Below are 54,130 nucleotides of genomic sequence, written 5' to 3' on the forward strand. Positions count from 1 at the left end.
GGTAGAATGGCCGAGTGAATTTCGGGCCAGACCAAGGCGCGACGAGGGCGCGGTGCAGGCACCGTAACCGAGGAGCAACGCAGCGCTGGCTCGAAAGACACCGGCTCTTCCTTCCCCGCGCTTCAGCGCCTCTTCCCCACACCTCCTTCCCTCCATTCTACCAGTGAATTCTGGAGGTTGGTATTATCCCTGCGGGAGGAGATACTTCGAAGCCTGCTCCACATCCTTGTCTCCCCGCCCGGAACAATTGATGAGCACGATCTGATCGCTACCCAGTTGGGCTGCCTCGCGACTGACCCAAGCCATGGCATGGGCCGTTTCCAGCGCGGGGATGATGCCTTCGGTGCGGGACAGCTCCCGGAAGCCCGCCAGGGCCTCTTCATCGGTGGCGTAGGTGTATTCCACCCGACCCTGCTCCCGGTAGTAGGCATGCTCCGGCCCCACGGCCGCGTAGTCGAGACCAGCGGAAACCGAATGGGTCAGCTCGATTTGTCCATCGTCATTCGCCAGAAGATAGGTCTTGGTGCCTTGGAGCACGCCCAGCTTGCCGCCTTGGAAGCGGGCCGCGTGTTCTCCTTTAGCGATGCCGTGGCCCCCCGCCTCCACCCCCACCATGCGGACGGCGTCATCGCCGAGAAAGGGGTGAAAGAGGCCGATGGCATTGCTGCCGCCTCCGACACAGGCCACCAACACATCCGGCAAGCGTTCCTCGCGCTCCAGGATTTGCTGGCGAGCCTCCACTCCGATCACGCGATGAAAGTCCCGCACCATCATGGGGTAGGGGTGGGAGCCGAGAGCACTGCCTAAAATGTAATGGGTGTGCCGCACATGGGTGACCCAATCCCGCATGGCCTCGTTGACCGCTTCCTTGAGCGTTCTCTGTCCTGCGGTCACCCCGCGGACCTCGGCCCCCATGAGACGCATGCGCGCTACGTTCAGGGCTTGGCGCTCCATATCGACCTCACCCATGTAGACGATGCACTCCATCCCGAAGCGGGCCGCCACCGTGGCCGTGGCCACCCCATGCTGGCCGGCCCCGGTTTCCGCGATGATCCGGGTCTTGCCCAACCGCTGGGCCAGCAGAATTTGCCCGAGGGCGTTGTTGATTTTGTGGGCCCCCGTGTGGAGGAGATCCTCGCGCTTGAGGTAAATCTTGGGGCCACCCAGTTTCTCCGTCCAGCGCTCGGCGAAGTAGAGCGGCGAAGGCCTTCCCACAAACTCGCGCAGCAAACCCTTCAGCTGAGCCTGGAAAGCGGGGTCCGCCTTGGCCCGGGCATACTCCACCGTCAGCTCCTGGAGCGCCGCCATGAGCGTCTCCGGCACAAACATGCCACCAAACTGGCCGAAGTGGCCTTTCTCGTCGGGAAGGGTCGCGGTCGTCATGAACTTGGGAATTACACTACGAAGGAGACGGGCTCAAAGGGGAAAAGCGGTCTTGCCAAGTGAGATCGCTCCTCTACCGAGAGAGACCCCCTCTCATGAAATCCCCCCATCGTTTCCTCCTTCTGGCCGGGCTGGCAAACTGCCTGAGCGGCTTGGCTTTAGCTGCCGAGGCTGCCCCTCCCAATATCGTCCTCATTTTCAGCGATGAGATGAGGCCGGACTACCTCGGCTGTTACGGGGGGCCCTACGCCACGCCGAATCTGGATCGGCTGGCGGCCGAAGGCCTCCGCTTCGAGCAAGCCTACACCGCCGCCTCCGCTTGCACCCCGAGCCGCTACTCCGTGCTCACCGGCCAATACCCCGGGAGAGCGGCCGCCATGGAGGCGCTCTTCGCCCAGGACGAACCCTACAGCATCGCCTGGAACACCGTCATCGAAGGCGATCGTCTCACCATCCCCAAGCTCCTGGCCCGGGCCGGCTACGTGAGCGGCCTCTTTGGCAAAAACCATGTCACCGAGATCGAGGCCGAGCAGTCCCTGGGCCTCCCTCCCTTGCCCGCCGGACCGCCGAGCGATCCCGCGGTCGAGCGTTGGCTGCAAGCGCATCAAGCGGAGTTGGTCCGGCTGTTGACCTCCCGCCTGGGCTTTCAGGAGGCGGGCGCCATCACCTACACCAATAGCGAGCACATTCCCCATCCCGCGCTCCGCCATCACAACCTGCCCTGGATCAGCGCCCTGGCCTCCGACTTCCTCGGTCGGCATGCCGGCCAGACTCCCTTCTTCGCCTTCCTGACCCCGACCGCGGTTCATGGCCCTTGGCACCCCGTCCAGTACGAAAAGGACCTCCGCTTCACGCCGGGCGGCTTTCGTCCAGATGTGCCGCAATACCAGATTCCCGCCGCCCGCATGCAAGCCCGCCTGGAAGGCCTCAGCAGCGGCCAAAAGCATCACACCGCCGGCTTGGCGGCTCTCGATCAACAGGTGGGCGTGGTCTTGGACACCTTGGAGCGGCTTGGTTGTCTCGACGAGACGCTCCTCATCTTCACGGCCGATCATGGCGTGGAGCCGGGAAAAAGTGGGGTCTATCGCTTCGGCAATCACGTCCCGCTCCTCATGCGCTGGCCCGAACGGATCCCGGCCGGGCTCGTCTGCCGGCAGTTGGTGGCGCAGGTCGATCTCTTGGTGACCTTGTGCGGTTTGGCGGGCCTGCCGCTCCCTCCCGAACAGGTCTGGGATGGCGTCGATCTCAGCCCGCTTTTCTCCGACCCGGACACTCCCGTGCGAGACTTCATCTACACCGAGATGGGCCATGTTCGGGCGGTCTTTGATGGTCGCTTCCAATACGCCGCCTTCCGCTACCCGGCCCGAGTGGTGGCGGAACTGAAGGGCCCCGGCCTGGAGCGCGCGCCCAATCACTTGGGCTACCCGCAAGTGCACGCCGCCTTGGCCGCGGCCCACTTCCCGGGCTACTTCGACCCCGACCAATTGTACGACCTGGAGAAGGACCCCTACCAGCTGGAAAATCGCTGGCACGACCCGGAACTGGCCGGGGTCCGGGCCCGCCTCCGCCAAGGCCTCCGGGAACACACCTCCAGCTTCGCCCACGCCTTCCCGGAAGAAGCCGATCCCTTCTTGGTGAGCGAAGACTACCAACGGCTGGTGGAGGCGGCCCGGCGAGAAGGCCCACCCGAGCCGGCCTGGGAATCCCGGGATCTCGATGCGATCTCTTGGCCGCCCGTCCGCTGAGGTCGCCTCAAGATTTTGACCAGCCCGCGAGCCCTTCTACGTAGACTCCTCCAGTCCTTTCCCCCTCCCCCCTCCTCGCCCATGATCCGTTTCCTTTGCCTGCTGAGCTTGCTCGACCTCGCCCCCTGGGCCGTCCTCTCCGGCCAGCCGCCGAACATCCTGCTCATCCTGACCGATGACCAGGGCTACGGCGACCTCGCCCTCCACGGGAACACCGTGGCGCGCACCCCCCATCTCGATCGTCTCGGGCAGCAGTCCATGCGCTTCGACCAATTTCACGTGACGCCCGTCTGCGCCACGACCCGGGCCTCCCTCCTGACCGGAAAGAACCACCTCGACGTGGGCGTCTGGGGAGTGCACGTCTCGCGGGATTATCTCCATCTGGACGAAGTGACGGTGGCCGATGTCTTGCAGGAGCGAGGCTACGACACCGGCTACATCGGCAAATGGCACTCCGGCCGCGCGCCCGCCTGGATGCCCTGGCATCGGGGCTTTGCCGATGGCTGGGTGGCCGATCTCTACCAGCACCACCAGACCGAGGTCTCTCACAATGGAAGCTCCGTGCAACTAAAAGGCTGGGCCGACGAAAGCCTGACCCAGTTGGCCATGGACTACATCGATGAACGGGAACGGCCCTTCTTCCTCATGCTGAGCTACCTCAGCATCCACACCCCGATCGAAGCGCCTGCGTCCTTGACCCGGAAGTATCGAGAGGCCGGACACTCCCCCTATTTCTCGGAGCTGAACGGGATGCTGGAAAACCTCGATGCCCAGATCGGGAGGCTGCTCGCCCACCTCGATCAAAAAGGCTTGAGCGAGGAGACCGTCGTGATCTTCACGAGCGACAATGGCCCCATCCACCGAGACCGCACCCAAGACAGCAAGCTCGCGGGCCCGGAAATCGCGCTCCGCTGCCCCCAGCGCTTGAAAGGCGTCAAAGGCAACATCTGGCAGAACGCCCTCCGGGTGCCCTGTTTCATTCGCTGGCCTGGCAAGATCCGCCCTGCCACCATCGAGGCCCTCACCGACGTGACCGACCTCTTCCCCACCCTCCTGGACCTGGCCGGAGTGGGCCAAACCAAGGCCCGGGAAGACCTGGCCGGTCTTTCACTGGTGCCCTTTTTGGCAGGGAGACAAGAGGCTTGGCCGCAACCTCGGGAACTCTTTCGCTCGCACTGGGAGGTCTCCCTCCAGGGCCCCATGAACAAGCACAACGTCCTGGTGGACAAGCACGACCTTCAATACGACTCCCAGATCGCCGCCTGGCGGAAGGGGCCCTACAAGTTCGTCCAGCTTCGCAGCAAGAGCCTCTCCCTCTACGATGTGATGGAGGACCCGCGAGAAAAGGAGGACCTCCTAGCGGCCCAACCCGAACTGGCGGCGGAGCTGGCGCGCAAAACCGAAGCCGCCTTCCGTGAAAGCGTGGCCCGCCCCCATAGCTTCGTGCATCCCCGCTTCCACATCGGCCACCCGGAGTATGACCGCTACGCCCGCGTCGGTGGCAATCTCCGGGGCTCGCAAATTCCCTGTGGGGGCGGCATCCGCATGACGGGCGGCGTCCGGGCGGAAAACTTGTGGTCGGAAAACTGGAAAGCGGCTGGCGACTCCCAGACCTTCCCGGTGGAGGTGGTGACGGCGGGCCGCTACCAAGTCTTTTTGGAAGCCCGCGGCGGGAAAGCCGGCGCCACCTTCCGGCTGGAAATCGGCTCGGCCAGCCTGGAAAATCAGGTGCAGGCGCTGGGCGACCGCCGGGCCCTCGGCACCATCCAGCTCGCCACCGGGATGCAAGAGATGACGCTCTCTTTAGTGGAACCCCCGCCCGGTGGGCAGAAGCCCTTTGAGCAGCTCCGCGTCATCGAGCTGCGCAAGCAGTGATACCAAGCTCCAGAATTCACTGGTAGAATGGAGGGAAGGTGGTGTGGGGAAGAGGCGCTGAAGCGCGGGGAAGGAAGAGCCGGAGTCTTTCGAGCCAATTCTGCAGCTTGGTATGAGGCCCCGCCGGGCAGCGGGCCGTCAATCCTCCTCCAACTCCCGCAACTGCTGCTTGCTGAGCTTGGCGTAGCCCTTCGGCAAGGAGTCGACCCACTCTTGGGTCTTCTGCGTCAGGCGGGCGGTCACTTCCGGGAAGTCGGCCGCCAGGTTTTGGCTCTCGGAAGGGTCTTTTGCGATGTCGTAGAGCTGGACCGGCGTTTTGCCTCGCTTCCCGGGAAGGTGGAGTTTCCAATCCTTCCACAACATGGAGGGCCCGGCCCCGCTGGAACTGACTCGCCAGAAGAGGGGCGTTTCTCGGAGGCGCTCCTGGCCCGCCCAGGCGCGCGAGACATCTTCCCCGTCCAAGTGGGTGGGGACCTCTCGGATGCCGACAATGGAGGCGAGCGTCGGGAGCCAATCCAGTCCGGAGATCACGCTGGTGGTGTCCACTCGTCCCGCCGGGACCCGTCCCGGCCAGCGCACGATGAAGGGCGAGCGGATGCCGCCCTCCAATTGGTCATGCTTGCCCCCGCGGAGACCTCCGGCGTAGCCCAGCATGTTGGCGGAGAATTCTCGGTGGCGCTCCTTCTTCCCGCCGGTCAGGACGGGTGCGGGTCCGTGATCGCTCGAGAAAACGACGATGGTGTTTTCCCGCAAGCCTAAGCGATCGAGCGTCGCCAAGAGTCGCTCCACGCAGAGATCGAGGGCATGCAGCTCGGCCACATACTCCCGCATGGATTCATCGAGATGGCCGCCGATCTGGAGGCACTCGTCGAACTTGTGCTGCATGGCGGGGGCGAAATCACTCCGATCCACCGTGAGGTCATCAAATCGCTCCACCAAGCCGTCCGGGGCATCGACCGCGTAGTGCGTGATGTGGCCCCAGATGTTCATGTAAAACGGGCCGGAGGCGTCCTCTTCCAGATATTGGATGGCGGCGTCGAAAATCCCGGCGTCCCGCCCGCGCTGGTCCTTCTTTTCCCCGATGCCCCCGCTGTAAAAATCGATCCCATAGCCTTCCCCCTTCTTCGGGCCGATGTGCCATTTTCCGAAGTGGGCCGTCCGGTAGCCCCGCTTCTGCAAGAGTTCGGTGATGGTGACCTCCTCACCAAAGCCATAGGCGGCGGGGTATTGCTGGAAGCGGGACGTGTGAAGGCCGGTCATGAAGCCGGTCCGGCTGGGACAACAGGTCACCCCAGAGACATAAAAGCGGGTGAAGCGCGTTCCCTCGGCCGCTAGGCGATCGAGAGCCGGGGTTTGGGCGTAAGGGTGGCCGTAAGAGCCGAGGTCTCCAAAGCCGAGGTCATCCGCGAAGATGAAGACGATGTTCGGTGGATCGGCTGCTGGCAGCGGGGTGGTCCAGGCCGTCCAAGAAAGGAGGGCCAGAAGGAGTGCTTTCGGGAGCGATGCCCAAGAAGGTGGGATGGTTTTCATGAAATTGAGAAAGGAGAAGGAGAAAACTCGGGCTTCACTCGGTCACCTGCAAGCGATAGAACATGAGCGCTCCCGTGGCCTCGGCTGCCAGGGTCGCTTGGTCGAGATCGCCACCGCCGCTTTCAATTTGCCAGCTCCCCGACACCGGCGACCAGCTTCCCGGCAAGAGCGTGGGAGAACGCTCCACTTGGTAGCGGAGACGGGAATCGTCATTGCGGAGGGGAAACTGGAAGAGCGGGCTCCCTCCTTCGGTCGAGAAGGCCAAGGGCTGGCCGGCATCGAGCGCGTTCGTGGGATCCCCGCCCCGGGCATACTCCATCAGGTTGGACTCGCCATCCCCGTCAAAGTCGGCCGAGGCCTCCCCGAGCGAGGTGCCCCAGGAGTCCATCCAGTAGCTGAAAAAAGGGGTGGCGCCTCCTTCATCGCCATTGGTGCCTCGGGACCCCACGAAGGGGCCTTGGCTGACCCGGGCCCCGTAGCTGTCAGACGTCTCGTAGACGGAGGCCTGGTAGTTTGGGTTGGGCACTTGGGGGAGGCGAGCCCCGACGCTTTGGAGGTAGGCCGAAAGCTCGGCGTAGAGGGCCTGCCCCAAGCTGGGATTTTGGCTGTAGATATTGTGGTATTCGCCCCCGTCCTGATGGAGGTCAAAAAGCATGATGGGCTCCCACTCGGGGAAGCGGACGGGCGTTTCGTAGAAGTAGACCGCTTTGTGGCCTCCTTTCACGATGGCGGAATGGGGCATGGTGTTTCGGTAGTGGGGGTAATGAAAGTAGAGCCCCCGCTCCCGCAGCTCCGCCCCCGGGGCCTCCCCGCGCAAGAGACCAGCCAGGCTGCGGCCATCCAGATTGGGCACGGAGGTGGGATCGCCTCCCGCCCAGTCCACGAAGGTGGGGAGGAAGTCGTAGTTGGCCACGTTGACGGTGGAGAAGCTCCCCGGGGGGATGCCCGGGCCTTCGATGACCTGCGGGATGCGGATGCCGCCCTGCCAAGCCCACCATTTGCGGGAGTGGAGCGGCTGGGGCAGGCCGGAAAGCTCGTCGTAGAAGCTGTGGCGGTAGCCGTTGTCCCCGCTCACGATGAGGTAGGTGTGGTCTTCGATGCCCAGTTCGACTAACTTCTCCCGCACTTGGCCGATCTTTTGATCCAGCTCATAGATCATGCCCAGCCAGACCGCTGGATCTTGTTTCCGATTGAGGTTGTCCGGGTTGGTGCGGCCGCCGTTGTAGGCCACCACTTCGGGGACGTTTTGGTAGCGGGCGCGGGAGGCCGGGGTGCACTCATTGCCTCCGTGCACCGCGTAGTGGGAGAGCTGCAAGTAGAAGGGCTTTTGGGCCGCCACTTGGGCTTCCATGAAGGCTAGCCCCGTGTCGGTGATGTGGGTCATGAGTTTGGGGTCGCTCAAGGCCTCCAAGCCGCCTGCGTTGGTGTAGTTGTTCCCCTCGTCATTGGTGGTGGCGCCATCGTGGAGGGCGTAGCCTTCCTGGCCCGGATCGCCCCGGAGGTGCCACTTGCCGAGGTGGGCCGAGACGTAGCCATAGGGCGCGAGGGCTTCGGGGATGGTGATGGCTTCGGAGCGCAGACTGCGATCCGCTCCATTGGCCACGACTGGGAAATGGAAATATTGGCGTCCTTCGGTGGTGGCGTCTCGATCATAGTAGTCCGAGCTGTTCATGAAGACGGTCATGCCATTGCGGGCATTGGACTGGCCGGTCTGGATGGCGGCCCGGGCCGGGGTGCACTGGGGGGAGCCGTAGGCGTTGCGAAAGACCATGCCATTGGCCGCGATGGCGTCCAGATGGGGCATCTCGATGATGCGGGGGAAGTGAGAGTTGGCCATGCGCTGGTCCATGGCGACGGAGGAGCCATTCCAGGCCCAATCATCGATGTAGATGAAGACGATGTTGGGCGGCAGATCGGTGGCCAAGCCCCAGGTGAACTCCGCGTTGGCGCTGCTGCTGGTGGCGTTGGCCCGGACGATTTCGGCCGAACCGCTCGGACTGAGGAGGGGGGCGAGGTCGTTGTCGCCCACGGAGCGCAGCTCCACCTTCCCATCGCTCAAGTCCGTCCAGAGAAAGTGGGTCAGCGGGTCGGAGCCGTCCTCGGCATCGGCCACCAGCTTGTCGACATTGTCGAGATTGACCCGGACATACTTTCCGTTGAGCGCGGACTGGAAGCGGATCCGGCCTTGCCCCGCGTCTTCCACCAGGAGCTTCTCCGCGGTCTGGACGGAGGCGGTCTCGCGAGCGTTCAGTTGAAAAGCGAGATCCGCCTGAACGCTGACGTAGGAGGCATTCTCGGGATGATAGAGCCAGATGGTTTGGCCAAGCGGAGGCGCGGCCAAAGCCGACCCACAGCAGAGAACGGGGAGGAGGGCCAGACAAAGGGTGCGGCCCACTCGACCTGGGGGGGGGAAGGAGGAGGACATTGGGGGGGGGTTCGTTTGGTTAGCACAATTTCCCGGAAAAAGCATCACCGGGCGGAAAAGTCAGGGCGCGAGCTGCCGACGAGCCCAGGCGATGTCTTTTTTCGCCTCGCCCACGAAGTTCTTCCAGTGGAAGGGTTTCCCATCGAGGTGGCCGAGCGAGCTGGCTTGGTAGGTGGCCTCGGTGATTTGGCTGAGGGCCTCCCAATGGCCGAGGGCCTTCTCCAAACTGGCGAGAGCGGCGGCTCTTTCCTGGCGATTGAAAGCCACTCCCCCCCGCAGCTTGTCAGCGAAGTAGAGGCCCAGCTGAGACCAAGCTTGCACGTCCGCCATCTCGCCCAAGAGGGGGGCGTTCTCGGTTTCGATGGCCTCCAGAAGAGCGAGCGCCCCCTGGCAATCCCGCTCCAAGGCGTCCGCCAAGTCGAGCGGGGTGAGGCGCTCTCCGAAGTCTCCCTTCCCTCGGCCAAATTCTTTGAGCGAGACGAAGCGTGGCTCGGTCGTGTCCGTCCGGAGCATCTGCCGCAAGCTGAGAAAGCCTTTCTTGGAGAGAAAGCCTTCGGTGTAAAAGGTGTAGTCCCAGGACCAGCTAAAAAAGCCCGCGATCCGCTGGGCGGTCTGGGTGGCCAAGTGGAAGGCCTCCACCATGTCCGCCCCATGCCCGCCGGGGAAACGCTGGTCGTAGCTGTGGGCGAAGACCTCGTTCGGGACCGAGGGATCGTAGAGCAGGCGTCCCCATTGGTGATAAAAGAGCCATTGCCGCTGGAAGGCCCAGTCCCAGTGGATGGAGGGATGACCGGGCTTTTGGAAAAGGTCGGCCGCGGGGATGTAGCATTCCGAACCGAGGAAATACCCGGCTACGAAGTCCTGCCCATTGGTGCGGAGGTGCTCCCGGATGAAGTCCGGCTCCCCCCAGCGGAGGCGAAAGAAGTCCTCGTTGCGCACCATCCAGGCCATCTTGTGGTGGGTGGGGGCGGGGTCAGTCCAGTATTCCTCCCCGGTGCCGCCGCCGTGGGCTTTGACCAAGGTGGGGGTGGAGTGTCCGTGGGACCAATTGAATTTCAGCTCGACCACGATGGGGCTTTCCGGCGTGCCGAGTCCGGATTCGTCGATGGCCTGCCGGTTCTGCGTGTGATCCCCTTTGAGGGCGGCGCGGTAGATGAACTTAATGGGACGGTCGGCGGCCTGGATGCCGCGGAAGAAGACGTCTTTGACCCAGTCCACTTGCAGCTCGCTGGACCAGCCTTCCATGCCCTCCCCCAGGGTGACACCGAGGCCCGTCAGCTCGGGATACTCATTGATGACTTGGGTGAGGCATTCCCGGTTGTATTGCCGAATGAGCGGGCTGTCGATGCCCTCAATGAAGTGGTGTCCGGTGTCGACGTTGCCCTCGCCATAATGTTCCCGGAAGCCCTCCGAAACAAAGGCATTCCAGTTCAAGAGATAGGTCTCGATCCCCCGGTCCTTCGCCATGCGGAAGAGGGATCGCCAAAAGTTCTGCCACTCGGCCAACTCGGCCTCCGTGAGGGAGCTGGCCTGGGGAAAGTGGGTGGGGCGGATGAGATAGGGCCAGGGATGGATGTTCCAAAGGGTGAGCGCGTTGAAGCGATTTTCCGCCATCATGTCGAGGAAGTCCCCCCACATGCGAAGGTCGCGACAAGCTTCCAGGTTGGCCTGGAGGGCGGGGAACCGGCGGTAGGAGGACCACGGCAAATTGAATTTGATGGCGCGGAAGGGAAACCGGGGATTGCGCCAGCTCGGCTGGATGAGATCGATCGCTTCCAACCGGGCCAGCTGCTCCGCCACTTCCAGCAGTCCATACATGGCTCCCGTGGCCTCGAGAGCCTTGATGCGGATGGCCTGGCCGTCTTTCTCGATGGCAAAGCCCTCTGCCCGGAGCGCGGGGGAGTCGCTCGCGGCCACCAGGTCCACCCGGATCGAGGGCCCCCCTTCCCCTTCGCTTCCAGTCAAGGAGACGGAATGCCCGAGTTCTTCCAGCGTGGCCTGCAAGCGAGAGGCGGCGAAGACTTGGGGCGGCGAGTCGGCATCGAAGTGCAGCCAAATTTTCTCTTGGCCTTGGACCGAGAGACTGGGGAAGAGACCCAGAAGCAGGAGGGAAAAGAGGGTTTTCATGGTGGGGGGGAGAGCCCGCCGCCCCTCACTCCGTTTTGGCTGGAGGGAGGAGATCGACGAAGGCGGCTCCTTTCACTCGAAAGGCATCCAGGGTTCGCCCGCGGAGGTCGGCCAGTTGGGTTTGGAAGGGGCCCTCCAGCGCCAGGTTCCGCAGTTCTTCGGGGTCTTCCTGGAGATCGTAGAGCTCCTCGATGTAGTCCTCACCGATGTAGCGGATGTATTTGTAGCGGCCCTCGTGCAGCATGAGGTAGGCGGGCATGGGGTTTTTGTCGTAGACGAGCGATTCCCAGGTCCGGGTGCGGATGCGGTCTTCGATGGAGGGGTTGTCGTAGAGGTGGACGGTGTAGGTCTGGATCATCGGTTCCTCGGTCCAAGCCCCGTCCCGACCCGGCTCCAGGAGAATCGGGGTCAGGTCTCGTCCATCGAGCGCCATCCCGGGCTCCACTCCCGCCAGTTCGTGGAAGGTGCGCACGAGGTCCACGCCATTGACCGGATGAGCACAGACCGCTCCCCGAGGAAAGCGCTTCGGCCAGCAGACGATGAGCGGGCTGCGAAGCGAGGCGTCGTAGGGATTGATCTTGCCCCGCAAACCATGATGGCCCCAGGCGTAGCCTTGGTCGGAGGTGAAGACGATGAGGGTGTTTTCCAGTTGGCCCGTCTCCGCTAAGACGCGGGTGATCCGGCCCACGCCTTCGTCGATCGCGAGCACGGCTTCGTTGTAGAGCTTGACGTGCTCGTCGAGCGAGACGCCTTTGATGGCGGGCGTCCCGTCGTCATCCCGCCAGCGGGAGTAGTCCCGGAGATGGCGCGGCTTGCCCGGGCGGGGGCCGAAGACGTCGGCCGGGCGCTTCGATTCCGGCACTTCGGGATTGCCCAGGTAGCGTCCTTGGTGCCGCTCCGCCGGGGTGAAGGGCCCATGCACCCCGGCGTAGGCCAGCCAGAAATACCAGGGCTGCGCCTGCCCCGCCTGCTCCCGGATGAATTCGATGGTGCGCTCGGTGTAGACGTCCGTGCTGTAGCCCCCAAGCGGTTCGGCCTCCTGGCCATGGACGTTCACGTGTTGTTCCCAGTAGTAGGTCTTTTCCTCTCCGGGCTGGTTGTGATCCCAAACCACGGACCAATCCCAAGCCACCCCGTGACCATGGTATTCGGTGCCGAGATTCCAGTGCCACTTGCCGATCATGCCGGTGGTGTAGCCTTGCTGGCGAAAGTCTTCCGGCCAGTAGCGCTTGGTGCGCTTGCCAATATTGAACTGGTGGCGCCCGGTCAGGGCGTTGGCCCGGGAGGGAACGCACTTGGCCCCGATGTAGGCTTGGCTGAAGAGGATCCCGTTTTCAGCCAGCCGGTCGATGTGGGGGGTCTTGACCCAGCGGTGGGAACGCGGGTAGGCGCTGACGGTGCGGTAGCTTTGGTCGTCGGTGAAAATGTAGAGTATGTTTGGTCGCTCCGCCGCGTCGAGCGATCCCGGCGCAGTCATCCAGCTCAGCCAGAGGAAGGACCCCCATCCGGTCGCGCGCGCCCAGGCCCCCACCCGAGTGAGCGAGCCCCAAGAAATAGCCAACGCCTTCATCCAAAAAAATCGGGCTTCTTTAGTCCAAGCGCGTGAGCAAGACGGTCCGCAGGTCCATCACTTGAGAGCCGGGAATGTCGGTGGCCTCCAGCTTGAGGCTGCCCTGGCCTTTTCTGAGTTCGATCACGCCCAAGCTCATGCGATTCCATTCTTTGGAGTAGGCTTCTTTCCGCTTCACGCGGTCTTCTTGCACGCCTTGGAGCGGCGGGTCGTGGGCTTCGGTGATTTTTCCGATCAACTGGCTGTCATTGAAGCTCAGCTGGATGGTGGATCCGACATCGGCCGCCGGGCAGGTGTAGAAGAGCTCGACCAAATACCGCCCGCTTTTCCCGACTTCGCAGTCCCACACGATGGAGTCTTTCGTGCTGGTCCAGGTGGTGAAGTAGGAGGCGTTCGGATGCTTGGAGGGTCGGGTGATGCCGCCGCGATTTCGGCCATCCCGAGCCGGGATCTGGCTCATCTTGGCGTCCGGGTGTCCGATGATGAAGGGACGGTCATCGCTGCCCTTGTTGTGGCCCAGGCCCTGGTGTTCTTTCAGCCAGGCGGCGGCTTTCGCTTGCAGCGTTTCCGCCATTTCGGGGAACTCTTCGTTGACGGGGTTCTGTTGCGCGGGGTCCGCCACCATGTCGAAGAGCTTGCCGTCCCCGTTCAGCCGGTAGCGTTGGGTGCGGACGGAGACTTTGTTGTTACGGAATTGATACAAAGCCCGTTCAGGCCAGTCGGCGGTCTGCCCGGCCAGGAGGGGCTTCAAGCTGAGGCCGTCGAGGGGCTTGGTGCCGGAGTAGTCGATCTCGGCCAACTCGGCCAAGGTGGGCAGGAGGTCGATGCTGGAGGCGATGGGTTCCACCAGGGTGCCCGGGCGAATCTTGCCCTGCCAGCGAACGAACAAGGGCGAGCGCACGCCTCCTTCGTCGATCGATCCTTTCCGCCCCAGCATGCCCCCGTTCCAGCGGCGACCGTTGGGGCCGTTGTCATTGAAGTAGAGGACGATGGTGTCTTCGGCGAGGCCGAGTTGATCCAGCTTGTCCAGGAGGCGACCCACATTCCAGTCGATGTTTTCACACATGGCGTAGGCGGCCCGGGTGTGATCGAGGTTCTCCCGGTTCTTTTCGAAGAACTCTTGGGTGGAGGGCATGTCCTGGTATTTGTTCCACCAACGATCTGGCACCTGCATGGGGGAGTGCGGGGTGTTGAGCGCGAGGTAGACGAAGAAGGGCTTTTCCTGGTGCTGCTCGATGTAGTCCATGGCCCGCTCGGTCAGGTCATCCGTCAAGTAGCCCTGGCCACGCACGATGTCGCCATTGTGATCCAAGATCGGGCTGAAGTAGTGGGCCCAGTGGCCGGAACCGAAGCCATAGAATTCATGAAAGCCGCGAGCGTTCGGGTGATACGGGTATTGCGAGCCATTGTGCCATTTCCCGAAGACGGCGGTCTGGTAGCCGGCCCGCTGGAAAATCTCTGAGACGAGGGTTTCGTCCTCGTTCAGCCGCTCCGCCCCGCGGGAGACGCCGTAGACGCCGGTTTTGGCGTAGTAGCGACCGGTCAAAAACTCCGCCCGCGTGGGGGCACAGACCGCGCAGACGTAGAAGCGATCAAACTGCGCTCCCGAGCGAGCCAACTGGTCGAGATTCGGGGTGTCCAGTTGGGTGTTTCCATGGAGGGAGAAGTCCCCCCAGCCCTGGTCATCGGAGAGCATCACGATCACATTGGGTTTTTTGGCGGCCGCGGTCGTGGCGAGGCTGGCGGCCAGGCCGAGCAGCCAAAGTGAGCGGAGGAGCGAGGGGCGGGCGGATTTCATGGGAGCGGGAAGAGGTTTCAAAGAAAATGGAAAGAGCTACTCCACCAGCAGGCGGTGAAAGGGGTCCGGGGAGCTAGAAATAGGAAACGTGGCCTCCACATGCCGCATATCACCGTCTTCGGTGATCCAGTCGGAAAGGAGACTCTGGGGGTCCCAGTCGACGAGGTCCTCGGAACTTTCATAGCGCAGGGTGCTGCCGGTGACCGAGGAGTCGAAGCTGAACCGGAAGTGCAGCTCGCCCCCCGTGACGGAAGCCAGCGGGAGGCCGGCCACATCGGGCTGGGTGGGGTTCAAGCGGAGCCATTGCTCAAGGAGATTGCTGAGGCGGTCGCCATCCGGGTCGGCGGTGGCCAAGGCGAGTTCACCGCTCAAGGAGGGGAAGCCCGCCATGAATTGAGAGAAGCTCTGGGTGACGCGTTCGACTTCGAACCAGTTGAGATTGCACCCCCCGGTCACCCACTCCAGCCGGAGGAGGTGAGTCCCGGCTTCCAAGAGAAAGGGGCCACTGGTCAAGTCGATGTAGTTCTGCCAACCCCCGGTGTTGCCGATCGCGAGGCTCCCGGTCTGGTCCACCCCATCCACCAACAGACGGAGGTTGGCCCCGCCGAGGTTGGAGGCCACGCGGAAGAGGGCCCGGTGGGTGCCCGTCTCGCTGACGGTGACGGTGTATTCCAGCCATTCGCCATCGCTCGTCCAGCCGACGTTGAGGCCGCCACTGTCGGTGCCCCCGCTGTTCTGGATATCGACGTTTTCGCCGGGCCGGTAGTCGGAATCGCCATTGTTGCCGATGTCTTGGTCACTGTAGGCGATGCCCTCTCCGCCGGAGTCAAAGTTCTCTGCCTCCACTCGGCCGGGGAGGGGCCAGGGGCTGGCCTGGTTGGCGAAGGGCGCCTGCGTGGCGGCCGTGATGGCGAGGGTGGTGCTATCGCTGGCCGTGAGGTCGTCGGACACGGTCAGCGTGACGGTGAAGGTTCCGGCGGTGGGGTAGGTGTGGGAGACGAGGGCCTCGGTGGAATCCACCGTGCCATCGCTCTCGAAGTCCCAGGCATAGCTCGTGAGGGAGGCGCCTGGGGTGGGAGAGGAATTCGAGGCGTCGAACTGCACCAGAAGCGGGGTTTCACCGGAGAGGGGCGCGGCGCTGATGACGGCGGTCGGGCCGGTCGTCTCTGGCTGGCCCTGGCTGAGCCAGGCGAAGAGATTGCGGGCGTATTGCGCGTTGTCGTGCTCGTTGATGTCGGTCCCGGCTCCGTTTTGGTTGAAGAAGGTGTTTCGGTCAAAGTGGATGGCCACCCGACCGCTCTCGACGGTCGCGATCACGAGGGAGGCATCGCTTTCATCAACCTGTCGATTGCTGCCCCGGCAAGCGTTCACTCCCGGCGTGCCGTCATTGTTGCGAGTGGAGCCCGAGGCGGCCGCCAAGCGCGTGAGGGTGACCCCTGCTGGGGGGCTGCCACTGGGAATGCGTCCTGGCGAGACCCCTTCTCCCATGAAGGTATCGACGCCGCTGAAGATGGGGTGATCGGGCACCACGAATTCTCCCTCCGCCCGGTCCACGGTGTAGGTGCCGCTGTCTTGGTTCATTTCCAGCCCGAAGCGATCCAGGAATTGCTGGTCGGAATTCGGCGCATCACACCAGTCCGAGCCGAAGTTGGCGTCCGAGATGAAGAGGGCGGCGCCCCCGGCCCGGACGTAGGCCTCCAGCGCATCGATCTGGGCGCTGGTGTAGACGGCGTTGTTCGAGCCAAAGATGAGGGCGCTGTATTGGCTGAGGCCCAGCTGCGTGAGGTCGAGCGGGGCGCCGGTGGTCTGTCCGCTGGAGGGCGCATTGGCTTCCAGAGGCTCGGCCAACTGCTCCACGAGGTAGCCCTCTCCCTCCAAGAGCGTTTTCAGTTCTCCCCAGCCGTGGTTGCCATTGTTGGTGGCATTGTTATTGAGGTCGGCCAACTGTTCGGTCCGCGAGTTGTCATTGCCTGCTTCTAAAAAGCCGCCGCTGCGGTCGGCCCCTCGCACGAAGAGGAGCTTTTTGGAGGCGGTCACGAGGGCGACCCAGTCTTGATTCGTGCTGTCGGGGGCGCTCCCGAGAGGGATGTCATCGCTCCCCCCGGTGATGGTGGAGACACTGCCGGTTTGAAGCGCCCCGCTGTTGCGAGGGTCAAACCAGCGGACGGTGAATTCTCCTGGCTGGTCCGCGAGGTCGAGATTGGCGGTGCCGCCTTGCTTGTCATAGATGACGTAGGCCTCCCCCGCTTTGAAGTAGCAGTAGTCGCCACTGGTGAGGGAGTTGTCATTGATCATTTCCCAGTAGGGCACTTCCGCCAGGGCGAAGAATTCCAAGGCGTAGCGGCAGTAGTCCCACCATTGGTCGCGACTGCGGAAGTCTTGGCAGGTCAGGTCGGAGTGCGGGAAGCCATAGCCAAAATACCATTCGTTCCCCCAGCCCCCGGCCAGGAGCGTGCCCCAGAGGGCGTTTTCCCGCCCGTTTTCGTGGGAATTTCCCGGGCTGCTATCGGGACGGAGGGCGTTTTCGGCGTCGCCTGGCTCATCGCAGGCCACGATCCAGGGCTTGCCCGCCTGAGCGGAGTTCGCGACCCAGGTCCGCACGTCGTCATGGACGTCGTTGAAGTTGGCTCGACCCCCTTGCAGGGAGGCGCCCGTCAGTTGGGAGACGCTGCCCACGAGCGGGCCATAGACTTCGTCCTTATCGTTAGGGTAGGTGTGGATCACGATGGGGTGCTGGTAGGGATCGTGATCGTGAAAGAACTGGGCGTAGGCCTTGACCCGGGTCTGCGTGGGGTCGTTCAATTCGTCGGCCCGCCAAATGTCATTCTCCTCTCCCAGATTCCAGTTGAGCGCCAGGTGGTGGCCGAAGCGGGCGATTAGTTCGCGGTAGTAGAGCTGGCGGTGCTTGCCGAGTTCACCCCCGTCCAGCAAGAGATCGTTCTCGGTTTCCTGGGTTTTCACGTGCAGGAACAGACCCTGCCGGGTGGCGTGTTCGAAGATGACTTCCCATTGCCCCAGGCGGGAGACATCCATCCGTTCCCGTTCGTTGTAATCGGTGTAGAGGAAGACATTGCGATCATCGCCCGCGATATTGAAGGTCAGGAAGGAAAAGACGTTCAGGCCTTCGGAGGCGAGGTAATTGAGAGCGCCCAGCATGCCTTTCCCATAAGCGCCGCCCACCCCGTCCACTTGGGCCCAGGTGGGATCGTCGGTCGTCCAGTCGCCGGCATGGGCCGACCAGGTTTTGATCGAGGAAGCTTCGCTGCCAAAGGTGCCGGTGTTGTATTGGCCATCGGTTTTGAACGGGCCGTCAAAGTCCACGTAAGAGAGGAAGTTTTCCGGCGCGTCGGGGCCTTGCTTGATGAAATACTCCCCGCTCTCGGCGAACTGGAGATAGTGCTGGCCGACATACTCCAAGCGACCCTTGCCCCGGAAGTCCCGACCCGTTTTGTCACTCGCGACGACCAGAAAGCTCCCCGAAGCCCCGTGGAAGCTGGCGGGGCTGCCGCTTGCGGGATCGGCGATCGCGATCTCACTCCCGGTCAGGAAGCTGGCGCTGTAGGACCAGAGGCCGACCTCGTCAGGCGAGAAGTGGACCTGCCACTGGTTGCCGTTGTCGGCGCCGGTGTTGGCCGCATTGCCATCCGCAGCGTAGTGGCCCGGCACGAGGTAGGTTTGCCCGCTGGGACCCGTGAAGGTGACGTCGAGGCGATAGTCCAAAAAGGGATTCGGGCTGGCTGACTCGCTGGTGGCGGGTCCGTCAAAACTGAGGGTGATTTTGTGCCACTTTTTAAGCTCTCCCAGCAGGAGACCACTCTCGACCGCCGTCCCGACCCGCACCACGACTGCCTCGGAGGTGGTGAGGTGATTGTCATCGTCCCGGGCGACCGCGGTCAGGCGATAGTTCCCGGCCGCCAAGCCATTCAAGGAGACGGTGTAGGGGGCCGTGCTGTCGATCCCGAGGCTGCTTCCATCCTGAAAGAACTCGACTTGGGTCACGCTGCCATTGGGGTCGCTGGCCGAGGCCGTCACCAGAAAATCAGCGGGCGCCGTTCCCAGGGTGCCATTGAGGGGGCTCGTCAGGGTCACGACCGGCAATTCCGCAGCCTGCTGGACGGAGAGGGCGAGGGCGTCGAGGGCCGAATTATTGGGCTGTTTGCCAGTCGTTTCATTGGCGAAATTGTGAAGGGATTGGTCCCAAAGTACGATTCGGTCGAGCGCGTGGTGAGTCGATCGGACCGCAATTTCCAGATAATACAAAGTGTCCGCTGCCAGATTCCAGGAGAGAGACCGGGCGTCGAAGTCCTTATTGGAGGTCTGCCAACTCCAGCCGGTGGCATTCATGTAGACCTTATACCAGGATCCCGTGGGGTCGTTGTCATTGGCGGCCGGGGTCACGGGATTGCCCTTGGCATCGACCAGTCGAGCGAAGGAGTCGTTGTGCTCGGTGGTGCTGTCGCCAAAGGTGATCTGGCTCCGCCATTGCAGTTGATAGCGGCCGGCCGTGCCGATGAAGACCGGGTAGGCCACGTTACCTTGGCCGGGATTATTGAAATGATCCTCGGTTCCCCGGAAATACCCGCTGCCCAGGAAGCCCGTCACGCTGGCTTCCTGAGACCAGGGGGCCACCGGGGCGAGCGCTTCCACGTCCATCACCACCAGCCCCTGCGATTCTAAGAAGGCCCCTTGATCGACGCTCGGAGGAGGGGTGAGGGCGACCGTGAAATTGAGGGTGAGGGAAACCCCAGAGGCTCCCGTGAGGGAGTCGCCTGTGTAGGGGGTGGCGGTGAGAGTATGGCCGCCTGGATTGAAGGCGAAGGCACTGTAATCGCCGGCAGCGTCGCCAGCCAGGGCATAGGGCGCGGCACTTTCCGTCTGCTGACGAGTGGTCGCCCCCGTCAAGCTGAAGGCCACGCTTTCAGTATCCGCTTCTTCCGAATCGACGACCGCCCGGATGTTCAAGTTGGTGGTCGGCAGGGTGCTGAGATCAATGGTGCTTCCCTCGCTCAGCGCGAAGAGAACCGAATCCGTATCCGCATTGATGAGATCAAAGCGGAGAACTTGGTTGGCCCCATCCACCCGCCCCCCAAACAAGAGGAGAGTGGCCAGGAGGAGGGGGACAAGGGAGCACTTCATGGACGGGAGGGGAGACCCTGGGAGGAGGGAGAGGGGCGAGCGGCGCTACCTGTGGGCCGTTTTTTGGGCCATCTCGATGCGGGCCAGCAGACGTTCGTGGAGTTGGTCGCGGAGGGTCGCCCATTCCGGGAGGACCGCTAGATTGCGGGTTTGCTTGGGGTCGGCCTCCATATCGTAAAGCATGGCGCCTTCAGGATGCTTTTTGAAAGGCGGATACCACATGTAAGACCACTGGCCATGGCGCAGACCAAAGCCCCGCTTGGTTTGCAGGAAGGCTTCCTGGCGGGAGAGTTGACCGCCCGTGGGGTCCTCCAAAAGCGGTCGCAAGCTGACCCCTTGGGCGGCTGGCTGCGGGGGGAGGCCGGCCAAGTCGACCAAGGTGGGGTAGAGATCGATCAGCTCCACGATCTCATCGGAAGTTTCTCCCCGGACTTTCTGACCGGGCGCCGAAATGATGAGTGGCACCCGGGTGGCTTCTTCCCAAAGCTGGTTCTTTTGCCAGGTTCGCTGCTCTCCTAAAAGGTAGCCGTGATCGGAGACAAAAACGATGAGGGTGTCGTCGCGCAAAGACAGGCGATCCACTTCGTCCAGGAGCCTCCCAACCTCCTCATCCATGTAAGAAATGCTGGCATAGTAGGCTTGCCGAATTTCTTGGCGGTCCCGCTGGCCCACTTTGAGATCCGGACGGTGCTCCTGCTGAGGAATCGTTTTGAGGTGCTCCGGGGAGACTTCGGGAAGGGGCATGTCCTCAATCGGGTAGGCCGCAAAGTGCTCAGTCGGGGCGATGAAGGGGAAGTGAGGACGAATGAGGCCGACTGCCAGAAAAAAGGGCTCGAGCTCTTGGGCCCGTTTCTGCAAAACGCGGAGGGCCTGGTCCACGGCCAAGGTATCCGCTAACTCCCCTTCTCGCTCGTCGGTTTCCACAATGACCCAAACGTGCCCTCCTTTGAGCTTTTTGATGGTGGAGGCGGACAAGGTCCCCTGGTCCCATTGCTTTTGGAGTTCAGGATACAACTCGACCGTTTGAGGGCTGGTGACGTTGCGCACTCGTCCAGGGTGGAAGGTCTCTAGGGCCCGGATGTTGTAGGCTTCCGTCCAGGAAGGCGGATGGTCCGCTCCCTCATGGCCCAAGATGACATGGTGGGGAATGTCCATGTGGTAGATTTTGCCGACGCGACCGCTCCAATAGCCATGATTGAGAAAATGGCGCGAGAGGGTGACGGTGGCGTCCGGCAGCGGAACGTTGTTTTTGAGGATCCCGGTGGTGAGTGGGTATTGACCGGAAAAGAGCGAGGCCCGGGAAGGGCCGCAGAGAGGGAATTGGCAGTAGGCGTTCGAAAAGGAGACACCCCTTGCAGCCAAACGGTCCAGATTCGGGGTCTGGCAATGAGGGTCCCCATAACCGCTGAGCGCCGTGCTGAGGTCGTCCGAAATGATAAAGAGAACGTTGGGTGCCTTCTCGTCTCCCGAAGCGGAGATGCCGGCCCCTAAGGCCAAGAAAACGGCCGCCCACAAAAGTGATTTCATAGAGGTTTGGAGAGGTTCTTTCGCTAATGAATTAGCAGCTGATCAATGAAGCTCTCATGACCCGAGGAAGATGCCAGCAGATTTTGCTTCGACCCATTTCCAAGGACTCCCTCTACCCAACGGAGTTATACCAAGCTCCAGAATTCACTGGTAGAATGGAGGGAAGGTGTTGTGGGGAAGAGGCGCTGAAGCGCGGGGAAGGGAGAGCCGGTGTCTTTCGAGCCAATTCTGCAGCTTGGTATGAGATCCGGTGCTACCAACTTATTTGGTCGCTTAGCAATCGGTTCGGGAGGCGTTTTGGGCACCACCAAAGCCAGCAAAACGGAGAGCCCACGGTAGGCCGTGGGCTCTTCAAAATTCCTATGGGAGTTTTTTGACCGACTAAGCTCGGCGGCGTCTTACCAAGGTGCCGAAGGCGCCAAGAGCCAGCAAGGTGGCGGCGGAGGGCTCAGGCACCACGTCCAAGGTTACCGAATCCAGCCGGAACTCACCGGCACCGCCGTTGATGATCAAAAAGTCTCCATCATCGAACTCGCCTATGAATCCGGTATTCACGGTCTCATTATTCCCGCCCGAAAAGTTCCCCTCCGCTTCCGTCACGGTCCGTGTGAGAGTGCTCGCGGAGGCATCATAGATGAAGATTTCCCATGAAATCGGGGCGTTGGAGTTGTTGCCAAATTCGAGATTTTGAATCTGAAAGCCGTCCACACCAAGCAGACCTGAGTTGACAGCGTTTCCGGAGATGGTCGCTCCGCCAAAATTGAAGAGAAGTATTTCATTGCTCCCGTTGATATCGTTGTCCTCGAATGCATTTCCTAGCCCACCCGCTTGGCCGTGGACATTTTGGCTCGACTGAAGATCATCGGCGTCCAAACCCAAACCTGGGTTGTCGGGATCGGCAGGATCCGCCGTGAGGAAGGCGGGAAAAGAACTGGCTCCTAGGGCAGCGTCGTCGTCCCAGTTGAAGGGGGCGGTGACGAAGTAACTAATAAAAAGACCGTCCGGAGGGGCGGTCAGCGAACCACTTTGAAAAACCGCATCGGCGGTGGTCGTAAGCCCGCCTGACTCGGTGAACCCGATGTTGAATCGCTTGACCTTCTCATTGTTGGTGGTGCTGCCAATCGTGACCGCCCCGGTGGCAGTGAATTGAGACACAAGAAGGGCGAGGGAGGAAGCGAGAAGGAGTTTTTTGAGCATCACGAAAAGGGGGTTGAGACTGGTAAGGGATCTCATGAAAGCGAGTCGGCTGTCAATGTAATTTTTTTAGCTTAAAAAGGTAAGGTGGCTGGGGTCGCCGTCCATGACCACCGATTCAGCTCTCCAAACCAGAAGATTCAGGCACTTGGTATTGCTCTTTGAGCCCTGCCAAAGCCTCCTTGAGACGTTCGATCTGGGGAGCGCTTTCGGGGTTGGGGTAGAGGTTCTTGAGCTCACTGGGATCGTTTTCGAGATCGAACAATTCCCATTCCTCACCTTGTGGCACGTCTTGGCCATAGTAACGGATGAGCTTCCAGCGGCCATCAAAGACCCCTTCGTGTCGACGCACGCTGTGGATCCCCGGGTATTCATAGTAGTGGTAATAGACGGAGTCCCGCCAGCTGCCAGGGCGTTCTCCCCGCAAGAGCGGTTGGAGGCTGAGGCCCTGCATGTCGTCGGGAACGGGCGCTCCGGCCAGATCGAGAAAGGTCTCCGCGAAGTCGATATTCTGCACCAAATCCGTGTTGACCGAGCCCGGCGCGGTCACGCCCGGCCAGCGGGCGATCAAGGGGGTGCGGAAGGATTCCTCGTACATGAATCGTTTGTCGAACCAACCGTGCTCGCCCAGGTAGAATCCCTGGTCCGAGGAATAAAAAACGATGGTGTTTTCCTCGAGTCCCGATTCCTCCAAATAATCCAAAATGGCCCCCACGCTCTCGTCAATGCTCTTGCCCGTGCGGAGGTAATCCTTGACGTAGCGCTGGTAGCGCCAACGCACCCACTCCGGGCTGCCCGGCTCCAGCTCGGCTTCGAAGAAAGCTTGGTTGCGCGGTTCGTAGGCGGCGTCCCAGACCTGGCGCTGCTCTGGATTCATGCGGAAGTAGGCCCCCTCCTCGCCCCGGGGTAGCTTCTTGCGATTGAGGTATTTCTTCTCCCCAGCAGCCATCTCTTCCGCGGTCCGCAGCTTCAAGTCCATCTGCGGTCGCATGGTTTCGGCAATCGACATGTCTTGTTCCCGCGCGGCCACTCCCCGCGTGGCGTAGTCGTCGAAGAGGGTCTGTGGCTCCGGCAGGGTGAGGTCATCATACAAGCCCACATGACGGGGAGCCGGCATCCAAGTGCGGTGGGTGGCCTTGTGGTGGACCATGAGCATGAAGGGCTTGTCCGCGTCCCGCTTGTCTTCCAACCAATCGATGGACTTCTCGGTGATGATGTCAGCGACGTAGCCTTGGTAGACCTTCCGCCCCTCTTCGGTGATGAATTCCGGCTGGTAGTAGGAACCTTGCCCAGGCAGGACTTCCCAGTAGTCAAAGCCCTGCATTTTGCCCGCCAAGTGGATCTTGCCGATCATGGCGGTTTGGTAGCCGTGTTGCTGGAGGATTTTTTGGAACTGCTGCTGGTTGTGGTTGAACTTGTTGTGGTTGTCGATCTTGCCGTGGAGGTGGCTGAACTTGCCTGTGAGGAGGGCTGCTCTCGCGGGGGCGCAAATGGAGTTCTCGACGTAGCAGCGGTCAAAGCGCATGCCCTCGGCAGCCAGCCGGTCGATGTGGGGGGTGGGATCGACCTCGGCCAGGATCCCACCGTAAGCGCCGATGGCCTGGTAAGTGTGGTCGTCCGAAAAGATCCAGACAATATTGGGGCGCTCCGAAGCGGAAAGCGGGAGAGCGAGGCCAGCCAGCAGGCCGGTCGCGGCGAGGATGCAGAGGGAAGTTTTCATGGAGGCTTTCAAGGAGGGGCTGGGGTTCAGAGAGGGCTTTCCCAAAGTCGATAGGTGCTGCCCCCTCGCTCAAGGATTTCAAAAATTCGCTGAGAGTAGGGCCCCCGGGTGAGGGCTTCTATGGTTTTCCCCGAAATCGCCTCGGGAGCATCCAGTAGCTTCAAGCCATCCAAGGCCCAGGTGGCGTGGATATCACCCCGCGCCTGATCGGCTTCTTTCACCAGCAGCGGGAGCACGCGCTCCTTTTCGCCCAGACGACCCAAGGCCACCAGCGCAGGCACCCGCACACTCACTTCCGAGTCTTGCACGGCTCTTTCCAAGGCGGGCTTGGCCGGGGCGGCCGCTTGGCCGAGAATCCGAAGTCCGAGAGCGCCCCAATGGCGGAGGGCAGGGTTTTCGTGGTCGAGGGCCTTGACGAAGGCCTCGATATGGCGCGGGTCCTGCTCGGACGCCAGGAGGGCCAGATCAAGGACCTCTGGGAGGGGGTAGTGGGCGCTGGCTTGGCCGTATTCGTAAAGGGTGGTCTTTTTAGACTGGTTGACTCTTTCTAAAAGGGGCTCGGGCAGAAAGCCGAGGTCGCGGGTTTCCAGAATGTGCGCGCGGAGGTGGGCCCGCATTTCAGCCAGTTTTTCTGGTTGGCTAGCCGCCAGATTTTTGACCTCGTGGGGGTCGGCTTGGGTGTCATAAAGCTCCTCCGGGGGCTGGGGGAGAAACTGGGCAGCTTGCGCGGGATTGGTTTTTCCCTGCTGGTGAGCTTCCCACTGGCTGAGCTGGCCCTCCTGCCGGAGAGGGTAACTCAGCATCTGGAAGCGGAGTCGATCGGGCTCGAAATTTCGAATGTATTTCCAGCGACCATCCGTGACGGCGCGGGAGGTATCCGGCGCCTCATCAAAACGCCCGGAGAAAAGAAAGACCGTCTCGGGAGCCGGATCGGTCTCAGCACCCAGGAAGACCCGGCCTGGCATGCGCTCCGGTGGGGTAATCTGGGCGAGGGCGAGCCAGGTTTTCGGCATATCGATGAACTGAACCAGTCGGTCCGAGACCGTCCCCGGCCCCGAAGGAGCCAGGTGCTGCCACTTGGGGGGGAAGTAGGCCAGGAGAGGCACCCGCGTGCCGGTGTCGTGGAGGAAGCGCTTGCTGCGCAGGGTCACGCCTCCATGGTCGGAGCAGTAGAAGACGATGGTGTTCTCCGCCTCCCCGCGCCGTTCCAGTTCCTCAAGCAGGGCTCCCACCGAGGCATCCATGATTGCCAGACTTTCATAGTAACTGCGCCAATCATGGATGACCTCCTGGGTGGCCACCTGGTAGGGCGGGACCCGGATGTCCCGGGAAGCCACCCGCGGCTCTCCTTTGACCTTGTTGGGCGGGAAGATGCGGCTCTCGTGGCTGGTCGTCAGATTGAAGACCGCGAAGAAAGGCGCGCCCTCCGGCCTGTTTTTGTAGTGAGCTTTGCGACCCGAAAAGTCCCAAATCCTCTTGGGATCGATGGACTGGGTGTTGTAATCGGTTTTTGACTGGTTGGTGGTGTAGTAGCCGGCCTTGCGAAACAGTTCGGGGTAAGTGGGAAAAAGGTCTCGCGGCACGGCATACTTCGAGCGCATGTGCATGGTGCCCAGTGAGACCGCCGGAACGCCAAAGATCCAACTGCTGCGCGCCACCGCGCAAACCGGGGCATTGGCGAAACAATTGGTGAAGCGGATGCCCTCCGCTGCCAAGCGGTCCAAGTGAGGGGTGCGCGCATTCTCATCGCCGTAGGAACCCAAGAAGGGTCCATTGTCCTCGCTCACGATCCAGAGTAAGTTGGGGCGGTCCTGAGCGACCGCTTGCAGGGGGCCTCCCAGGAAAAGGCTGAGAAAAAGAACAGATCGAGAGAGGGTCATGAGGTGGAGTGGGGGGAGATCGACCGGGAAGAACAACCGACCAAAAAACGTTCCCTCCAGCAACTTTTTTTCGTCGGGTTTCTCCCGAGCGCTGGTTCTCTCGCTGGGAATTTCACCAAAGAGAAACGCCACTACTTTCCACGCTTCTTTTTGAAAATGAGGCATTTTTAAAAAAGTTCTATTGACAAAAGTGGACCGCCCATCTTACCAAATAATCGAGAAATCCCCCAGACGTAAAACACATGAAACTCCCTTCCTTCGTAGTTACTAGCATCGCTCTCCTCCTCCCGGCCACCCTCCAGGCAGCCACTGTCTACTTTTTCGCCGATTTTGAGTATGGTGGAGCTGATCCGGCGGTCGCCACCGACGCTGCCGATCTCAATACTGGAATGACCAACTTGGTTGGTTCGTTTTCCGGAACTCTCCCGACCTCTGCCAACAACGCTTTCAACAGTCCCAGCATCGTCAGTTTTCAGAACGATACCGCCACCGACAATCATTTGCGGATCGATCGGCCATCCGGAGTCGGGCAATTCAGCGCTGATTTGACCTCGACGGTAAGTGTCGACGGATTGTTCGTGTCTTTCGACCTCTTGAGCCGCCGCGGTTCGAATACCGGGGCGGGCTCCTTCAATATCATTGGATTGGACGACTCGGGCAACGAGGCTTTCAACCTTTTCGTGGACGCTGATAAAAACAGTGACCCAGGAAATCAGCTGGCAGTGGTTTCGGGAGCGGGAACGGTCGATTACGATCCAGTCACCACTTTCGGAGGAACTGGGACACCGCTGAGCAAAGATTTGAATCAGAGTGGTGGCCTCGCCGATATCGCCAGCATCTCGATGGTGTTGGGGGCCACCGACTACTCCATCACCTTGGACACCCCTTTCAATAGCGGGAATCAGTGGACCGCCAATTCTGTCGCTTACAACGGATCGGCCACAACGCTTTCCCGCATCGTCTTCACGGTCGAGAGCGACACTGGATTCTACCTAGATGATCTCTGGGTGGCCGATGAAGCCATCCCCGAGCCTTCGGCTGTTTCGCTGCTCGGCCTCAGCGCAGCCCTCGTGGCCCTCCGCCGTCGGCGGGCCTAGGCCCCGCGACTCCTTTCGAGTCGAGCGGGTTTCCTAAGAAAAGGTTAGGATTTTGATCCACGTTTTTTAACTCGAAACAGCTACCCCGTAATTTTCTACCGGCTTCCCCATCTGGGCGTCGTTGAAATCATAGTGGCCACCCTCACCCATTCTCCCCTGCAATCACTCAACCTCTACCAGGAATTCCCATGACAACCAAAACTCTTACTTCGTTTTTTATCCTCTTACTGGGCCTCACCCCCAGTCTTCCGGCGAGCGTTATCTTTTTTGCCGACTTCACCTACACATCTGCGCCTGATTTTTCGACTATCACCGACGCGTCCCAATTAAACGGTATGGTGGATCAGGTTGGCACTTTTTCTGGAGCCACCAATGGCGCGGAGATCGTGCTGGCTTCTACCGATCCAGGTTCCCCAACCAATCCGACGATCACAGACGCCTTGGGCTATCGAGATTCTCGGGATGGTGTTGACAGCCTAACGATCTTAAAAGCGAATTTTAGCGAATCGGCTGACTTGGCGGATGGTGTGAACGTGTCCTTCTTTTTGAGCACTCGCCGGGGGAATAATAATGCCGGTGACAATTACGACATCGTTGGCTTCGACTCGTCGGGGGTGGAGTCTTTCCGTCTCACGATCGGAACAGATAAACAAGGGGGGGGCCAGACTGAGCGAATTGGATTCGTATCCAGCGGAACGACCACTTTTGATCTGCCCACGACCACCGGAGCGGATGCCATTGGGGACTTGAACGTCGACAATAACATCCAAACCGGTGCCGTCATCAACCTCGCCTTGAGCGACAACGGATTCACCATCGATTTCGCCGGGGTCGATTCCGCAGGCGCTAACTCCTACACAACGGATGTTTTGGCCTACAATGGTTCGGCCACCAGCATTTCCTCTATCGAATTCCAGCTGGCAGCCGAGGATGTAGATGCCAATGGTGGCGATAAATCAGGGTTTTATCTAGACAATTTTCAAGTCTCGGCCATTCCCGAAACTAGTCATGCCGCTGTCCTGGGAGGCTTAACCCTGTGCGGCCTCTTCTTTTCACGTAGGAGATCTTAGTCTAAAGCTTGGGATCCTAATGACCCTGTCCTCTTTCTGGGGACAGGGTTTTTTTTGGTAGCAAGCGCCTGGGGCAAGTGGTCGGAGGGCCGCGCAATCCGTCACACTGGATCGACGTCCACCAGCAGCGAGACTTCTTTTGAGGCTTGAAGTTCTAAGAGGGCCCGTTTGAGGGGGGCGGTGATGGTTCGGCTTTTGGGCGCGCGCAGGCTGACTTGGTAGCGGTAGTGATCGGCCACTCGGAGGACCGGGGCCGGGACGGCTTCTCCCACGAGCACTTCAGGCGGCAGCTCTTTTTTGAGTCGATTGACGAGCGTTTCCAAGGTGAATTGCGCCAGGCGTTCTTTTTTCGATCGGCTGGTGACGGTGACTAAGTGAAAATAGGGCGGGAAGTGGAAGGCTTTGCGGAGCTCCAGCTCTTGCTCGGCGAAGCCTTGGTGGTCGTGGTGGCGGGCGAATTGCAAACTGGGGCTGTGGGGAGAGAAGGTCTGCACGATGACTTCCCCCGCCTTCTCCCCCCGCCCGGCCCGGCCTGCCACTTGCACCAAGAGTTGGAAGGTGCGCTCCCCCGCCCGGAAGTCAGGGAGATGCAGGCTCAAGTCGGCATGGAGCAGTCCGACCAAGGTGACGTTGGGAAAGTGCAGCCCTTTTGCCAAAAGCTGAGTGCCGAGGAGGACCTGAATTTTGCCCGCTTTGAAGTCGCGAAAGACTTCTTGGAGGCGGTTTTTTCGTCGCATGCTATCGGCGTCCACTCGCTCCAAGCGCATCTTGGGGTAAAGTCCTCGCAGCACTTGTTCCACTTTCTGGGTCCCATAGCCGGCGAACTGGATGGCGCGGCTACCGCACTGGGGGCAGTGACGGGGGACCAGCTCCTGGTAACCGCAAAAGTGACAGAGGAGGCGCTCCTCGCTCCGGTGGTAGGTCAGAGAGACATCGCAGTGGCGGCATTCCACGACGTGGGCGCAGTCGGGGCACTGGAGAAAGCGGGAGAAGCCTCGTCGATTGAGAAAAAGAATGGCCTGCTCCCCGGCTTCCAGCCGCCGACTCAGGCCCTGATGCAGAAGTTCGGAGATCATGCCACCCCCGAGGGCGCTTTTGCCCGCGCGCCGCATATCCACGAAGCGAAAGCGGGGCAGCGCTTGCTCTCCGATCCGGGTGGTGAGCTGGACGCGCCGGTATTTGCCGGCTTGCACGTTGGCGGTCGATTCGAGGGAGGGAGTCGCCGAACCCAAGACGACAGCGCACTTTTCCAAGTGGCCCCGCAGCACGGCCAAGTCCCGCGCATGATAGCGGGGAGGGTTGTCTTGCTTGTAGCTGGCTTCCTGTTCTTCATCCACCACGATCAGGCCCAGGTTCCCCACCGGCGCGAAGACCGCGCTGCGGGCCCCGATCACGATCCGGGCACGGCCGCAGCGCACCTTTCGCCATTCGTCCTGCCTTTCTCCTGCCCCCAGGGCGCTGTGGAGGACGGCGATTTCGGTTTCGGCGGTCGCGAAGCGGCTTTTGAAGCGGTTGACGGTCTGCGGCGTGAGGGAGATTTCTGGAACCAGCACAATGGCGTCCCGGCCGCTGGCGACGACTTGGGCAATGGCTTGGAGGTAGACCTCGGTTTTGCCGCTGCCGGTCACGCCTTGCAAGAGGACCGGATGGGGCACGGCGGCTTGCGTTTCTTCGAGGATGGCTTGGAGCGCCCCCGCCTGGGCCTTGGTTAAGGGCAAAGGCAAACTTTCGACGAACTCCGCCTGGGCGAAGGGGTCGCGTTCTCGACGCAGAACGGTTTTTTCCAAGAAGCCCTTCCCGAGGAGGCCCTGCACCACGGCCCGGCTGAAGCCTTGTTTCCCGAGTTGGGCCAGGCCGATGGGCTCGGTTTGCTGCCCGAGATGGGCCAGGCAACGAGCTTGCTGCGGCGCGCGCTGACGGAGCTTCTCGAGGGCTTCAGGAGAGGGAGGACGCGCTACGCGGACCGCCTGGTGCTCGATGGCCCGGTAGTGGGTTTCCCGGGCTCCTTCGGGGTAGATGGCTCGCAGGACATCGGTCAGCTTGGCGAGGTAGTAGCTTTCCATCCAGAGCGCGAGCCGGACCAGCCCCGCTGGGATGCCATCACTTTCATCGCCACTCCGATCTTCCAGCTCCAGGAGATCAAATTCCGATTCCGCCGCTTCCGAAGACGGATGCAGGTCAATGACGGTGCCGGTCCGAAGCGCCTGGCGAACGCGGACTTGGACCCGCGCGCCACTCTCCAAGGGCCCGGCCCAGCTTTCCGGGACCCGGTAGTCCAGCAGAAGAGAGGGCGCGCCATCGATGAGGACGCGGGCAATTTGCGGGGCTGAAGAGAGGGCGCTCAATGAGACGACCAAGGACCCGCCACCGCCTAGCTCAACTGCTTTTTCAGTCTTCGAGGTCTTCGAGGAGGACCGATTGCCCCCGCCGCTGGCTCAGGGTCTTGGCTTGGGCCACCACTTCGCTGGCCCGGGTGTCATAGCGGTAGCTGTGGCAGTTCGGGCACAAGACGACTTTGTGAGCCACGATCGAGTCGCAACCGACGCAGATTTTATACTGCTCCGGGGAGCGAATGATTTTGGCAGCGCGCGCCTTGCGGTCGTCGAGATCGCTCGTGTCTGCCATGGCCGCAAAGAAAAAGCGATCCTCCGATGGGAGGCGATCGGGGTGAAGGGCTCCCCGTGAAACGACCCTAGAGCTGGGCGATAGCCTGATTGAGGCGCTGCTTGAGGCGGGCGGCGGTGTTTTTGTGAAACACGTTCGACTTGGCCGCCTTGTCGATGGCCGAGGCGAAGGCGGAAAACTGCTCATTGGCTGCCTTCTGATCGCCCGCTTCGATAGAGGCGCGGACCTTTTTGCGCAGGCTGCGAACCTGGGCTTTGACGGCTCGATGGCGCTCCGTGCGGGTCTTGGTCTGGCGGACGCGTTTTTCGGCGGACTTGACGTTTGGCATAGAACTGTCCCGATTTGGCGGGCAGGGAAGCTACGGAGCGGGCTGCTTTTGTCAACTTTCAATCGCAGCGGACGGGGAAGCCGCCTCCGGTTCTCCCTCAGGGGTTGCCTCGGCCTTTTCTCTCTCGGCTTGGCGAGTCTTTTCGATCGCTTCCAGATAGGGCTTGATCTCGGGTCGCAAAGGTCCCTTCACAATCTCCACCACGGTGCCCACGGGAACGCGGTCGTAAAGGCCGATGATGTCGGAAGAGCGCATCCGAATGCAGCCCCAGCTGTAAGGCTTGCCAAGGTTCCGCTCCTCTGGGGTGCCATGGATGTAGATGTAGCGGGGGTAGGAATTCTTGTTCCATTCCTCGAGACCGCGCAGCCAGAGAATGCGCGTGACGATGGGGTCGCGGCCCGGGGCATCAATCGGAAGGACCTCGCCCGTGGGACGACGATCCTTGAAGACGGCGCCCGCGACGGCCCCGCCCCCATATTTTTTGGCCACCTGCAATTTGCCGAGGGGCGTCTGGAAGCTATTGAACTCATTTCCCAAGCCGAATTTCGAGGTCGAAATCGGGTAGATGGCGATGAGACGCTCGTCATCGACCAAGGCCATTTTCTGGTCTTCCACACTGGCCACCAGATAGGTGGAAGGCTTGCTGGCACAACTGGCCAAAATCAAGGGCGCCAGGGCGGCCACCGCTCTCCAGAGCACCGCGCGAGGCCGTCTCTCAGATAGAGCTGCCGAGTTTGCCATCGTTTTTGGGCTCAGGCGAGAGCGCCTGAAGCAGGAGCGGCGGAATGGAGCCGAGACCGACGTAATAAAACCCCACCATGAAGAGTCCGAGAAAGGGGAGCGATTGCCAACTCGCGCTCCAGATCGCATGGGCGACCAGCGCGGTGAAATAAAAGGCCAGACAGAATTCGATGAAGACCGGGAAGTTCTTTTTGAAGGCTTTGTAATTGCTTTGCTGCCAAGCGACGCGCTGGCGCTCCACCCCATACTTGGGCGTCCGGATGAAGGCGGATTTTTGATTGAAAATGGCTTCCAGGACGGCCTTGCCATTGTTGATCGACATCCCGATCCCCAAGGCCATCAGCATGGGCATGTGCACCATTTCCTTCCACCAGGTCTTGGGGTGGAGGGCGCATTGCGCGGTGATGTAGAAAGCGATGACGGAGAGCGTGGCCAAGACAAAGACCAGCCAACTGAGAAAGAAGATGACAAAGGAAGGGATGACCGTCTCGGTCAGGCTGATCGGGAACATCAAGACACAGAGGAAGACCAAAAGAAGGTAGGCGAAGTTCGAGGTCAGGTGGGCGGTGGCCTCCAACTTGACGAGCAGCGGCGAGTCGCTCCGCCAGACGTGCGCCAGCATTTTCTTGCAAGTCTGGACGGAACCCTTCGTCCAGCGATGTTGCTGGGATTTGAAGCCATTCATGTCCACGGGCAATTCGGCGGGCGTCACCACATCGCTCAGGAAGACGAAGCGCCAGCCTCGGAGCTGGGCGCGGTAGGAGAGGTCGAGGTCCTCGGTCAAGGTGTCATGCTGCCAACCACCGGCGTCGGCGATGGTGCTTTTGCGCCAGATGCCGGCTGTCCCATTGAAATTGAAAAAGCGGCCGCTGCGGCTCCGGGCGGTCTGCTCCAGGAGCAAATGGCCATCGAGAAACATGGCTTGAATCCGGGTCAGGAGGGAGTAGTCCCGGTTGATGTGACCCCAGCGGGTCTGGATCATCCCGACTTTCTCGTCCGTGAAGTGATGAATCATCCGGTGGAGGATGTCCCGGGCTGGGATAAAATCGGCATCGAGGATGAAGATGAACTCGCCCTTGGCAGTGGCGAGGCCCTCTTCGAGCGCGCCCGCTTTGAACCCGGTCCGGTCGATCCGATGGCGATACTCCACATCGAAGCCATCGGCTTGGAGACGGGCGACCTCCCGCTGAGCGATTTCGACGCTTTCATCAGTCGAATCATCCAAGACTTGAATCTGAAGCTTTTCCTTGGGGTAGTCCATTTGCGAGACCTTGCGGAGGAGTCGCTCGACGACATGCAGCTCATTGAAGAGCGGCAACTGCACGGTGACAGCGGGAAGCTCCGCAAACTTTCGCTTCGGTTGAGGATGCCGCCGATGATGCTTGAGAAAGAGGAAGATGATCGAGTAACGGTGAATGCCGTAACCGGATAGCCCCAGGAAAACCACGAAGAAGGAGATCAGCCAAAGAGTGGTGGAAAGATCCATCATGGGAAAAATTGCGGTTTCAGGAATCGCCCCAAGACCTCTTGGATGTCCGCTCTCGAGCTGGGTCTTCGAGAAAAGTGGAGAAGGATGGAGACAACACGTTGACGGTCAAGTTGCAAATGAATCGCTTGGCCCGCCCTGAGCCAGCGGCGGCGACTGTGGATTCGTAGCAAAATTTGATGGAAAAGCAGCAGGAAACCCGCCACTTTTTTATAACTTGCTTCGTCGGGTTCCTCTGATGCCTCGTCTCCTGCCCTTGCTTCTCAGTCTCTGGCTGGCTCCCCTAGGAGGAGCCGAGCCGCGCGCGCCCCTCCCGCCCGAGCTACTGGAGGACGAACACTTGCGAGAGGAACTGGGAGTGAATGCGCTCACCACGCCCTCCATTCGGAAACTCTTTGAAGAATTGGAGGCGCTGGCGCCCCTGCCCTACGCCCGCTTGCGACCGGAAATTCCGGAGTCCGTTCCGGCCGACCGCCTTCTCATCGCGCTGCAACTGGGCCGGATGGTGGCGGACGGTTTTCTGGTGGTCCAAGAGGAAAAGCTGCAAGACCTCGAACCGCTCTCTCGGAGCATTCTCAAGTTTTCCAAGGCGCTCGGGGCGGGAGATCGCGTCAAGGCCAACGCCAAATCGATCATTGAGAACGCGGCCCTCGGGAACACGGGGAGTCTCAAGGAATCGCTAGCCAAAGCGCAAATGGACGTCGAACGGGAAATGCTGGAGCTGCGAGATGTCGACCTGGCCCACCTCATCGCGCTCGGTGGTTGGGTGCGGGCGGTGGTCATCACCGGCGAGGCGGTCCTGACCGATTTCCAGCCGGAGAAAGCCGCTCTTCTGACCCGCCCTGACTTGGTGGAATACTTTCTCCAGCGCTTGGAAGAGTTTGCCCCTTATCTGGGAGAACACGCCACCTTGGATGCCTTGCGCAAAGAAATTTCCACCCTGCGCAGCCAAGTGGATCTCCCGGACATCCGCCCGGTGCAAGCGGCTGAAGTCCAAGCCATTTTGGCGACGGCCAAACGGATGGATGGCCTCCTTTTGGGAGAGTGATTTTTTGGGATGGCACAAGGCAGAAGGATTCGTCCGGCCTCGGGGGAAAGAACCGGAATCATTCTAAAAACAAGCAACCCGCCCGCCGCCTGAGGTGCCGGCCGGCCGCGAGATTGATCTTGGCGGGAGATCCTTTGGACTTGGCCAAAAGCAGGCTGGCTTCGATCTGCGCTTGGCTCAGGTCTTCGATCCCCTCTTGCTTCAGCCAGGCGCGCAAGACCTCTCCTTGGAGAAAGGGCGCTTCTCCCAGAAGGGCTGCGAGCCGGATTCCTTGGCGGTCCCCACACCGTGTCTGCGCTTGGCTCACCTGCTCGTCCACAAACTCCCGGAGTCGGGTCAGCTGGTCCGAGGCGCGCAGCAGGAGAGGCGCTACCTCACGGGCAAAAACCCGATTCAGCCGAGGCAGGATTTCATGGCGAAGCGCGTTTCGTGAGAAGGCTTGCTCCGCATTGCTCTCATCCTCTCTCCACGAAATCCCCTGTTCTTCGGCGAACTCCCGCAGCTGGGCCTTGGAAACCTTCAGAAGCGGCCGCCCCAGCTCGAGCCGTGGTTCCTCGTCTTCGAGCAGCTTGCTGGCCGACATCCCCGCCAAGCCGCGCCAACCCGTGCCCCGACAGAGGTTGAGCAAGAGGGTTTCCGCTTGGTCGCCCGCATGATGAGCCAGGAGGACCCGGTGACAGCGCTCCGCTCTTGCCACCTCGCGGAAGAAGGCGTGGCGAGCCTTCCTTCCCGCCTCTTCCAGGGATAGTCCTTCCTCCTGCGCCAAACTGGCCACCGCCACCTTCTTGACCCGCACTGGCAACCCGGCTTCCTGGGCCAGGCGACGGACAAAGCGGGCATCGCCCTCGGACTGGGCCCCACGAAGTCCATGATCGAGGTGGCAGAGGACGAGTTTGCGAAAGCCCGCCAGGCGCAATCCGTGGAAGAGAACGACCGAGTCCAGCCCACCGGAAACCGCTACCAGGTATTTGCGCCGCTTGGGCAGCCCTTGCAGGGCCAGGGTCCACCATCCATCTGACTCGGCCATGGGGAGTCATGGACCCTTTTTGAGGTGAGAAACAGGCGGAAGTGCGCCAAAGGCCGGGAAGCGATCCGAAACGGGGCAAGCCAAGGCGGTCTTATACGAAACTCCAGAATTCACTGGTAGAATGGAGGGGAGGTGGTGTGGGGAAGAGGCGCTGAAGCGCGAGGAAGGGAGAGCCGGTGTCTTTCGAGCCAATTCTGCAGCTTGGTATTAGCGAATCTCGGTCGCTCCAAAGTAAGGTTGAAGGGCCTCGGGAATCGCGATCGATCCATCCTCCCGCTGGTAGGTCTCGATCAGGGCCACGTAGAGTCTAGGCAGGGCCGTGCCCGATCCGTTCAAGGTATGACAAAAACGGTTCTTTTTCTCTTCATCCTTGAACCGGAGATTCATGCGCCGGGCTTGGTAGTCCCCGAAGTTGCTGCAGCTGGAGACTTCCAGGTAAGCTCCGTGCCCCGGGGCCCAGACCTCGATATCATAAGTCTTGGCCGCGCTGAACCCGAGATCGCCCGTGCAGAGTTCGATCGTGCGGTAGTGCAAACCCAATCGCTCCAGAACCTTTTCGGCCTGGCCGGTGAGCGATTCCAAAACGGCCTGGGATTCTTCCGGCCGCACCACCTGCACCAGCTCGACTTTATCAAACTGGTGCATCCGGATCATGCCCTTGCTCTCGCGTCCGGCCGCTCCTGCCTCGCGACGAAAACAGGGCGTGTGCGCGCAATTCCTTATGGGCAGCTCCTTATGAGATAAGAGCTTTTCTCGCTGAAGGTTGGTCACCGGCACCTCAGCCGTGGGGGCCAGGAAAAGTTGCCCGTCCTCTAGGCCATACATGTCGTCTTCAAACTTGGGGAGCTGGCCCGTGCCGATCATGCAATCCCGCTGCACGAGATAGGGCACGGCCACCTCCTCGTAAGCGTGCTCGGTGGTGTGAAGATCCAAAAGGAACTGGATGAGCGCTCGCTGGAGCTTGGCCCCGGCCGAGCGGAAAACCAGATAGCCACTTCCTGAGATGGAAGCAGCGGCCTCAAAGTCGAACAGGCCCAGGTCAGCACCGAGTTCGACGTGATCCTTCGGGCGGAAGGAGAAAGCCGGCTTTTGGGACCAAGCTCGGAGTTCTGGGTTGGCGGTTTCATCGGCCCCCAGCGGACAGTCGAGCTGTGGAAGATTAGGAATCTGGAGGAGGAGGGCCCGTTGGCGATCGGTGGCCTCATCGGCCTTGGTCCCGAGGGCCTTCATCTCCTCGCCGAGCGCTTTGACGGCCGCTTCGATCTCGGAGGTGTCTTCCCCCGCCTTCTTTTTTTGGCCGATCTGCTTGCTGGTCTGATTGCGCTGCGCTTGCAGCTCTTGGCGTCGCGTCTCCAGCTTTCGGCGGTCCTCGTCGCTCGCCAAGACTTGATCCACCAATTCCCAGTGCGCCCCACCACGCGCCCGCAAGCGCTCTTTCACCGAGGCGGCATCTTCACGGAGAAGGCGGATATCCAGCATGGCCCATCCATACGAAAGGCGAGGGGACGGGCAAGGAAAAGGCGGTTCTTTGTGATTTGGGAGTCGACCGAGTAGCGAACGATCGAGCCCTCGAGAAGCCGCTCCCCACCTGCCCACAAAAAAGCGGCGGAGATTTCTCTCCGCCGCTTTGGTTAGATGATTGAGTTGTCCGGGTCAGATTTAGGCCACTTCGCCGTAAGCCGGAGCACCGTGCTCGCCAAGGTCGAGACCTTCAGCCTCTTCCTCTTCGCTCACGCGAACGCCCATCACGATCTTGATGACCAAGAAGACGACGAACGAGAAGGCGAAGGCTGTGGCAGCCACTGCCAAGACACCAACCAGCTGGCCACCGATGGTGAAACCGCTTTCGGTCGTGTCAAAGAGGGCGCAGGCAAGAATTCCCCAGATACCACAAGTTCCATGGACTGAGATGGCACCAACGGGGTCGTCGATTTTGATCTTGTCGAGAACGACCACCGAGAAGACCACGATGACACCGGCGATGAGACCAATCACGATCGAACCCATAGCCGAGACGATGTCAGCATTGGCGGTGATCCCAACCAAACCGGCCAGGAAGCCATTGAGCGCCATGGACAAATCGGGTTTTTTGAGAACGATCCAAGAAGTTCCGATGGCAGCCAAACAGCCACCACTAGCAGCGAGGGCAGTGGTAGTGAAGACCAGACCGAGAGGACCAGGATCGGCGCTCAACACGGAACCGCCGTTGAATCCGAACCAACCAAAGAAAAGGAGGAAAACCCCAATGGCAGCGAGAGGCATATTGTGGCCGAGAATGGGCTTGATGCCCTCCGCAGTGTATTTGCCCTTGCGTGGCCCAAGAATCAGGACGCAGGCCAGTGCAGCGAAACCACCAAAGGCGTGCACCACGGCCGATCCTGCAAAGTCCTTGAATCCAGCAGGATCTCCACCCTCGACAGGGTTGAGCGTGCCGAGCCAGCCGCCGCCCCAGTGCCAAGAACCGACGACCGGATAAGCGAAGCCGACCAAAAGAAGAGCGAAAACCATGAAGGAGGGCAGTTTGATCCGTTCAGCCACGGCCCCTGAGACGATGGTCGCCGCGGTGGCTGCAAACATAGCTTGGAAAATAAAGTCGCCATAACCGGTCATAGCGAGACTGAGGCCTCCGTAGGCCCAGGTGGCACCCCCATCGGCATTCAAGTCTCCAATGGGTCGATAACCAAAGCTGAACCAGCCATTGAAATCACCGGGATAATGAGAATTGAACCCGAAGAGGGCGTAGGTGATCAGGCCGATTGAGATGATGTAGGTGTTTTTGAAGAGGATGTTGACACAGTTTTTCTTCTGCGTCAGGCCTGCTTCGAGGGAGGCGAATCCGAGGTGCATGATGAACACCAGGGCGGCGGCAATCACCGTCCAGAGCATACTGGTGGTGAAGAAGTCAAAAGCCTCGGCATCTTCCCCCTGACCAGCCTTCAATTCGAGGTAGTCAGATGGATCTGCTTGGGCAGTGAAGTCACCCGCAGTCAGCGTAAAGACGGCTGCGAATGCCATGAACAAGTATTTGAACGCGCTTTTCTTCATTATTCGTCGTTTTTTGGTTGGTTCCTGCAGGACCGGTTGTGAAATCCTGCGAGAAGTGCGGATAAAAACTCCGCGCCTGCTTTTCTCTCGGCGTGGCGATTACCACGGATGAGAAAAGAGGGCGCGGAACTTCTCCGTCAAGGCAAAAAAGCAGCCAGCGTGCCAACTTGTTAATTAGCTCAACCGCAGGCGCTTAGCCCAAATTGAGCCCGAACCAAGGCCCTCTGCGCTGGCATTTCCCAATTCTGAGATTGCCTCTTTTCCGTGAGCGATGACTGTGCTTCGATTCCCAGTCTCCCGAGCCATGAAGTTCTCCCCGCGTTTCCTTCCCTTCCTTTTCGCGCTCACGCCGACGACTTGGGCGGAAGAGGCTGCCGACTACTTCCCGCTGCAAGCTGGGAACCAGTGGCTTTACTCAGATACCTGGAATGATTTCGAGACGGGGGAGCGCTTCGCCGACACGTTTCTCGACAAGGTCCAGTTTGTTAGGACGGTCGAGGGCCAAGTCGAAGGGCACGTCGTCTCAGTCTACTTTGACGAGTATAGCAGCTTCGGAGACGCCTTCTACGGAGACCACTACCGCTTCACCATTCGGCTCGATGGCCGGACCGCTCATTGGTCGCAGGAGGAGGAAACGGTGGGTTTTGAGCCCTATTTTGTGCTGGCCGAGAAAGAAGGCGAGACCTTCCCGCTCTACGATGGGGGGACCACCGCCACGGTCCTGGGCCGAGAGGAAATCGCCGTTCCGGCGGGTCTCTTTCTTTGCTATGTCGTCGAGCACAGCACCGAGCTCGATCCGAATGACGAGAACTCATGGGGCCCCCCGGGGGCTCTCAAAGAAATCATCACCGAATACTGGGCCAAAAACGTGGGGCAGATCAAGATGGTCTATCGCTACCAACTCGCAGACGGGAGCTTGGCCGATGGTGAAACCATCGAACTCCTGGAAGCCACCATCGGCGGGAAAAAGATTGGTTCATGAATCCTTTCGTTCTCTCTTCTCTGCTGCTGGCCGGTTCGGCCTTTTCCCTTTTGGCAGAGGGGGCAGAGGGGGCAGAGGGGGCAGAGCAAGCCGGGGACCCGATCCAACAACGCTGGCAAATCGGCGATTTATGGGAATACCGAGTGACCTTCTTTGTGACCGAGTCGGGGGACCCTCTGACCTGCAACTACATCAACAAGGTCCAGTTTGAGCGAGAAGCGGCCGGCAAAGTCTGGCAGCACATGCTGGTGAAATACATTTCGCCCGAAACCCAATGGGGCTTTTTCGGGGCCTTGGGCGAGGCCTTTTCGGGATGGAACCAGAGCTTCTACTTCCAGAGTATTGAAGACGGAGTCATCTCGACCGTTTTCGAGACGAATTTTGAGCAACCCGACCTTCGAGTGCCCTTTTCCAACCCCGTCGGAAGGCCCTTCGCTTTTCTGGAAGGCGAAGGGGTCCGTCTCCCCGACCAGACCATTCAAGTAGGCCAAGAAGAGCTTCTTTGCCATGTCTTCGAAATGACCTACGGCTGGCCCGCTGATGAGCCGGAGCTTCTGGGAGACGAGCACCCTTTCGTGTCCGGTGTGCTCTGGTATCCGGTGGGCACCCGGGAGGTCATCTACGTCGATTATTGGCACCACCGGATCGGCCATGTGGGCGCCGATGGGTATTTGGTCAATGAAGCCGGAGAAAAAGCGCTCTACTCGCGAGACCGGCTGCAACGGTTTCAGCCAGCCGACTGAGGCGAAAGGCAGCGGATCTCGCTCCTTTGCACGGGAGCGCCTTCCCAAAACTCTCCTCAAACCAAGGTTCGGCTCCTTGATCTGTTCATTTGCTATCAGCCAACCGCTTTCATCTTGTCGATGTAAGGCTGTAAAACCTCAAGCGCGTTCAGCCAAGTCTGTTCCGCATCCAGCTTGCGCTTGCCATCCTTGCCTTTCTTTTCCACGATTTTGAAGCCGAGGACAGCCCTCACTTGGGTCTTCTTTTGCTGCTTCAACCAACGGCGAAAGGCCTTGGGGCGCTTGTCTTCATCCAGGTAGGCCAGCTCTCGGAATTCCACTTGGAGCTGCTCCTCTGGACTCTTTCCGAGGGTGGAGAGGAGCTGGCGGGCCAAGCCTTTCTCCGTGGCCCGCACCGCCAGCCAATGCCAGGCATCGCGGCCGGACGGGACTTCCCCCAGAGAGAGGGCCTCACAAGCCGCTTTCACGTGCTCTGGTTTCCAAGCGCCATCTTGAAGAAAGCGGGTCAGCTCAATGTATTCCGGCTCGAGAGTCAGAAGCGCCACCTGGGCTTCTTGGAGAAAGGCCTCAAGCGCGCCTTCCAAGCGGGTCGCCACCTTACGCATCTCGCCCATTCGCTGGAGCTCGGGATGGGCCTGGAGTTGTCGGCGGGCTTCTTCCACGCCTTCGAGGAGGGTCTTCATCACTTTCTTCGATTGGGAGCCAGGCGCGTGATGTAACGAGCCAGCTCAATGTAATCTCTCTTCAAAGGCGTTTGATGGAATCCACCCTTGAGCTGGACGGCCGCGATTTCCTGCTCCACCAGACGGGAGGCGAAGACGGTCTGGCGGACCCGCACTGGGAGGACCGGGGCCCTGCGATTGCTTCGCAGATCGAGGGGAAAGATCTCGGGAAACCAGCGAGTCATCCCCCGGATGGCGAATTCCATATCGCCGATGACGTGTTCGACCTGCGCCCGCCGATCCACGCGATTGAGAATCAAGCCTTCGATCGTCGGCATACGCCCCCGCAGGTCGGACGAAAGAATGGTCTGCGTTTCCGAAATGATTTCGTGGAGCTTCCGCACCAGCAGCTTCAATCCCATGATGCTCAGCTGATCCGGGGTGCAGGGAATGAAGATTTGATGGCTACAAAGCAGAGAAGACCGGGTCAGGTGATGAAAGTTGGGAGGGCAATCAAAAATGACAAAATCATATTCTCCCGCCGAAGTCATGGCCCGGAGGTTCTTGAGGAGATTGGTGTAGTAGTTGACCGTGGTGTAACGGTCGCCAGATTCCTCCAAATGCATCAAGCTAAAGACACCCGGCACCAGATGAAGGCCAGGAATGGGCCCTTCCTCGGCCAGGAACACTTCCCGCTGGATCGCCTCGTGAGGATTCGCGAGATCGCTCGAGATCAGGCCAAAGGAACTGCGCTCGTAGTTGGTCTCATTGAGTCCCGCATCATGGATATCATTGGGATAAAAAAAGTCGCCAAAGCGCTTGGTGCCCATCATCCACATGGAGGAATTGCACTGGGGATCCATATCGATGACGAGAACCCGCTTCCCGAGATCGTGGGCCATACTCGCCGCCACATTCACCGTGAGCGAAGTCTTGCCGACTCCGCCCTTGAAGTTGGACATGCTGATGATGACGGGTTCCATTGATGGCCTAGCTCTCGGGCAGGATTCAGCCGCTCGCTACGCGCATGACCTATTCAGGGCAAATGATTTGTAGCTTCTTCAGGAAAGCTTGCGCGCATTCTCGCCTTCTTCGATCAGCTTCCAAAAATGTTTGGAGCGGCTCAGGGCCTCATCCTCTCCCAAAGGCAGCTTGGTGCGGTAGAAAAAGTCTTCTAGCGTATTGCGATTGAGAACGCGATGGACCACGACGGTCTCCTCCTCAAGAGCGAAGTAGATGCGGTATTCGCTGGCCCGAAAGCGGAAGAGGTCCGCTCCATCGCGCGCCACTTTTCCAAAACGCTCGCCATCCGGTCGATCCAAGTCCTCCGGGGTGACCTGAAATTCATCCAACAAAGCGAGCTGCTCGGTCGGCGCTAGCTGAGAAACCTCCCGCGCGCTGATCTCATTGAAAATGATCTGCAGCATGCGGCTATCCTGCTTGGGGCGCTTCAGGAAGCAACTCGGATTTGCCACGGTAGAGCCGTCGCACTCGCGGAGTGATTCCCGTGAAGATCTCCCACGGAATCGTCCCCGATTTCTCAGCCAATTCCCTGGCCGTCAGCCCCTCTCCCAGCAAGACCACCTCCTGGCCCAAAGTCGGGCCGGGCTCGAGCGCGGTCACATCCACCACTAGTTGGTCCATCGTCACACAACCCAAAATGGGACAACGCTGTCCCGCGATCTCGACCTCGGCCCCTTGGTGGGACAAGCGCCTCGGGTAGCCATCGCCATAGCCGACCGTGACCACCGCCGTGCGCGTCGGTCGATCGGTGCAAAAAGTCCGCCCATAAGACACGGTATGCCCGGCCGGCACGTCTCGGACCAAACCCACGCGCGCCCACCACCGGAGGGCAGGGCGGAGTCGAGCCTGCTCCTCGGCCAAAGGGGACACTCCATACAACATCAAACCTGGGCGCAGCAGCGTCCAAGTGGTCGAGGAAAACCCCAGCAGCCCAGCGCTATTGGCCAAATGAATTTCCAAGGGCTCAAGCGAGCGCTCCTGCATCCAACTCGCCAGCGCCGAGAAGCGCTCCGTTTGCTTTTGGGTGAAGGCCGCGTCCTCGTCCGCGGAAGGAAAATGGCTGTAGAGCCCCGCGATTTTGAGCCCCGGAAGCCGCGCCAGAGCCTCCCAGGTCTCGTGAGCGGCCTCCTCCAGCACCCCGCAGCGCCCCATTCCAGTGTCCACTTTCAGATGAGCCACCACTGGCCCGTCTTTGGCCAAGGCCGCGAAGGCCTCGCCCTCCTCCTTGGAAGAAAGAGCGGGGAGAAAACCGCGTCCCACCACCTCCTCCCGCTCCGCTGGCAAAACCGGCCCCAGCAAATAGACCGTCTCCTGGAGGCCGGCCTCCCGCAGCGTCCTCCCCTCCGCCAAGCCAGCCACCCCAAACCCCTCCACCAAGCCCCTCAAAGCCCGGGCCACTGGGACCATTCCGTGCCCATAGGCATCCGCCTTCACGACCGCCATCAAGCGGCAGTTCCCCCCCGCTTGGTCCCGCGCCACCCGCGCATTGTGACGCAGGGCATCCAGATCGATCTCCACCCAACTCCGGTCCCAGGCCGCGCTATCCAATCTCTCCATGCGAAAGCCAACAAAGGACCGGAGCCACTTCCGGTCAATATTCGGCTTCTACCAAGCTGCAGAATTGGCTGGTAGAATGGCCGAGTGGATTTCGGGCCAGACCAAGGCGCGACGAGGGCGTGGTGCAGGCACCGTAACCGAGGAGCAACGCAGGCCTGGCTCGAAAGACTCCGGCTCTCCCTTCCCCGCGCTTCAGCGCCTCTTCCCCACAACACCTCCCCTCCATTCTAACAGTGAATTCTGGAGCTTGGTATTCTATCCCCGCGCCGAACGAATCTTGCCGACGGAGTCCAAAAGAATGCGCAAGGCCTCCCCCACCTCCTTCCGCGTGGTTTCCGCGCCCAGGCTCAGCCGGAGGCTGTTTTGTGCCTCCTCCCGACTCCGGCCCATGGCCAGCAGGACATGCGAGGGATCAGGACGGCCGCTGGAGCAGGCCGAGCCGGCTGAGGCACAGACACCGCGTTCATCCAAAAGAAGGAGCAACTCCGCGCTCGGCACGCGCGCGAGAGAAAAGCTGGTCACCGTCGGCACGCGCTCCGCTTGGCGACCATGAAAGAGGCACTCCGGAAAGGCCTCTGCCAGCCCTGACTCGAACTCATCCCGCAACTCGCCGACCCGATCCAACTCCCCCGCCGCCAACCGCTCCCCGGCCAGCTCGGCCGCCGCGCCCATCCCGACCACCCCGGCCACATTCTCGGTGCCCGACCGGCGGCCCTCCTCCTGTCCCCCGCCTGGCTGCCGGGGCACAAAGCGCAAAAGCTCTCTCACGTAGAGCGCGCCCACGCCCTTGGGACCAGAAAACTTGTGGGCCGCCAAGGTCGCGAAATCCACCCCCCACCCTGCCAAATCCACCGGAATTTTCCCGACCGCCTGGGCGGCATCGCAGTGAAAGGGCACGCCAGCTCGCGCGCAACGCTCGGCGATTTCTGGAATCGGCTGGAGCACGCCCGTCTCATTGTTGGCCGCCATCACGGAGACCACCGCGGCGGCCTCTCGACTCAAAATCCGTTCCAGCTCATCCAGCAAAAGCCGTCCCTCGCCATCGACTGGCACCCGCACCACGCGCGCCCGTCCCTCCTCCTCGAGCGCCTCAGCAAAGCGGAGCGTGGCGCTGTGCTCCATGGCGGAAACCACCAGGGCCTCTCGTTTTGGCTGCAAGCGAAGACAAGACTCCAGGGCCGCCTGGGTCGCTTCGGTGGCCCCGCCGGTAAAGACCACTTCCCTTGGCTGCGTCTGCAAAAGAGCGGCCACCTGCTCTCGTGCCTTCTCTAGGGCGGCCCGCGCTCGCCGAGCCAAGCGGTAAGAAGAAGAGGGATTGCCAAACTCTTCTCTCAAAAAGGGCAACATCGCCTCCAAGGCCGCCGGCGCGAGCGGGGTCGTGGCGTTGTGATCGAGATAAATCATCCGCAAAAGAACAACCAAAAAGCCCTCCACCCAAAAAGAAAAGACCCCCCCGCCCAAAGCCCCCCTCCCAAATTCCGAATTCCACATTCCCCCTTCCGGATTCTCCATTCCCCCTTCATACTCCTCCATGACCCGTCCGCAGACCCGACTGCTGCTCGCCATCGCGTCCTTCCTGCTTCTTTGCCTCTCCCTCTGGTGGTCGCACGGCTTCTACCAGCGATTGCAAGCGAGCGACGGAGGAGAGCCAAGACTCTTCCGGCTGAGCGACCGGATCTCAACCCTCGAAGTGGTCCAAGACGAAAGCGGCCAACGATTCTTCTCCTTCGAAAGTTCGGAGGGGCCATCCGTGCTCCTCCACCCCGAAGTCTTCGCCGAACAAGTCCAGCAAAGCCAAGAGGAACGCCTCCGCGGCGGCTGGGTCTTTCGCGCGCTCGACATCACGGCCCTGACCGGCCTCTTTTGGGTTGGCCTCGGACTTCTGGGACAATTTCTCTTCACCGGCCGCATGATCGTGCAATGGCTCGCAAGCGAGAAGCAAAAACGTTCCGTGGTGCCGACAGCCTTCTGGTGGATGAGCCTGGGCGGTTCCTCGCTCCTCATCATCTACTTCACCTGGCGAGTGGACATCGTCGGCATCCTCGGCCAATCCACCGGCTGGTTCATCTACCTGCGCAATCTCTGGTTCATTTACAAAAAACCCTGAGGGGAAAAGCGGTCCGATTCACTGGGAGAACGGACGCATCTCTTTCACGTCCGCCCGCCCCTCCTCATACCAAGCTGCAGAATTGGCTGGTAGAATGGCCGAGTGGATTTCGGGCCAGACCAAGGCGCGACGAGGGCGCGGTGCGGGCACCGTAACCGAGGAGCAACGCTGGGCTGGCTCGAAAGACACCGGCTCTTCCTTCCCCGCGCTTCAGCGCCTCTTCCCCACACCTCCTCCCCTCCATTCTTCCAGTGAATTCTGGAGGTTGGTATCACTGCGCTGAGGGCCGGAAAGCCTCGCTTCGGAGCAGGCCACTCGCCTCGCCGACCAAAAAGAGCGAGCCCGTCACCAAAGTGGCCCGATTGCTGGCCAGCGCCGTGGAAAGAGCGGCCTCCAGAGAGACCTCGGTTTGCCAAGGCACCTTCCCGGCCGCCGCCTTGCCCAGGTCCCGCACGGGGAGGGCTCGAGGCGAATTCACCGGCACGAAGACAAACTCCCGCGCAATCGGGCCCAGCCGCTTCAGCAGCCGCTCCGGCTGCTTGTCGGCCAGCGCGCCGAAGACCACGCTCGCCTTCTCCGCCCCAAAGCGGGCCCGCCACGTCGCCACCAAAGCCTCCATGGCCGACTCATTGTGAGCCCCGTCCAAGACCAGCCGCGGGCGGACCTCCTCGAAGCGCCCGGGCCAGCGGGTGGCAGCGATCGCTCGGCGCGCCGTTTCCGGGCCCACCTCCCAGCCACCCCTCTTGAGAGCTGCCCAGGCCAAGGCCGCATTCGCTCGCTGATGTTGGCCGGGAAGGCCACAGTCCCACTCCCCGGGAATCGGCTCCTTCACAAACTCGATCGCCGGATCCTGCTCCCAAAGGACCTCCGCCACTTCCGCCACCTGCCCCGCCGAGACCGCGGGCACCCCGACCTTGAGAATGCCGGCTTTTTCTTGGGCGATCTCGCGCAAGCTTTCGCCCAACCACTTCTGGTGATCCAGCCCGACTGGCGTGAGCGCCACCACTCGCGGTTGCACCAAGTTGGTCGCATCCAATCTCCCCCCCATCCCGGTTTCCAAGACCACCGCCTCGACCGCCTCCTCCTGAAAATACTTCATCGCCAGCGCAAAGGTCAGCTCGAAGAAAGTCGGATGCGGCTCCCACTCGGCGACTTGCTCGCGGAAAAAGCCCAGACCCTCCGCCACCGCCTCCTCCGAAATCATCTCCTGACCGATGCGGATGCGCTCTCGAAAATCCACCAAATGGGGAGAAGTAAACAGCCCCACTCGCCGACCGCTCTCCCGCAAGAGGCGCTCAGCGAAAGCGCAGACCGAGCCCTTCCCATTGGTGCCCGCCACGTGGAGGATACCGGGAGAATCGACCGCGATGCCGCACTCCCCGCACAAGCGCTCGACATTTTCCAGCCCGAGCTTGATTCCGAAAAGCTGCGTGCGGTAGAGCCAATCGAGCGACTCCTGGTAGGTCATGCCGCCCACTCCTGCCGATCCTCACTCCGGACCGCCACCACCTTCTCCGCAGAAGGCCACTCCGGCTGAAACCGATGGCGGGCCGGCTCCGTTTCCACGAAAAACGCCCCCGCCAGCAACTTCAGCAAAACCGCCAACAGAGGGTAGAGAAGGGGGCCGAAGTTCAGGGAGGCCACCTCCATCACACGACCGCCGGCTCGGGCGTTTTGGCGAGGTAGCCGATGATTTGGGACAGCTCTCCCCGCATGTCCTCGCGGCTGACAATCCGATCCACCAATCCATGCTCCATCATGAACTCAGCCGTTTGGAAACCGGGCGGGAGATTCTGGTGGGTGGTTTCCTTGACCACGCGGGGGCCCGCGAAGCCGATCATGCACTTGGGCTCGGCCAGGATGATGTCCCCCAAAGTGGCAAAGCTGGCCGTGACCCCGCCCGTCGTAGGATGCGTCAGAATACTAATGTAGGCGAGGCCAGCTTCGTGATGACGAGCCAAGGCCCCGCTCGTCTTGGCCATCTGCATCAGGCTGAGCATGCCCTCCTGCATCCGCGCCCCCGAAGAAGCGGAAAAAATGAGGACGGGCAGCCCTTCGGCGGTCGCCGTCTCGACCGCCCGGGCGATTTTTTCTCCCACCACCGAACCCATGCTGCCAGCGAAGAATTGGAAATCCATGACCGCGACCACCACCGCTTGGCCGTCGATCTGGAGTCGTCCGGTCACGACCGCATCGTTCATCTCGGTCGCCGCTCGCAGCCGCTTGATCTTCTCGTCATACTTCGCGAAATGAAGTGGGTTCTTGGAAAAGAGCCCCGCGTCGAACTCCTCAAAGGTCCCCTCATCCGCCAGCGACTCGATTCGTTCCTGGGCACTCATGAGGAGGTGGTGGCCGCAGTTGGGGCAGACGCGCAGATTCTTCTTGAGCTCCAGCTCATGGACGGACTCGGTGCAGCCAGTGCATTTGTGCCACAGGCCTTCCGGCATGTCCTCCTTCTTCCGTCCGAGGCCGCTCAAGGGCGGCTTTGAAAAAATTCCCATGTCGTTTGTCGATTGGTATCTTCACTCTAGCCCCTTGCGAGCGTTATGACAACGCACTTCCGCACCCCAGCAGCCAGGAGCACCTCGGCGCAGGCTTGGACCGTGGCCCCGGTCGTGAACACATCATCCACCAGCAGAACCGTCGCCCCCCGCAGCTTCTCCCGCTGGCTAGGCCGCAGGGCGAAGGCTTTACGCATGTTTTGCAGACGGACCTCCCGAGGTAGGGCGGACTGGGTCTCGGTCGCCCGGACACGACGAAGCGCCTTGGCCCAGCGCAGCCCGGAGCGGCGAGCAAAACCGTAGGCCAGCTCCGCCGCTTGGTCGAAACCGCGCCGCCACCGCCGCCTCCAATGCAGCGGCACCGGGACCACCAAGGGCGCGTCCGCTCGCAAAGCCGCGATCTCCGGTCGCTCCCAGACCCGGACCAGCAAATCCGCCAAGAGCCCTCGGCGATGAAAGCGCCGATCAAACTTGAACTCGTGAATCCAAGTCCGCACCCTCCCCTCCGCCAAAAAAGGCGCCCTCGCGAAGGCAAAGGAAAACTGGCGCTCCCGACAATTGGAGCAGGAAAAGGCACCGGAAAACGCTCCCTCAAAATGCTCCCCACAAACACGGCAAAAAGGCTCGCGGACCCGGGGCAGCGTGGCCAGGCAATCTTCGCAGAGCGATCCTGCCAGACCCCCCACCCGGCACAAGACACAAACCGGCGGGAAGACCTTGTCCTCGGCCCAGCGCCGCGCCCGGACCCAGCTTCCGCTCATGCCGACTGGCCCAGCTTGCGGCCCGCCTTCGGACGAGTCAGCCAAAGAAACAGCCCGCCCGTCAACACGACCAAGAAACACGGGAAAAGACCCACGCGGAGATTCTCCCCCAGCCACGGCATGAACTCACCCTCCGCCAAGCCTTGGCCGCCGCGGGAGACCCCACTGTAAAGCTTCAGCCCGAAGACCCAGCCGGCGTGCAGGCCGATCGCACCCCAAATCGACCCCTCCCGCCAGCGCACCGCGCCCAAAACCGCCCCCACCGCCAAGAGCGTTAGCAACTCCGCCAAAAGAAAATTGACCTCCACGAAATTCTCCAAAATCGAGGCCAAGAGCCGAAAGCCCGCGTCCCAACCGACCTCCTCATCCCGCAGCGCAAAACCCTCCTGCGGCTGGAGAAAATGGACGACCGCGAACAGCACCGTCACAAAAACCCAGGTCCCCCTCATGGAGAAACTCCGCAGCACCAAGGCCACCAACAAGCCCCGAAAGAAAAACTCCTCCAAAAGCGAAACGCCGATGGCCGCCGTGAGCGCCTCCTGACCCTCGTTCCACCACTCCGGCTCTGGGCGCATCTCGTAGGCCCCCCATCGCAAGAACCCCCACCCCCCGGCCAAAAGAATCCCCGCGGCCAGCCCGAACCCCAGCAAGAGGTGCCCCCAGCCAAAAGGATTCTTCCGGAAACCAAGAGACAGCCCCCGCAGGCCAATCCAGCGGGCGAAGGGGAAAAAAAGTAGGACCGCCGCCAGCAGAACCGCTCGATTGAAATAACGTGGAAAGCCACTCGTGCTCAAAACCCGGTGGAGGTAAGCGAAGAGCCCCTCCTCCGCCCGCGCAAAAGCCGGCCACTCCGCCAGCCCCTTGCCAAACTGAAAGAGCACCGGCGTCAAAAGAGCGCCCAGCACCGCGACTGAAAGGAAGTAGAGAGCGATCTTGGTGGCGTCGTGTCGAAGCATAGGGCCCTGCGAGTCTCGCGCTCGGCCCTCCCGGGTCAAATCCGAAAGCCACCCCTCGCTCACCCTTCCTCTGCTCAGGCCGGAATCCCTTCTGGATTGCTTCTTTTTATAATTTTTATTACAATGATAATCTCCATGTTGTTTATCCGTGCCCTTCTCGGCCTTTTTTGCCTGGCCTCGACCGCTTCCGCCCTCCTGGTTCGCAGCTACGACATGGAGAGGCACGCCCGCTTCGCCTCGGGGTATCCGGATGCCCCGCTCGCCAACGGCTCGGAGGCCTTCCTGCTGGCGGGTCATGACTTGAGTGGGGTGGGCTGGAACGCGGCCAACCCCAGCCAAAGCGTCGCCCTCCTCTCCCCCCAGCACTTCGTGGGCGCGAACCACTTCCGCATCGGCATCGGGGCCACCGTCCACTTTCTCACGCCCGAGGGCCTCCTCACCAGCGAAACGGTCAATGCCATCACCCACATCAAAAACGGGGAGGGCGAGAACACCGATCTCTACATCGGCCACCTGCTGCAACCAGTCGAAGGCGCTACCCCCTTTGCCGTGACCAACCTCACGGAGCTGCAACTGGTGGGCGAAACCGCCTACCTCTACGGCAAAACCGCTCGCGTCGGCACCAGCACCATCACCGCTTTCCAAGACTTCGGGGCCGATCCCCTCACGAGCGGCGCCGGCATCCAGGAAACCCGCACCTTCACCACCTCCTATAATTCCCTGGGTGGCGCTGGCGATGACGCCCGGCTCGAAAGCGGCGACTCCGGGAGCCCCACCTTCGTCATCCAGGAGGGGCAGCTCGCTCTGGCCGGGACCCACACCGCCATCCTCGAATCGGGCAATCTTACCACCAGCTACGACAGTTCGGTCGGCAGCTACCTCGATCAAATTCAAGCCACCCTCGCGCTCGATGGCTACTCGCTCACCGTCATCCCCGAACCCTCCACCAGCCTCTTGCTCCTGAGCGGTCTGCTGCCCCTCCTGCGCCGCCGCCGGTAGTGAGTTTTCCTTTTCCTTCGCCGCGAACCGGCCTAGGCTGAGACCGCGAGGTCATGATCAGGCACGAATGGCGAGCCACCCAGGAGGACGGGGCCACGCGCCTCTACCGTCTGACCTTTGACCGCTCCCAGTGGCGACTTCGCTCCCGTCTAAAACGGGAAGAAGAATGGCAAGACCACCAGCCCCTCAGCCGGGCCGAGGCCGAGGCGGCCCGGGAAGTCGTCTGGAACAAATACCAGCGAAAACGCGGGGCCTGGAAATACGTCGACTCCCTGGACGCCCTCGTGGAACGCCTCGGCGGGGAGCGGCTCGTGAAAGACCCATGAGCCCCTTGGACAAAGGACTCCTTCGGGGCCCGGACGGTCGCCCGCGCTGCCCATGGCAGGGGAACCAGCCGGACTACCTGGCCTACCACGACTACGAATGGGGGCGCCCCGTGGCGGACGACTTCCGGCTCTTCGAAAAGATCTGCCTGGAAGGCTTCCAAGCCGGCCTCAGTTGGCTGACCATCTTGCGAAAGCGGGAACACTTCCGCCGGGCCTTCTGCGGCTTTGACTTTCACCAAGTGGCCCGTTTCGGCCCCGCCGAGATCACCCGCCTCCTGGCGAATCCTGGCATCGTCCGGCATCGACGAAAAATCGAAGCCACCATCCAAAACGCCCGGGCCGCCCTCGCCATGGTTGAGAAAGAAGGCAGCCTGGCCGCCTGGTTTTGGCAATGGGAGCCGGGACCCCCAGCCCGCCCCCGGCGCGCCACCTGGGCCGATCGGCAAGCCATCGACCAGACCACGGAATCGATGGCCCTCAGCCGCGAACTCAAAGCCCGAGGATGGACCTTCGTCGGCCCCGTAACCGCCTACGCCTTCATGCAAGCCATGGGCCTGGTGAACGATCACTTGGAAGGCTGCTTTGTGCGCCGCGAAGTGAAAGAAGAGCGGGCGCGCTTTCTCCCGCCGTCCCAGAGAGCTACCGGCTCTTGAAGCGATTGTGACCCATCCCCCTAGCGAGCAGTCTATCGACGGCGTGGCTTCGGGAGACTGTTTTCTTTCATCCAAACCCCAAAGCGTTGGCTCAAAAGTGACTTCAAATCCGCCCTGCGAAGCCTCTGAAACTTGGGATCGATGCCGGAAAGCCGGACCGCGAGCTTGTCCAGGGTCGCTCGGTGAACCCTCAGCCGCTCCTCGCTCTCAGGATCCATTTTGTGGTCATACCACGCCTGAAAAACCTCCTCGAGATCACCCTTCGATAGCATGCTCGAGAGCGTTCGAGAGGTCAGCCAAAGCAGGAGTCTTTTCGCCATGCCACAAATCCCAAGACTCTTTCAGCATGCTGATTTGGGCTTCCAGCTTGCCGGAGCTGTAGTCGACTAGGTTCAGGTTGGCCTCTGCGACAAAGGCAGATTTTTCACGAAAAACACTGCCCAGGGCGATCAGTCCCGAGACGATGGTCTGGTGCCAGGCCAACTGGGATGGGGTGACCTGCGCTAGCCGGTGAAGACACAGATCGGTGTAGCTCAAAAAGCTGACCATATCGGTCCAACGCACCCATGAAACAAGAAAGGCCTTCTCGCTCTTTTCCTCCTGAGAGACTTGTTCGGAAACCTCCCGAATGACTCGACCCGCCCAATTCCACTCCACCGCGCTGAAATCGTCCGAATCAGAGGGCGGCTTGGAAGCGGATTGATCGAACAGATCTTCCATCCCCACTTCTACGGCCGCAGATCGACTCGGGCAAGTGGAGGCCAGGAGAATTTCCCAGCCCTAGTGGTTGGAAACGTAACCGCTTCTCACATGGAGATCGTCTGGTTCAAACGGGATCTGCGGGTCACCGACCACGCACCCCTCACGCGCGCGCTCGGCCAGGGACCGACCGCTGCGCTCTTCGTCTATGAAGACGAGCTCCTCTTTGCGGACGACTTTGCGGGGCGTCACCTCCACTTCCTGAACGACTGTTTGCAGGACCTGCGAGAGGAGCTGGCCAGCTTGCAGGTGCCCCTGCTCCTGAGGCGGGGAGAAGTCACCCAAGTCCTGACCCGTCTCGCCCCCACCCGTCTCTGGAGCCACCAAGAAACAGGCAACGCCCTCACCTACCGCCGGGACCAACGCGTGGCCCAATGGTGTCGAGAAAACCACGTGCCTTGGCAGGAAAGCCCCCAGACCGGAGTCATCCGTCGCCTGGAAAATCGAGATGGCTGGGCCAAGCGCTGGGCCCGCCGCATGAACGAGCCGGTTCTGCCTCCACCCACTCCCCAAGCGCTTGCAGCCAAGCCGAGCAGCTGGGAGCCGGGGGAGCAGCTCTCCGGCCAAGACTTGGGCCTGGCCCCCGACCCCTTGCAGGATCGACAGCCAGGCGGCCGCCCCCAGGCCTTGGCCCTCTTGGACAGTTTCCTTCTGGAGCGCGGGCAACACTACTCCCGAGAAATGTCCAGCCCGGTGACCGCCTACGAAGCCTGCTCCCGCCTCTCGCCCCACTTTGCCTTCGGCAGTGTAAGCATCCGGGAAGCCTACCAGACGGTCACCTTGCATCGCGCCGAGCTTTACCGCAGGAAGGCCGAAGGCGAAGCCATGGCGCCGGGTTGGTTCTCCGCCCTCAAGTCCTTCTTGGCCCGCCTTCGTTGGCACTGCCACTTCATGCAAAAGCTCGAGGATGAACCCGAGATCGAATTCCGCAATTTCTCGCGCGCCTACGATGGCTTGCGGGAGCCACATTGGAGCGAGGAGCGCTTCCAAGCGTGGGTCGAGGGCCGCACGGGCTACCCCTTGGTCGATGCCTGCATGCGCGCCCTGACCGCCACCGGCTGGCTGAACTTTCGCATGCGGGCCATGCTCATGAGCTTCGCCAGCTACCACCTCTGGCTCCACTGGCGGCGAACCGGCCTCCACCTGGCCAAGCTCTTCGTGGACTTCGAGCCCGGCATCCACTGGAGCCAATCTCAGATGCAGAGCGGCACCACCGGCATCAACACCCTGCGCGTCTACTCCCCGACCAAGCAACTCCTCGACCAAGACCCCGAAGGCGTCTTCGTCCGCCGCTGGGTCCCCGAACTGGCCCAAGTGCCCGACCGCTACCTAGCCGAGCCCCACACCATGCCGGAATTGGAGCAGCAAATGGCGGGCTGCGTCATCGGCCGGGACTACCCCGCCCCCATCGTGGACCACCAAACCGCTTACCGAGAAGCGCAGCAAAAAATGCGCTCCGTGCGGAGCCGCCGAGAAAGCCGCCAAGAAGCCGATGCCGTCCAGGCCAAACACGGGAGCCGGAAGCGGACGACCTCAAAGTGGAGGTGATACCAACCTCCAGAATACACTGGAAGAATGGAGGGGAGGTGTTGTGGGGAAGAGGCGCTGAAGCGCGGGGAAGGGAGAGCCGGTGTCTTTCGAGCCAGCCCTGCGTTGCTCCTCGGTTACGGTGCCTGCACCGCGCCCTCGTCGCGCCTTGGTCTGGCCCGAAATCCACTCGGCCA

The 54,130-nt window shown here is 61.2% G+C and carries 43 protein-coding genes; 12 read left to right on the forward strand and 31 right to left on the reverse strand.

Annotated elements, in window-relative coordinates:
- Positions 1–183: 183 nt before the first annotated feature.
- Entirely contained in the window at positions 184–1,383 is a 1,200-nt protein-coding gene (gene trpB / locus AAF555_06370; GenBank protein ID MEM6911192.1) for a tryptophan synthase subunit beta, read from the reverse strand.
- A gap of 95 nt (positions 1,384–1,478) precedes the next feature.
- Here trpB and AAF555_06375 point away from each other — a divergent pair, with 95 nt between their 5' ends.
- Together AAF555_06375 and AAF555_06380 are read left to right on the forward strand one after the other, a co-directional pair.
- Positions 1,479–3,128: a sulfatase-like hydrolase/transferase gene (locus AAF555_06375; protein MEM6911193.1), complete on the forward strand. Its 1,650-nt coding sequence runs from the start codon at positions 1,479–1,481 to the stop codon at positions 3,126–3,128.
- 81 nt (positions 3,129–3,209) lie between these two features.
- On the forward strand, positions 3,210–5,003 hold the full coding sequence (locus AAF555_06380) for a sulfatase-like hydrolase/transferase (GenBank protein ID MEM6911194.1): 1,794 nt from the start codon (positions 3,210–3,212) through the stop codon (positions 5,001–5,003).
- A 138-nt stretch (positions 5,004–5,141) separates the two neighbouring features.
- Here AAF555_06380 and AAF555_06385 read toward each other — a convergent pair whose 3' ends face one another.
- The 10 genes from AAF555_06385 to AAF555_06430 form a co-directional block, all read right to left on the reverse strand.
- Complete coding sequence (locus tag AAF555_06385) at positions 5,142–6,533, reverse strand: sulfatase-like hydrolase/transferase (protein ID MEM6911195.1); 1,392 nt, start codon at positions 6,531–6,533, stop codon at positions 5,142–5,144.
- 34 nt (positions 6,534–6,567) lie between these two features.
- The gene (locus AAF555_06390) at positions 6,568–8,958 is read right to left on the reverse strand and encodes a sulfatase-like hydrolase/transferase (protein MEM6911196.1); all 2,391 of its coding nucleotides are present in this window, start codon (positions 8,956–8,958) and stop codon (positions 6,568–6,570) included.
- Positions 8,959–9,018: 60 nt separating this feature from the next.
- Positions 9,019–11,085, reverse strand: coding sequence for a hypothetical protein (locus AAF555_06395; GenBank protein MEM6911197.1), 2,067 nt, complete (start codon positions 11,083–11,085; stop codon positions 9,019–9,021).
- 25 nt (positions 11,086–11,110) lie between these two features.
- Positions 11,111–12,655, reverse strand: coding sequence for a sulfatase-like hydrolase/transferase (locus AAF555_06400; GenBank protein MEM6911198.1), 1,545 nt, complete (start codon positions 12,653–12,655; stop codon positions 11,111–11,113).
- A gap of 19 nt (positions 12,656–12,674) precedes the next feature.
- A complete protein-coding gene (locus AAF555_06405) occupies positions 12,675–14,453 on the reverse strand; it encodes an arylsulfatase (GenBank protein ID MEM6911199.1) in 1,779 nt (592 codons plus the stop codon).
- A gap of 36 nt (positions 14,454–14,489) precedes the next feature.
- Positions 14,490–19,589 (reverse strand): DUF5060 domain-containing protein, encoded by a 5,100-nt coding sequence (locus tag AAF555_06410; GenBank protein ID MEM6911200.1) that lies wholly within the window; start codon positions 19,587–19,589, stop codon positions 14,490–14,492.
- Between the two features lie 45 nt (positions 19,590–19,634).
- On the reverse strand, positions 19,635–21,116 hold the full coding sequence (locus AAF555_06415) for a sulfatase (GenBank protein MEM6911201.1): 1,482 nt from the start codon (positions 21,114–21,116) through the stop codon (positions 19,635–19,637).
- A 381-nt stretch (positions 21,117–21,497) separates the two neighbouring features.
- Positions 21,498–22,349 (reverse strand): PEP-CTERM sorting domain-containing protein, encoded by an 852-nt coding sequence (locus tag AAF555_06420; GenBank protein MEM6911202.1) that lies wholly within the window; start codon positions 22,347–22,349, stop codon positions 21,498–21,500.
- Positions 22,350–22,428: 79 nt separating this feature from the next.
- Positions 22,429–24,030 carry a sulfatase gene (locus tag AAF555_06425; GenBank protein ID MEM6911203.1) on the reverse strand — a complete coding sequence of 534 codons (1,602 nt, stop codon included), beginning with the start codon at positions 24,028–24,030 and terminating at the stop codon, positions 22,429–22,431.
- Positions 24,031–24,056: 26 nt separating this feature from the next.
- Complete coding sequence (locus AAF555_06430; protein MEM6911204.1) at positions 24,057–26,075, reverse strand: sulfatase-like hydrolase/transferase; 2,019 nt, start codon at positions 26,073–26,075, stop codon at positions 24,057–24,059.
- Between the two features lie 77 nt (positions 26,076–26,152).
- On the opposite strand from AAF555_06430, the gene AAF555_06435 reads away from it, so the two are divergent.
- Complete coding sequence (locus AAF555_06435; GenBank protein MEM6911205.1) at positions 26,153–27,007, forward strand: PEP-CTERM sorting domain-containing protein; 855 nt, start codon at positions 26,153–26,155, stop codon at positions 27,005–27,007.
- 188 nt (positions 27,008–27,195) lie between these two features.
- Positions 27,196–28,077 (forward strand): hypothetical protein, encoded by an 882-nt coding sequence (locus AAF555_06440; GenBank protein MEM6911206.1) that lies wholly within the window; start codon positions 27,196–27,198, stop codon positions 28,075–28,077.
- A gap of 101 nt (positions 28,078–28,178) precedes the next feature.
- On the opposite strand, the gene priA is transcribed toward AAF555_06440, so the two are convergent.
- The 5 genes from priA to AAF555_06465 all read right to left on the reverse strand — a co-directional run bounded on the left by priA (position 28,179) and on the right by AAF555_06465 (position 33,260).
- Entirely contained in the window at positions 28,179–30,422 is a 2,244-nt protein-coding gene (gene priA / locus AAF555_06445; protein MEM6911207.1) for a primosomal protein N', read from the reverse strand.
- A gap of 43 nt (positions 30,423–30,465) precedes the next feature.
- On the reverse strand, positions 30,466–30,702 hold the full coding sequence (locus AAF555_06450) for a hypothetical protein (protein MEM6911208.1): 237 nt from the start codon (positions 30,700–30,702) through the stop codon (positions 30,466–30,468).
- Between the two features lie 67 nt (positions 30,703–30,769).
- Positions 30,770–31,030 (reverse strand): 30S ribosomal protein S20, encoded by a 261-nt coding sequence (gene rpsT, locus AAF555_06455; GenBank protein MEM6911209.1) that lies wholly within the window; start codon positions 31,028–31,030, stop codon positions 30,770–30,772.
- Between the two features lie 51 nt (positions 31,031–31,081).
- Complete coding sequence (locus AAF555_06460) at positions 31,082–31,714, reverse strand: L,D-transpeptidase (GenBank protein ID MEM6911210.1); 633 nt, start codon at positions 31,712–31,714, stop codon at positions 31,082–31,084.
- A gap of 31 nt (positions 31,715–31,745) precedes the next feature.
- Positions 31,746–33,260, reverse strand: a complete 1,515-nt coding sequence (locus tag AAF555_06465; protein MEM6911211.1) for a glycosyltransferase — start codon at positions 33,258–33,260, stop codon at positions 31,746–31,748.
- Positions 33,261–33,495: 235 nt separating this feature from the next.
- On the opposite strand from AAF555_06465, the gene AAF555_06470 reads away from it, so the two are divergent.
- Entirely contained in the window at positions 33,496–34,305 is an 810-nt protein-coding gene (locus AAF555_06470; GenBank protein MEM6911212.1) for a hypothetical protein, read from the forward strand.
- A gap of 58 nt (positions 34,306–34,363) precedes the next feature.
- Here the strand turns inward: AAF555_06470 and tilS are convergent, their stop codons facing one another.
- The 3 genes from tilS to AAF555_06485 all read right to left on the reverse strand — a co-directional run bounded on the left by tilS (position 34,364) and on the right by AAF555_06485 (position 38,377).
- Complete coding sequence (gene tilS, locus AAF555_06475) at positions 34,364–35,332, reverse strand: tRNA lysidine(34) synthetase TilS (GenBank protein ID MEM6911213.1); 969 nt, start codon at positions 35,330–35,332, stop codon at positions 34,364–34,366.
- 207 nt (positions 35,333–35,539) lie between these two features.
- A complete protein-coding gene (serS, locus tag AAF555_06480; protein ID MEM6911214.1) occupies positions 35,540–36,811 on the reverse strand; it encodes a serine--tRNA ligase in 1,272 nt (423 codons plus the stop codon).
- A 180-nt stretch (positions 36,812–36,991) separates the two neighbouring features.
- Complete coding sequence (locus AAF555_06485; protein MEM6911215.1) at positions 36,992–38,377, reverse strand: ammonium transporter; 1,386 nt, start codon at positions 38,375–38,377, stop codon at positions 36,992–36,994.
- 304 nt (positions 38,378–38,681) lie between these two features.
- On the opposite strand from AAF555_06485, the gene AAF555_06490 reads away from it, so the two are divergent.
- Positions 38,682–39,359 (forward strand): hypothetical protein, encoded by a 678-nt coding sequence (locus AAF555_06490; GenBank protein ID MEM6911216.1) that lies wholly within the window; start codon positions 38,682–38,684, stop codon positions 39,357–39,359.
- Positions 39,356–40,102 (forward strand): hypothetical protein, encoded by a 747-nt coding sequence (locus tag AAF555_06495; GenBank protein ID MEM6911217.1) that lies wholly within the window; start codon positions 39,356–39,358, stop codon positions 40,100–40,102. The genes AAF555_06490 and AAF555_06495 overlap by 4 nt, the downstream gene beginning before the upstream one ends.
- 95 nt (positions 40,103–40,197) lie before the next feature.
- Here AAF555_06495 and AAF555_06500 read toward each other — a convergent pair whose 3' ends face one another.
- From AAF555_06500 to AAF555_06520, 5 genes are all read right to left on the reverse strand, one after another.
- Complete coding sequence (locus AAF555_06500) at positions 40,198–40,785, reverse strand: hypothetical protein (GenBank protein MEM6911218.1); 588 nt, start codon at positions 40,783–40,785, stop codon at positions 40,198–40,200.
- Positions 40,785–41,747, reverse strand: coding sequence for a ParA family protein (locus AAF555_06505; GenBank protein MEM6911219.1), 963 nt, complete (start codon positions 41,745–41,747; stop codon positions 40,785–40,787). Before AAF555_06505 ends, AAF555_06500 begins: the two co-directional genes overlap by 1 nt.
- 78 nt (positions 41,748–41,825) lie before the next feature.
- Positions 41,826–42,191, reverse strand: coding sequence for a hypothetical protein (locus AAF555_06510; protein MEM6911220.1), 366 nt, complete (start codon positions 42,189–42,191; stop codon positions 41,826–41,828).
- Between the two features lie 4 nt (positions 42,192–42,195).
- Positions 42,196–43,344 (reverse strand): alanine racemase, encoded by a 1,149-nt coding sequence (alr, locus tag AAF555_06515; protein MEM6911221.1) that lies wholly within the window; start codon positions 43,342–43,344, stop codon positions 42,196–42,198.
- Between the two features lie 255 nt (positions 43,345–43,599).
- Positions 43,600–44,910: a cysteine desulfurase family protein gene (locus AAF555_06520; GenBank protein MEM6911222.1), complete on the reverse strand. Its 1,311-nt coding sequence runs from the start codon at positions 44,908–44,910 to the stop codon at positions 43,600–43,602.
- 283 nt (positions 44,911–45,193) lie between these two features.
- Here AAF555_06520 and AAF555_06525 point away from each other — a divergent pair, with 283 nt between their 5' ends.
- The gene (locus tag AAF555_06525) at positions 45,194–45,451 is read left to right on the forward strand and encodes a lipid-A-disaccharide synthase N-terminal domain-containing protein (protein ID MEM6911223.1); all 258 of its coding nucleotides are present in this window, start codon (positions 45,194–45,196) and stop codon (positions 45,449–45,451) included.
- A 271-nt stretch (positions 45,452–45,722) separates the two neighbouring features.
- Here AAF555_06525 and AAF555_06530 read toward each other — a convergent pair whose 3' ends face one another.
- From AAF555_06530 to AAF555_06550, 5 genes are read right to left on the reverse strand one after another with little or no spacing between them, the layout of a single operon-like run.
- Entirely contained in the window at positions 45,723–46,919 is a 1,197-nt protein-coding gene (locus tag AAF555_06530) for a folylpolyglutamate synthase/dihydrofolate synthase family protein (GenBank protein MEM6911224.1), read from the reverse strand.
- On the reverse strand, positions 46,916–47,101 hold the full coding sequence (locus AAF555_06535) for a hypothetical protein (GenBank protein MEM6911225.1): 186 nt from the start codon (positions 47,099–47,101) through the stop codon (positions 46,916–46,918). The genes AAF555_06530 and AAF555_06535 overlap by 4 nt, the downstream gene beginning before the upstream one ends.
- Positions 47,101–47,952 carry an acetyl-CoA carboxylase, carboxyltransferase subunit beta gene (accD, locus tag AAF555_06540; GenBank protein ID MEM6911226.1) on the reverse strand — a complete coding sequence of 284 codons (852 nt, stop codon included), beginning with the start codon at positions 47,950–47,952 and terminating at the stop codon, positions 47,101–47,103. Before accD ends, AAF555_06535 begins: the two co-directional genes overlap by 1 nt.
- Positions 47,953–47,978: 26 nt before the next feature.
- Positions 47,979–48,713 carry a ComF family protein gene (locus tag AAF555_06545; protein ID MEM6911227.1) on the reverse strand — a complete coding sequence of 245 codons (735 nt, stop codon included), beginning with the start codon at positions 48,711–48,713 and terminating at the stop codon, positions 47,979–47,981.
- Entirely contained in the window at positions 48,710–49,669 is a 960-nt protein-coding gene (locus AAF555_06550) for a CPBP family intramembrane glutamic endopeptidase (protein ID MEM6911228.1), read from the reverse strand. Before AAF555_06550 ends, AAF555_06545 begins: the two co-directional genes overlap by 4 nt.
- 135 nt (positions 49,670–49,804) lie before the next feature.
- Between AAF555_06550 and AAF555_06555 the strand changes: the two genes are divergently transcribed.
- The 3 genes from AAF555_06555 to AAF555_06565 are packed head-to-tail and all read left to right on the forward strand — an operon-like array spanning position 49,805 to position 51,647.
- Positions 49,805–50,668, forward strand: a complete 864-nt coding sequence (locus tag AAF555_06555; protein ID MEM6911229.1) for a hypothetical protein — start codon at positions 49,805–49,807, stop codon at positions 50,666–50,668.
- A gap of 53 nt (positions 50,669–50,721) precedes the next feature.
- A complete protein-coding gene (locus AAF555_06560) occupies positions 50,722–50,994 on the forward strand; it encodes a hypothetical protein (GenBank protein ID MEM6911230.1) in 273 nt (90 codons plus the stop codon).
- Positions 50,991–51,647 (forward strand): DNA-3-methyladenine glycosylase I, encoded by a 657-nt coding sequence (locus tag AAF555_06565; GenBank protein ID MEM6911231.1) that lies wholly within the window; start codon positions 50,991–50,993, stop codon positions 51,645–51,647. Before AAF555_06560 ends, AAF555_06565 begins: the two co-directional genes overlap by 4 nt.
- Before the next feature lie 32 nt (positions 51,648–51,679).
- Here the strand turns inward: AAF555_06565 and AAF555_06570 are convergent, their stop codons facing one another.
- Positions 51,680–51,865 carry a hypothetical protein gene (locus tag AAF555_06570; protein MEM6911232.1) on the reverse strand — a complete coding sequence of 62 codons (186 nt, stop codon included), beginning with the start codon at positions 51,863–51,865 and terminating at the stop codon, positions 51,680–51,682.
- A gap of 37 nt (positions 51,866–51,902) precedes the next feature.
- Positions 51,903–52,367: a hypothetical protein gene (locus AAF555_06575; protein MEM6911233.1), complete on the reverse strand. Its 465-nt coding sequence runs from the start codon at positions 52,365–52,367 to the stop codon at positions 51,903–51,905.
- Between the two features lie 90 nt (positions 52,368–52,457).
- Here AAF555_06575 and AAF555_06580 point away from each other — a divergent pair, with 90 nt between their 5' ends.
- Positions 52,458–53,954: a deoxyribodipyrimidine photo-lyase/cryptochrome family protein gene (locus AAF555_06580; protein ID MEM6911234.1), complete on the forward strand. Its 1,497-nt coding sequence runs from the start codon at positions 52,458–52,460 to the stop codon at positions 53,952–53,954.
- The last annotated feature ends 176 nt before the right edge of the window (positions 53,955–54,130 follow it).

Source organism: Verrucomicrobiota bacterium (genome assembly GCA_039027815.1).
In the GTDB taxonomy this organism is placed as follows: domain Bacteria; phylum Verrucomicrobiota; class Verrucomicrobiia; order Verrucomicrobiales; family JBCCJK01; genus JBCCJK01.

Coding starts and splice junctions, on each gene's coding strand:
- trpB (MEM6911192.1), bottom strand. CDS start 1,383: ATGACGACCGCGACCCTTCCCGACGAGAAAGGCCACTTCGGCCAGTTT.
- AAF555_06435 (MEM6911205.1), top strand. CDS start 26,153: ATGAAACTCCCTTCCTTCGTAGTTACTAGCATCGCTCTCCTCCTCCCG.
- AAF555_06495 (MEM6911217.1), top strand. CDS start 39,356: ATGAATCCTTTCGTTCTCTCTTCTCTGCTGCTGGCCGGTTCGGCCTTT.
- AAF555_06505 (MEM6911219.1), bottom strand. CDS start 41,747: ATGGAACCCGTCATCATCAGCATGTCCAACTTCAAGGGCGGAGTCGGC.
- AAF555_06530 (MEM6911224.1), bottom strand. CDS start 46,919: ATGACCTACCAGGAGTCGCTCGATTGGCTCTACCGCACGCAGCTTTTC.
- AAF555_06415 (MEM6911201.1), bottom strand. CDS start 21,116: ATGAAATCACTTTTGTGGGCGGCCGTTTTCTTGGCCTTAGGGGCCGGC.
- rpsT (MEM6911209.1), bottom strand. CDS start 31,030: ATGCCAAACGTCAAGTCCGCCGAAAAACGCGTCCGCCAGACCAAGACC.
- AAF555_06560 (MEM6911230.1), top strand. CDS start 50,722: ATGATCAGGCACGAATGGCGAGCCACCCAGGAGGACGGGGCCACGCGC.
- serS (MEM6911214.1), bottom strand. CDS start 36,811: ATGCTGGATATCCGCCTTCTCCGTGAAGATGCCGCCTCGGTGAAAGAG.
- accD (MEM6911226.1), bottom strand. CDS start 47,952: ATGGGAATTTTTTCAAAGCCGCCCTTGAGCGGCCTCGGACGGAAGAAG.
- AAF555_06485 (MEM6911215.1), bottom strand. CDS start 38,377: ATGAAGAAAAGCGCGTTCAAATACTTGTTCATGGCATTCGCAGCCGTC.
- AAF555_06470 (MEM6911212.1), top strand. CDS start 33,496: ATGCCTCGTCTCCTGCCCTTGCTTCTCAGTCTCTGGCTGGCTCCCCTA.
- AAF555_06410 (MEM6911200.1), bottom strand. CDS start 19,589: ATGAAGTGCTCCCTTGTCCCCCTCCTCCTGGCCACTCTCCTCTTGTTT.
- AAF555_06405 (MEM6911199.1), bottom strand. CDS start 14,453: ATGAAATCCGCCCGCCCCTCGCTCCTCCGCTCACTTTGGCTGCTCGGC.
- AAF555_06580 (MEM6911234.1), top strand. CDS start 52,458: ATGGAGATCGTCTGGTTCAAACGGGATCTGCGGGTCACCGACCACGCA.
- AAF555_06390 (MEM6911196.1), bottom strand. CDS start 8,958: ATGTCCTCCTCCTTCCCCCCCCCAGGTCGAGTGGGCCGCACCCTTTGT.
- AAF555_06510 (MEM6911220.1), bottom strand. CDS start 42,191: ATGCTGCAGATCATTTTCAATGAGATCAGCGCGCGGGAGGTTTCTCAG.
- AAF555_06420 (MEM6911202.1), bottom strand. CDS start 22,349: ATGAGATCCCTTACCAGTCTCAACCCCCTTTTCGTGATGCTCAAAAAA.
- AAF555_06395 (MEM6911197.1), bottom strand. CDS start 11,085: ATGAAAACCCTCTTTTCCCTCCTGCTTCTGGGTCTCTTCCCCAGTCTC.
- AAF555_06450 (MEM6911208.1), bottom strand. CDS start 30,702: ATGGCAGACACGAGCGATCTCGACGACCGCAAGGCGCGCGCTGCCAAA.
- AAF555_06380 (MEM6911194.1), top strand. CDS start 3,210: ATGATCCGTTTCCTTTGCCTGCTGAGCTTGCTCGACCTCGCCCCCTGG.
- AAF555_06570 (MEM6911232.1), bottom strand. CDS start 51,865: ATGGATCCTGAGAGCGAGGAGCGGCTGAGGGTTCACCGAGCGACCCTG.
- AAF555_06555 (MEM6911229.1), top strand. CDS start 49,805: ATGTTGTTTATCCGTGCCCTTCTCGGCCTTTTTTGCCTGGCCTCGACC.
- AAF555_06535 (MEM6911225.1), bottom strand. CDS start 47,101: ATGGAGGTGGCCTCCCTGAACTTCGGCCCCCTTCTCTACCCTCTGTTG.
- AAF555_06520 (MEM6911222.1), bottom strand. CDS start 44,910: ATGGCGAGCAGCAGTCGGGTCTGCGGACGGGTCATGGAGGAGTATGAA.
- AAF555_06400 (MEM6911198.1), bottom strand. CDS start 12,655: ATGAAGGCGTTGGCTATTTCTTGGGGCTCGCTCACTCGGGTGGGGGCC.
- AAF555_06440 (MEM6911206.1), top strand. CDS start 27,196: ATGACAACCAAAACTCTTACTTCGTTTTTTATCCTCTTACTGGGCCTC.
- AAF555_06375 (MEM6911193.1), top strand. CDS start 1,479: ATGAAATCCCCCCATCGTTTCCTCCTTCTGGCCGGGCTGGCAAACTGC.
- AAF555_06385 (MEM6911195.1), bottom strand. CDS start 6,533: ATGAAAACCATCCCACCTTCTTGGGCATCGCTCCCGAAAGCACTCCTT.
- AAF555_06430 (MEM6911204.1), bottom strand. CDS start 26,075: ATGCCTCATTTTCAAAAAGAAGCGTGGAAAGTAGTGGCGTTTCTCTTT.
- alr (MEM6911221.1), bottom strand. CDS start 43,344: ATGGAGAGATTGGATAGCGCGGCCTGGGACCGGAGTTGGGTGGAGATC.
- AAF555_06565 (MEM6911231.1), top strand. CDS start 50,991: ATGAGCCCCTTGGACAAAGGACTCCTTCGGGGCCCGGACGGTCGCCCG.
- AAF555_06425 (MEM6911203.1), bottom strand. CDS start 24,030: ATGAAAACTTCCCTCTGCATCCTCGCCGCGACCGGCCTGCTGGCTGGC.
- tilS (MEM6911213.1), bottom strand. CDS start 35,332: ATGGCCGAGTCAGATGGATGGTGGACCCTGGCCCTGCAAGGGCTGCCC.
- AAF555_06575 (MEM6911233.1), bottom strand. CDS start 52,367: ATGGAAGATCTGTTCGATCAATCCGCTTCCAAGCCGCCCTCTGATTCG.
- AAF555_06550 (MEM6911228.1), bottom strand. CDS start 49,669: ATGCTTCGACACGACGCCACCAAGATCGCTCTCTACTTCCTTTCAGTC.
- AAF555_06465 (MEM6911211.1), bottom strand. CDS start 33,260: ATGATGGATCTTTCCACCACTCTTTGGCTGATCTCCTTCTTCGTGGTT.
- AAF555_06545 (MEM6911227.1), bottom strand. CDS start 48,713: ATGAGCGGAAGCTGGGTCCGGGCGCGGCGCTGGGCCGAGGACAAGGTC.
- AAF555_06500 (MEM6911218.1), bottom strand. CDS start 40,785: ATGAAGACCCTCCTCGAAGGCGTGGAAGAAGCCCGCCGACAACTCCAG.
- AAF555_06490 (MEM6911216.1), top strand. CDS start 38,682: ATGAAGTTCTCCCCGCGTTTCCTTCCCTTCCTTTTCGCGCTCACGCCG.